The organism is Massilia glaciei (assembly GCF_003011895.2).
In the GTDB taxonomy this organism is placed as follows: domain Bacteria; phylum Pseudomonadota; class Gammaproteobacteria; order Burkholderiales; family Burkholderiaceae_D; genus Telluria_A; species Telluria_A glaciei.
The window spans coordinates 1-50,908 of the sequence record NZ_PXWF02000229.1 but is presented as its reverse complement, the minus strand read 5'-3'; the positions used below and the strand labels follow the sequence as shown (position 1 = coordinate 50,908).

Here is a 50,908-nt window from a genome sequence, read left to right as displayed (position 1 = left end):
GGACAAGAACGACCTCGAGGAGCTCGGCCTGCTCAAGGTCGACATCCTGGCGCTGGGCATGCTGTCGGCGCTGCGCCGCACGCTCGAGCTGGTCGGGCAGCAGCGCGGCACGGTGTTCTCGATGCAGGACATCCCGGCCGAGGACAAGGCCACCTACGACATGATTTGCGCCGCCGACACCATCGGCGTGTTCCAGATCGAGTCGCGCGCGCAGATGAGCATGCTGCCGCGGATCCGGCCGCGCACCTTCTACGACCTCGTCATCGAGGTCGCGATCGTGCGCCCGGGGCCGATCCAGGGCGGCATGGTGCACCCCTACCTGCGCCGGCGCCAGGGGCTCGAGCCGGTGCTCTACCCCAAGCCGGAGATGAAGCTCGCGCTCGAGCGCACGCTCGGGGTGCCGATCTTCCAAGAGCAGGTGATGCAGGTGGCCATGCTCGCGGCCGGCTTCACGCCGGGCGAGGCCGACCAGCTGCGGCGCGCGATGGCGGCCTGGAAGCGCAAGGGCGGCATGGAGAAATACTACAGCCGCATCGTCAACGGCATGCTCGCGCGCGGCTACGAGCTCGCCTTCGCCGAGGCCATCTTCAGCCAGATCCAGGGCTTTGGCGAATACGGTTTCCCGGAGTCGCACGCGGCCAGCTTCGCGCTGCTGGCCTACGCGAGCTCGTGGCTCAAGTGCCACGAGCCGGCCGCCTTCCTGTGCGCCTTGCTCAACAGCCAGCCGATGGGGTTTTACAGCCCCTCGCAACTGGTGCAGGACGCGCGGCGCCACGGCATCGCGGTGCGCCCGGCCGACATCGCCATCAGCGGCTGGGATTCGACGCTCGAGCCGGCCTCTAGCGTGCCGGCGGGCGGGCAGGCGGCGATCAGGCTGGGCCTGTCGCTGCAGCGCGGCATGCGGCGCGAGGCCGCCGCGCGCATCGAGGACGCGCGCGCGATCCGCCCCTTCGACAGCGTGGCCGACCTGGCCCGGCGCGCCGGGCTCGACCGCCACGACCTGCAGGTGCTGGCCGGCGCCAACGCCTTGATGTCGCTGGCGGGCAACCGGCGCCAGGCGCTGTGGCAGGCGGTCGGCGCGGTGCCCGACAAGGATTTGCTGCGCCCCACCAGCCCGATTGAAGAGACGCCGGCGCTGCGCGCCCCGAGCGAGGGCGACGAGATCGTCGGCGACTACCGCGCGCAGGGGCTGACGCTGGGGCGCCATCCGCTGGCGCTGCTGCGCCCGAAGTTGCTCGAGCGGCGCTTCATGCCGGCCGCCACCTTGCACGACTACAAGCAGGGCCAGCTCGCGCGCGCCTGCGGCATCGTCACCGTGCGCCAGCGCCCGGGCACGGCCAAGGGCGTGCTGTTCGTCACGCTCGAGGACGAGACGGGCAATGTCAACGTGATCGTCTGGCCCAGCCTGGTCGAGCAGCAGCGCCGCGAAGTGCTCGGCGCCACGCTGCTCGGGGTCTACGGCGTGTGGCAGAAGGAGGGCGAGGTGCGCCACCTGGTGGCCAAGCGACTGGTCGACATGTCGGACATGCTGGGACGGCTGGGCACGCGCAGCCGCGACTTTTGTTGACGCCTTGCGGGACAAGGTTGCCAGCCGGGATTTGATAGGCGCGGATCGGGCCGAATGTTTTGATGCAGGTCATGAAAATCGCCGGTCCCGGGGGCTAGTATTGGCGCATCGGCAGTCCGGAATCGCATCCAACCCTGACAGGAGTTTATCGATGAAAACGACATTCAGATCCGCGACGTGGGTCGCCACCTTGGTGGCGGCAATGGCAACGGGAGGCTGCGCGGCCTGGCAAGAGCGGAGGCACGCCCAGCACCACGCTGGCGCCGAGGACGCGCAACCGGCGGCCATGGCGCCAGGCGCGACAGGCTCGTCAGGCGCTACGGGCGCGTCAGGCTCGTCAGGCGGGGGAATGGGAATGGGGCGGGGGATGATGGAAATGAAGGCCATGTGCGACATGCACAAAAATATGATGAGTGCGAAAACCCCCGAAGAACGGCAGGCAATGATGGACGAACGATTCAAATCAATGTCGCCGGAAATGAGGAAAAAACACATGGAGATGATGCAGGCTTGTAAGTAGCCGCCGTGGCGGGCCCGTGCCGGCAAGCGCTTTCGCGTCTTGGACTTTGCTATCGCTCTCCCTGCGCCGCGGGCCGGTACATTATTTATTGCAACACCAACCCCTTTTTCGCGCGCGCTCCGTTACATTCTCCTGATACTGCCGACACAGGCATTAAAAGGAGAAAAAGATGCCGTCCCACCCCAAGCCATCCCACCCCAAGCCGTCCCACACCAAGCCGTCCCACAGCCTCGCCGCTGGCCTGGTGCTCGCGTTCGCCGCGGCGCTCGCGTGCCCGGCGCAGGCCGCCGACACCGCGCCGGCCAAGACCCTGACCGCGTTCGCCAGCGAAGCCGCGCTGCAGGCGTTTTTCAAGCGTTACGCGGACGAACAGCGCGCCCGCGAAGAGGCCGCGGCCAAAGCCAGGGCCAAGGCCATGGCCAATGCCGCACCAGCGGGCGAACCGATGTATTCGGTCGCGCCAGGGATGGCGCCGCCTTCCCCAATCCCCATGCCCGCCTACGCGCCCCCGCCATCCCCGCCATCCCCTTCGGCCCCGGCGGCCCCGTCGGCGTCGGCCAAGGCGGCGGGCGAATCGGTCACCAACACCCAGACCGCGGGCGTGGACGAGGGCGGCATCGTCAAGGTGCACGGCCAGCATCTGGTGATGCTGCGGCGCGGCAAGCTGTTCACGGTCGACATCGGCAAGGGCCGGCTCAAGCCGGTCTCGTCCATCGACGCCTTCGCCCCCGGCACCGACCCCTCCGGCAGCTGGTTCGACGAAATGCTCATCTCCGGCGACACGGTGGCGGTGATCGGCTACAGCTACCGCCGCGGCGGCACCGAGATCGGCCTGTTCGACATCGACCGGGCCGGCCAGCTGCGCTACCGCGCCACCTACCATATGCGCTCGAACGACTACTATTCGTCGCGCAACTATGCGAGCCGGCAGATCGGCAGCAAGCTGATCTTCTACACGCCCTTGTACCTGCGCCCGGGCCAGTCGGACCCCTTGTCCAAGTTTCCGGCGCTGCGCAAATGGCGCCCGGACGCCACCCCGGCCGACTTCGAGCGCATCGCGCCGGCCACCCGCATCTACCGCACCGACGATCCAATCGAACCGCACGCGCGCCTGGCATTGCACACGGTGACGGTGTGCGACCTGGCCGCGCGCGAGATGAAGTGCGAGGCCAGCGCCGTGCTCGGGCCGCAGGGCAGGGTGTTTTATGTGTCGGGCGAGTCGGTGTACGTGTGGGCCGCGCCGGGACGCCAGGCCGAGGGTGGGCGCAGCGGGGCCGGCCTGTTCCGCATTCCGCTCGACGGCGGCGCGCCCAGCGCGCTCAAGGTGGCCGGGGCGCCGGTCGACCAGTTCTCGTTCCTCGAAAGCGGCGACGGCCACCTCAACGTGCTGGTGCGCGCCCAGGGCGGGGGCGAGGGCATGTGGCGCGCCGAGCGGGGCAGTGGCGAGGTGGCCCTGATGCGGGTGCCGCTGAAGTCGTTCTCGGACGGGCGTGACAGTGCCCCCGCGCACAGCTATCGGGCGCTGCCCAACGCCGACCGCTACGGCGTGCAGAACCGCTACGTCGGCGCGTATTTGCTCTATGGCAGCTCTGCCAGGCACGTCAACTCGCCGCCGGATGCGCCGCGCCACGCGCTCCACGCGGTGCGTTGGGATGGCGCGGGCGAGGCGCAGACGCTGTCGATGCCGCACGCGGTCGAGCGGATCGAGGCGATGGGCGCCGATGCGGTCGTGATTGGTTCGCGCACCGGGGACTTGCATTTCTCGAGCATCAAACTGGGTCGCGTGGCCGAGCTCGCCTACCGCTACGTGCGCGGCAACGCGGCGCAAAGCGAAGCGCGCAGCCACGGCTTTTTCTATAAGAGCGAGCGTGCCGACGACGGCATCGTCGGCCTGCCGATCACCCACGACGGCCGGGCCGGCAATGCCGGCGGATACGGTCCGGCCGCCTCGTTGCTATATCTGCGCAACAAGCGGCTCAGGCTCGACGAGCTCGGTTCGCTGCTGTCGCAGCCGTCCAAGACCGACGATGGCTGCCGCGCCTCCTGCGTCGATTGGTACGGCAACGCGCGCCCGTTGTTCCTGCAGGGGCGGGTATTCGCCCTGATGGGTTATGAATTGGTTGAAGGCAAGGTGCGCGGCGAGCGCCTGTCGGAGACGCGCCGCATCAGTTATGCGCCGGCGACCATGGCCATCGCGCGCTGACCGTATCTTCCATAGGCGTCGGCCATAGGCGTCGGCCACAAGCTTCGGTCCGAAGCATCGGCCACAAGCGTCAGCCAAATGCTTTGGCCATTAAAAAGCGCGTGGCGCCGGCGAATCCCGCCGGGGCCACGCGCCTTGTTTTACGCGCCTTGTTTTACACGCCTGTCAGTGCGCGTTGGTGCCGTAATAGCCGTGGATCTGGCTCGCCCATTGCTGGTTCGCCATGTCGGGCCAGTCGCTGGTGTCGAAGCCGGGCGCGTTCTCGATCTTCTCTTTCTCGAGGTTGAGCGTGAAGCGCTTGTTGACGGTGTCGAGCGTGAGCGCCGACCAGGGCACCGCGAACAGCTTCTCGCCGATCGTGAAGACGCCGCCGAAGGACATGACCGCGTAGGCGATCTTGCCGGTGCGCATGTCCAACATGATTTCCTTGATCTCGCCGAGGTGTTCGTCGACCAGGTTGTGCACATGGTTGCCGATCAGGGTGTTCGCACCCATCAGTTCTGGGCCAGGACCTTTGTCGCCGGTATTCACATACATGCCATAGGCATCGCGTTCTTCGTAAGTCATAGTGGACCTCCTGTATAAAAGTTCGAGCATGGACGTTGATCCGCCTCAAGTCTGTTCGCTGACACACGCAGTCCTTGCGCATTTTTGCAGCTCATTCCCTCATTGGCGCATTCTGTCGCCAACTATCCCGGCCGGCGGTGACTTTCGATAGAATCCGACCCATTGTAAATACCAATGGGCAGGGCATCGTGCGCGGCGGTGCCCCGCTAGCCGCACCGGCAAATGAACACAAAATAAAAAGGAAGAACCCATGACCCAAAAAATAGCAATCGCCACACTGTGGGCACTCGGCCTCGCGTGCGCGCCGGCCATCGCGCAGGATGGACCTCCACCCGGAAAAATGTGGCTCGGTGAATTCACCGTCGCCGGCAAGAGCACCGGCATCATCGTGCACGACCGCTCCGAGTATAAGGATGCGCCGTCCGTGGTCGACGTGCCGTCGATGAACGCGCGCAACATCCCGATGAGCAATTTCACGCTGACCCCGGCGGCGGGAAAATTCGAGCTGCGGGGCGGCCCGGAGTTGCTCAAGTTCGAGGGCGTGCGCCGCGATGGCAAGCTGACCGGCAAGGTCATGCAAGGCCAGACCCCGGGCGAATTCACGCTGGTGCAGGCCGCGCCGAACAACCTGGCCGATAATTTCAAGGCCGCGGGCAGCTACCAGGTCGCCCCGGGCCATGTGGTCGACTTGGGTCCGATGGACGAGATGGGCGGCATGCTCATCTTTATCGACCAGAAGACCCTGCGCGAAGGCCCGTTGTACCCGCTTTCGTCGACGCGCTTCGTGTCGGGCCCGAGCATCGGCGTGCCGTATCCGTTCGCCATAGGCGCCGAGTTCATCAAGGACGCCAAGGGCGCCATCACGGGCATGCGCTGGCGCGACGGCGACAAGCGGATGACGGCCAAGAAGATCGCCCCGCACCGGGTCGAGGAGGTCACGGTCGTCAACGGAGAAGTCACGCTCAAGGGTGTGTTGACGCTGCCATTGGGCAAGGGGCCGCATCCGGCGGTCGTATTCGCGCACGGCTCGGGGCCGGTCACGCGCAACCTCGGGATCTGGACCAGCTTCTTCGTGCGCCAAGGATTGGCCGTGCTCTCGCTCGACAAGCGCGGGGCGGGCGCGTCCACGGGCGATTGGATGAAGTCCGGCATGGACGACATCGCAGGCGACTGGCTCGCCGGGGTCGCCATGCTCAAGCAGCGCGCCGACATCGACGCGCGCCGCATCGGCGTGCACGGCAGCAGCCAGGGCGGCTGGACCGCGCCGCTGATGGCCGCGCGTTCCGACGATGTCAGCTTTGTCATCGTGCGCGCCGGTTCGGCGGTGCGGGTGGCCGAGACCATGGCGCACGAGATCGCATGGACGGTGCGCGAGGGCGGCATGTCCGAGGGCGATGCCAACGAGGCTTACGCGGCGTCGATGCAGTTGTTCGAACTGGCGCCGGCGGACTGGGACGAGTTCAGCGCGGCCGTGGCCGTGCACAAGGTCAAGCCCTGGGCCAAATTCGTCTGGCCGCTGGGCCAGTCCGAGAAGGGCTGGGGCCGTCCTTGGACCGCCAAGAATGCGCCGTTCGATCCGGCCGCCACGCTGGCCAAGGTCAAGGTGCCGGTGTTGTGGTTCCTGGGCGAATTCGACCACAATGTGCCGAGCGCCGAGTCGGCCAAACGGCTCGAGGAGGCGCGCATCGCCTCGGGCAACAAGAATTTCACGGTGGTGAATTTGAAAGACACCGGGCATAGTTTTGTGCAGTCGAAGACGGGCAATGCCGATGATTTCGTATTGGCCACCAAGATGGTGGAGGGGTATTTTTCGCGGATGGAAAGCTGGCTGCGTACCAATGTGATCAACAAAAAGTAAGCCACCCCGTCCTCGCGGAGGCGACGACGCATGCCGCGCCGCATCCGCGAGGACGATGTGGTTTGGGGGCGGCCGGGAATGGCTCGCCTTGGCACCACGTTATGCATTTTTGCCTTGTTTTGGTGAAGTATTGCCGCGTTTAAGGTATAATTTCAATTTCCCGCACGTGCCGTTCGGCACCTCCTGCAATGACCAAATTTGTCTTCGTCACCGGTGGCGTTGTGTCTTCCCTTGGAAAAGGGATAGCCGCCGCCTCTCTCGCCGCGATCCTCGAATCGCGCGGCCTTAAAGTCACCATGCTCAAGCTCGATCCGTACATCAACGTCGATCCGGGCACCATGAGTCCTTTGCAACATGGCGAGGTGTTCGTCACCGACGACGGGGCCGAAACCGACCTCGACCTCGGCCACTACGAGCGTTTCATCAGCACCCGCATGAAAAAGGTGAACAATTTCACCACGGGCCAGATCTACGAGTCGGTGATCCGCAAGGAACGCCGCGGCGAGTACCTTGGCAAGACGGTGCAGGTCATTCCGCACATCACCAACGAAATCCAGGACTACATCTACCGCGGCGCCGAGGGCGCCGACGTGGCGCTGGTCGAGATCGGCGGCACCGTCGGCGACATCGAGTCGCTGCCGTTCCTCGAGGCGGCCCGCCAGCTGAGCCTGCGCGCCGGGCGCAAGTCGGCCGCCTTCGTGCACCTGACGCTGGTGCCGTACATCGCCTCGGCGGGCGAACTCAAGACCAAGCCGACCCAGCACAGCGTGCAAAAGCTGCGCGAGATCGGCATCTCGCCGAACGCGCTGCTGTGCCGCGCCGACCGCCCGATCCCGAACGACGAGCGGGCCAAGATCTCGCTGTTCTCGAACGTCGAGGAAGCGGCCGTGATCTCGGTCTGGGACGTCGACACGATCTACAAGGTGCCGCAGATGCTGCACGACCAGGGTCTCGACGCGATCATCTGCGAGGCGCTCGGGATCGAGGCGGCCCCGGCCGACCTGACCATGTGGAGCAAGCTGATCCACGCGCTCGAGAACCCGAAGGTCACCGTCAAGGTCGGCATGGTCGGCAAATACGTCGACCTGACCGAGTCCTACAAGTCGCTCACCGAGGCGCTGCGCCACGCCGGCATCCACACCGAAAGCCGGGTCAACATCGAGTACATCGACTCCGAGGAGATCGAAACGCGCGGTTGCGCCGAGCTGGCCAAGTTCGATGCCATCCTGGTGCCGGGCGGCTTCGGCAAGCGCGGCGTCGAGGGCAAGATCATGGCCGCGCGCTACGCCCGCGAAAACAAGATCCCCTACCTCGGCATCTGCCTGGGCATGCAGGTCGCGTTGATCGAATACGCGCGCCACATGGCCGGCCTGGCCAACGCCAACTCGACCGAATTCGATCCGGACACCGACCAGCCGGTCGTGGCCCTGATCAACGAGTGGCAGAACCACGACGGCAAGGTCGAAAAGCGCGACGTCAACTCCGACATGGGCGGCACCATGCGCCTGGGCGCGCAAACCTGCGCCGTCAACCCGGGCACGCTGGCGGCCGAGATCTACGGCTCCGTCGTGACCGAGCGCCACCGCCACCGCTACGAGGCCAACAACCACTACCTGGCGCGCGTCGAGGCGGCCGGGCTGATCGTGTCGGCGCGCACCCCGACCGAGGACCTGTGCGAGATCATGGAATTGTCCCGCACCGGTGACAACGCGCACCCCTGGTACATGGGCGTGCAGTACCATCCCGAATTCAAGTCGACCCCGCGCACGGGTCATCCCTTGTTCATCTCGTTCATCAAGGCCGCGATTGCGCAGCACGCCCTGCACGCCGGGACGAACTCGCAGCAAGGAGAGGCAGCATGAAACTTTGTGGATTCGACGTCGGCCTAGACCAGCCGATCTTCCTGATCGCCGGCACCTGCGTGATCGAGTCGCGCCAGATGGCGATGGACACCGCCGGCACGCTCAAGGAGATCACCTCGGCGCTGGGCATCCCGTTCATCTACAAGTCCTCGTTCGACAAGGCCAACCGCTCGTCGGGCACGACCTTCCGCGGCCCCGGCATGGACAAGGGCCTCGAGATCCTGGCCGACGTCAAAAAGACGATCGGCGTGCCGGTGCTCACCGACATCCACACGATCGAGGAAATCCCGGCCGTATCAAGCGTCGTCGACGTGCTGCAGACCCCGGCCTTCCTGTGCCGCCAGACCGATTTCATCATCGCCTGCGCCCAGTCCGGCCTGCCGGTCAATATCAAAAAGGGCCAGTTCCTCGCCCCCGGCGACATGAAGAACGTGATCGACAAGGCGCGCGCGGCCGCCAAGGCCGCCGGCCTGTTAGAGGACAACTTCATGGCCTGCGAGCGCGGTGTCTCGTTCGGCTACAACAACCTGGTCTCGGACATGCGTTCGCTGGCCATCATGCGCGAATCGAATTGCCCGGTCGTGTTCGACGGCACCCACTCGGTGCAGTTGCCCGGCGGGCAGGGCACGTCCTCGGGCGGCCAGCGCGAGCACATCCCCGTGCTGGCGCGCGCTGCGGTGGCGGCCGGCATCGCAGGCCTGTTCATGGAAACCCATCCGAACCCGGCGCAGGCGATGTCCGACGGCCCCAACGCGATGCCGCTCGACCGCATGAAAGAATTGCTCACGACGCTAGTCGAGATCGACCGCGTGGTCAAGCGCGCCGGCTTCCTCGAAACCAGCTTCGCCTGACGTTCGCGCCCCCATCGGCGCGATCGTCGCAGCAGGCGGACCCGCGGGTCCGCAGATCCCTTTCCCACCTTACCGAAAGAGTGAACCATGAGTGCTATAGTTGATATTATCGGCCGTGAAATTATTGATTCGCGCGGCAATCCGACTGTCGAATGCGACGTGTTGCTCGAGTCCGGCGTGATGGGCCGCGCGGCCGTGCCTTCTGGCGCCTCGACCGGTTCGCGCGAGGCGATGGAATTGCGCGACGGCGATAAAAGCCGCTATTTCGGCAAGGGCGTGCTGCAAGCCTGCGAGAACATCAACACCGAGATCGCCGAAGCCATCATGGGCCTCGACGCCAACGAGCAAGCCTTCCTCGACCGCACCCTGATCGACCTCGACGGCACCGAGAACAAGAGCCGCCTGGGCGCCAACGCCATCCTGGCCGTGTCGATGGCCGTGGCCAAGGCCGCCGCCGAAGAGGCCGGCCTGCCCCTGTACCGCTACTTCGGCGGCTCGGGCGCGATGCAGATGCCGGTGCCGATGATGAACGTCATCAACGGCGGCGCGCACGCCGACAACAACCTCGACATCCAGGAGTTCATGATCATCCCGGTCGGCGCGCCTTCGTTCAAGGAAGCCATCCGCTACGGCGCCGAGATTTTCCACACGCTCAAAAAGATCCTGCACGAAAAAGGCCTGACCACCTCGGTCGGCGACGAGGGCGGTTTCGCGCCGTCGGTCGCCAACCACGAGGAGGCGATCAAGCTGATCATGCAGGCGATCGAGCAGGCCGGCTACGAGCCGGGCACCCAGATCTGCCTCGGCCTCGACTGCGCCGCGAGCGAGTTCTACAAGGATGGCAAGTACCACCTTGAAGGCGAGGGCATGCAGCTGAGCGCGACCGAATTCACCCACATGCTCGAGACCTGGTGCGACAAGTACCCGATCATCTCGATCGAGGACGCGATGGCCGAGAACGACTGGGACGGCTGGAAGATCCTCACCGACGCGCTGGGCAAGAAGGTGCAACTGGTCGGCGACGACCTGTATGTGACCAACACCAAGATCCTCAAAGAGGGCATCGACAAGGGCATCGCCAACTCGATCCTGATCAAGATCAACCAGATCGGCACCCTGACCGAGACCTTCGCCGCGATCGAGATGGCCAAGCGCGCCGGTTACACGGCCGTCATTTCGCACCGCTCCGGCGAGACCGAGGACTCGACCATCGCCGACATCGCCGTTGGCACCAACGCCCTGCAGATCAAGACCGGCTCGATGTCGCGTTCGGACCGCATGGCCAAGTACAACCAGCTGCTGCGCATCGAGGAAGACCTGGGCGACATCGCCAGCTACCCCGGCCGTGGCGCGTTCTACAACCTGAAGTAAGAACCAGGACCGGCCAGCCGCGCTGGCCGGTATCGTCCGCATGCGCATCATCACGCTCGCTCTCGCAGCCTTGCTGCTGCTGATACAGTTTCCGCTATGGCTGGGGAAGGGCGGCAAGCTGCGCGTGGTGGACCTTGAAGCCAAGGTCGTCGAGGCGCAGCAAAAGACGGTCGCGCTCAGGGCGCGCAACGCCAAACTCGAGTCGGAGGTGCGCGACCTCAAGGACGGCACCGGCGCCGTCGAGGAACGGGCCCGCTACGAGCTGGGCATGATCAAGCAGAATGAGATTTTTGTGCAGGTTCTCGGGAATAAGCCGGCGGTGACGTCGGTGACGCCGGCACCGGCGCCGGCACCCGCCGCCAAGTAATTGTTGTTCAAAAAATCGTTCACAGAAATCGTGCGGATCGAACTTAATTAGCAAGAAACCACATCGTCCTCGCGCATGCGGGGACCCATAGAACGGTTGCTATGCGCGAAAGTTCTATGGGTCCCCGCGTGCGCGAGGACGATGTTGGTTTATGGATTTTAAGTTTCTCACGACACGATTTCGGAAGCGGCCCAAGCGCCAATTCAGCTCGCTTCAATGTCGAGAATTTTATTCCTACCGCATGTGTTCCAATGGCAGGAACGACGTCGATTTCTGCTACTTCCCTCCCAACTTCACCGACGCGCGCGTTCGGCGGCGCGCGCCTTATCGAGCCCGGCTTCGAAGGCGATCGTGCCCGCCGCCGGGGTTGCCGGGCCGGGCATGCCCAGCGCGACGCGGAAGCCTTCAAAGCTGCTGGCATTGGTCGCGCCAGTATGCCCGCGGCCGGTGGAGGTGGCGGTGACGCGCGACTGGAAACTGCCGCCCCGGTGCATCCGCATATCCTTCGAGCAGTTCGTGGTCCAGGCCGAGCCATCGGCGGGCGCGCCCGTGTAATTGGCGTGCTCGCAGTCTTCCACGATTTCGCCGAGATTGCCGATCATGTCATACAGTCCGAACTGGTTCGGCTCATACATGCCGACGATGGAGGTGAACGCCGAGCCATCGGTGCACAACGCTTCGGCACCGGGTTTGTTGGTGAGCTTGCCGATCGCATCGCGCCCGAGGGTGTCGCGGATGTTCCCGTAGCGGCAAAGCTGCGTCTCGTCGGCGCCGAAATGGTAATTGTGCGGGCTTCCGGCGCGGGCCGCATATTCCCATTCCGACTCGCTGGGCAGGCGGTATGGCTTGCCGGTTTTTTCCGCCAGCCACGCGGTGTACGCCTTGGCATCGGCCCACGAGACGCACATCACCGGGTGGTATGGGCTTTGCGGGTATGCATTGGACTTCCAGGTGCCCGCTCCGGCTTCCATGCCCCAGTCGTTCGCCGCATGCTTCCAGCAGGTTGCGGGGGGCTGGCCTTCGGCGAGCGTGGGCGTATGCCCGGTGGCCTCGACGAACTGGCTGAACTGCCCGACCGTGACTTCGTAGCGCGACATCTGGAAGGCTGGGATGTTGACTTGGTGGACAGGTTGTTCGACCGGGTAGTCGCCTTTGGCGAGGGTGGTCGGGCTGCCCATCGCAAAGCTGCCGGCCGGGATGCTGGCCATGGATGGTTCGAGGATTGGATCGGCTGCCATTGCCGAACCGGCGTGGGCGATCAGGATCAGGGCGAGCAAGGAATGTTTTTTCATGGTTTTTGTAGTCGTGAAGTGAATGGATTTGTTTGAACAGTTCAAGAATGCCGAAGCCGCGCGCTGCGGTGAAACGGCTTGCGACGAATCGACAGCGGCGCCGACCAACGGCAAGCAGCAGGCCGGCATTCGCCCCGCTTGCGCCTTGCGCTGCCGGCATGACATCAACTCGCCGGAATCTCCGCGCGCTTGCTGCGCTTTTCACGCTCCTTTTGCTGTTCGGCGTCATAGTCGCGCTTGAACGCGGCCTCGGCAGAGCGGTCCGCAATATTGCCGTAGCGGCAGGCCAGCGCTTCGTTGTTCCCGAACGAATACTTGCGGGTGCTGCCCGCCCGGTGCGCGTATTCCCATTCGGCCTCGGTCGGCAGGCGGTACTTCTTGCCCGTTTCCTTGGCCATCCATTTGATGTACGCGTCGGCATCCTTGGGGCCGATGCAGGTCACCGGCTCAAAGCGGCTGTGCGAAAGCGTGTTGGCGTTCCAGTTGCCGGCCATGCTCGCGAACCAGGGGTTGCCGGCCATTTGAATGCACTGCCTTGGCGCTTTGTGGCCCGTCGCACTGATGAATTGCGCAAACTCTTTGACCGTCACCTCGTACTTGGCCATCTTGAACGCCTTGACCGACACCGTGTGCTCGGGCGAGGTGCTCAGCCAGTTGTTCGAGCCCATCGTGAACTGCCCGGCCTTGATGGCGACCATGTCGGGCTCGAACGGCTTCTCGTTGGCGGCCAAGGTATGGGCCGCAAAGCCCATCAGAATCAGGAAAGTGAGACATTTGGATGGCATCGTGTTGCTCCTCTTTGAATGTTGTGTGAACAGACAAGAGGATGCCGAACGGCCAGTCGGAACTTAATTTGAAAGCGATGAGTCGAGGCCAGCGCCGACAAATGGCAAGTCGAGCACGGCGCGCGTGCCGGGCGCGTGCGCGGCCAGCGTGAGCGCCGCGTTGCCGCCGTAGCGCGCTTGCAGGCGCGCCCGGATATTGTCGAGCGCAAGGCCGGCCCGCTGCTGCGCGGCGGGCAGTCCGACCCCGTCGTCGAGCACGCAAACCTCAAGCCGGCCGGACCGGACCTCGGCGCGGATGCGCACGGTGCCACCTTCGGCCCTGGGCTCGAGGCCATGCCTGATCGCATTCTCGACGAGCGGCTGCAGCAGCAGCGGCGGCACCACGGCGGCGCGCGCCTCGACGCTGGCCTCGATCGAAAAGCGCAGGCGCCCGCCCATCCGGAGGCGCAGCAGTTGCAGATAGCACTGCGCCATGTCGAGCTCGGCGGCGAGCGTGCTGTCGGCCCGCCGCAACTGGCCGAGGCTGGCGCGCAGGTAGTCGGTGAACTCCTCGAGCATCTGACGCGCGCGCTCGGGATCGTGGTCGAGCAAGCCTTGCACATCGGCGAGCGTGTTGAACAGGAATTGCGGCTCGATCTGCGCCTGCAGCAGATGCAATTGCGCCTCGGTGGCGCGGCGCCGCTTGTCGCGTTGGCGTGCGCGCAGGTAGCCAAAGATGACGTTCGCGCCGACCAGTACCAGCACAAACAGCCCGAGGTGGGTCCGTTGGCGCGCGCTCGCAAGGTCAATCTTCAGTGTGACGTTATGCGCCGTGCCGATACAGCATTGGTAGCCCGAGAGCGCGGCAGAATCGTAAAGGGCATTGACCAAGACCATGCCGATCGCGCAGCCGAGCACGATGCCGGCGGCGGCGAGCGCGTTCAGGATGATGCCCGAGCGCCAGCCCGCATGCGTTCGCAGCCGTTCGAGCGCGGCCTCGGGCAGTGCCAGCTCGAGCCCGCGGAACACGCCGAGCAGCGTATTGCCCACGGCGACGCCGACGACGACGAGCGGAATGCCCACGGATAGCCACCAGTCCGGCTTGAACCACGCGAGCCGCAACAGGCCCGCCAGCGCGACCAGCGCGAAGCCGAGCGCGAGGGCGGCCGCACTGGCGATGAGCACGCGCGCCCAGGCCGGTTCGGCGCGCCGCTTGCGCAAGATCCAGAAATCGGGCCATGCCCGGCGCAGTTGCGCGGCGAACCCCATGCCGCTACATCGCCTTGAACAGGTGCACGAACGCGCGGCTGACCGGCAACTCGGCGTCGTGGCCGGTCAGGCGCACGAACAGGCGGCTGGTTTCGTCGCGCCGGGTGCCGGCCAGAAAGTCCAGATTGATCAGCGTGGAGCGGTGCACCTGCCAGAATTGGTCCGGATCGAGCTGGCCGGCCAGTTCGGCGATCGGGGTGCGGATCAGGTGCTCGCCGGCGGCCGTCTTGACGACCGTGTATTTATCGTCGGCGTGGAAGAACATGATGTCGCCCACCGCGACCTGGTGCGTCAGCAGGCCTTGCGCGGCGCGCACATAGCGCAGGCGCTGGGGAGCCGGGGCGGGCGCGACCAGCAATCGTTGCAATGCCTGCGCGAGGGTCGCGTCCGGGGCCGGCGGCGTCGCCAGCGCCAGCTTGACGCGCTCGAGCGTGCGGGCCAGGCGCGCGTTTTTGAGCGGCTTGAGCAGGTAGTCGAGCGCGGCGTGGTCGAAGGCCTGCACGGCGTACTCGTCATAGGCGGTGACGAACACCACCCGGGTCGGGCCTTCGATGTCCTGCGCCACTTCGAGCCCGTTCAAGCCCGGCATCTGGATGTCGAGGAACGCGAGGTCCGGCTGCAATTGGGCGATTTTCGCGGCCGCCTCGATGCCGTTTTTTGCGACGAAGACGATCTCGAGTTCGGGCCACAGTTGCATCAGCTGTTCCTTGAGATGCTGGGCAAGGTGGGGTTCGTCGTCGGCGATCAGGGCGCTGGTCATGGTTGTGCGGTGTAGGGGAGGTGGATGGAGGCGTGGGTGCCAACCGCGCGCGGCGTCACGCTCAGTTCGGCCTTGCCGGCATAGCGGGTGCGCAGCCGCGCGCGGATATTGTCGAGCGCCATGCCGTTGCCGGCGCGCCGCTGGCGCCGGGGGGCGTCCAGGCCGAGGCCGTCGTCGGTGACCACGATCTCGAGCCGCCCGTCACGCACGCTGGCGTGGATGTGCACGGCGCCGCCTTCGACTTTTGGTTCAAGGCCATGGGTGATGGCGTTCTCGATCAACGGCTGCAACAGCAACGGCGGCAGGATCGCGGCGCGCGCCCCGGCATCGGCGTCGATGGTGTAACTGAGGCGCTCGCCCATGCGGATTTGAAACAGCTGCAGGTAGCTGCGCGCCATGTCGAGTTCCTGCGCGAGCGTGCTGTCGGCATGGCGCAACTGGTCCAGGCCCACGCGCAGGTAGTCGGTGAAGTCGACCAGCATCTGCCGGGCGCCGGGTGTGTCGTGCCCGATCAGGCTTTGCACGTTGGCCAGCGTGTTGAACAGGAAGTGCGGTTCGATCTGGGCCTGCAGCAGGCGCAGCTGCGACTCGGTCGCCTGTTGCCGCTGGGCGCGTTGGTTGGCGCGCACGCGCCACCAAAACCAGTTTGCGAAGCCGATCACGAGCACGAACAGCAGCATCCTGACATGGATGCCTTGGTGTTCGACGTTCCTGTAGATGTAGTCGAGGCCGCGGCCCGAGCGCGCGGCGAGCAGCAGCATGGCGATCGCGAAACCGAGCACGATGCCGGCCAGGCCGAGCGCGTTCAAGAGCAAGGTCGCGTGCCATTTGCCGCCGCCGGCGATGGAAGCGAGGGTTTGCGCGGGCAAGCTCAGTTCAAGGATGCGGAACAGCGCGAGCACCGTGTTGGCGATGGCAAGGCAAATCAACAGGTTGATGGGCGCCATGACAAGCCACCAGTTGCCGTCGCTGGCCAGGCCGGTGAGCAAGCCGGTCAGCAGCATCATGACCGTGCCGAGCAGTATGGCCATGGCGCTGCAGGCGAGCACGCGCGCCCAGGCGGGCTCGCTGTGCTGTTTTTGCAGCACCCACAGGGAATGCCACGCTGCGACGATGGGCGGATTTTTCATGCCGCCATTCTAAACGTGGCGGGCCCGGCGGCAAACCCGCGTGTGACGGATCGACAGCCGGGCCGACGGACGGCAAGCGCGGGCCGCCCTCAGCGCGATCCTGACGCTCGCAGAAGCCGCCTCATCAACAGTGTCTGCAGGTCTCGCCTTTGATCGCAGACGACATGCACAAATATAAGATTTGCATCTTTGTCCGCCTCGTAAATGATGCGGTTCTTGCTGGTAAGGATTTGGCGGTACGCCGTTATACCGATGGCTGCGAGGTCGGGGCAAATAGCCCCGGCCTCGGGATGAGACTCGATCGTCGCTACCGCGTGCCTAATTTCTGCGAATGCCGCTTTCCATGCCTGTTGCGACCACTGTTGAAGTACAAATTCTTTCAATTCAAGTAGGTCCGCTCTTGCATTTTGCGTGAACTGGGCGCGAAGCTTCATTCCGCACGTCTCATGTCGGCATCGGCTGTGCCATCCATTTCTTTATCCAGTTCGGCAAATACCGACTCGGCAGAACAAAATTCACCCTGTTCAATTTGTTGGCGGCCTAAAGCGAGGATCTTGAGGAGTGCCAGTGTTTCTTGGTCTTGCTCCCAGCTCTTGATGTCCCGAACGACAAAGGTGGCCTCCCCATTTTGCGTGATGATCATTGGTTCGCGGGTTCGGGTAATTTCACTCACTACCTTTGCGGTGTTGTCCTTAAGATAGCTTATGGGCTTGATCTGTTCCGAATAACGCATGTTGGCTCTCCAAGCTTATAACCAAAAAGACATAATGCGGACTGTATTCGGTCATGTCAACACTGATCTCCTTCATTCTGATCCGGTTGAAGGGCATTCGCTAATTCTGCCGCCAGACAATTGCTCAACCGGGGTCTGACCCCAGGTCTGACCCGGGGTCAGACCCCAGGTCAGCCAATTGTTGTCGGTGCGGGGCGTCAGGCTGCCCGGCGCAATGGCACGGCAGGGAAGTCCACCGGCACGGCGAAGGCGACGTTGACGTAGTTTGTGAACAGATTCAACGCGACATGGGCGACGATTTCGACCACTTCTTCGTTGCCAAAGCCCGCTGAACGCAACTGTTCGATGTCGGCGGCGCCGATCTGGCCGCGCTCCTCGACCAGCTTGAGCGCAAAGCGCAGCGCGGCGGCGCTCTTCGGATCGGCTGCGACGCCGGCTTGCGCGGCGCGCATTTCTTCCGCGCTCGCGCCGGCCTTGCGGCCCAGCGCCGTGTGCGCCGCCAGGCAGTATTCGCAGGCGTTGCGGTCGGCGATTGCGACGGCGATCTGCTCGCCCAGTTTGGCGTCGAGCACGCCGCCGCCGAGCGCGCCGAACGACGACCACATGCTGGCAAGCGCAGCGGGCGAGTGCGCGACAGCGCGGAACATATTCGGCGTGCTGCCGAAGGCGCCGTTGATGGCGTCAAGCAGCGGGCCGCTCTTGTCGTTGGCGTTGGCACGGTCGATCAGGGGGATGTGGGACATGGCTGTTTCCTTGGGTTGAAGTGGTGGTCGGCTGGGAATTCCTCAGCGCCCAAGTATTTTCCGGCAAAAAGCGATACCATAAGCAACGTTACGTACATCAAACGATGCAAATCGTCCAACTTAGGCCATGCCAGAACCAATAGACCGACTCTCCGCCTTGCTCGAGCGCTTTCGCGTGCGCATGCACATGTTCCATTCCGGAACGCTGTGCGGCGTGACCAACTTCGACGCCAAGCACGGACGCGGTTTCCTGCATGTGTTGCGGCGCGGCGAGATGGCCGTCACGCACAACGCGCGCGACGGCGTTGCACGCAAGATCGTCATCACCGAACCGAGCCTGCTGTTTTATCCCCGTCCGCTGGCGCACGCCTTCCACAATGCTCCCGAGGAGGGCTCGGACTTTGTCTGTGCGACGGTCGACTTTGATGGTGGCATGAACCACCCCTTGGTGCGCGCGCTGCCGCCATTGGTGGTGCTGCCCTTGAGCGCGGTCGAGGGCCTCGACCACACGCTCGCGCTCCTGTTCGCCGAAGCGGAAACCGTGCGCTGCGGCAGCCGCATCCTTGCCGACCGGATGTTCGAGGTGCTGATGCTGCAACTATTGCGCTGGCTGCTAGACCATCCGGACCAGGCCGACCTGCCGCGCGGCCTGCTCACGGGCCTGGCGCACCCCAAGATCGCGGCGGCGCTCACGGCGATGCACGAACGGCCCGGGCACGACTGGTCGCTCGCGGCCATGGCCGAGGTGGCCGGCATGTCGCGCAGCGCGTTCGCTGCCGCGTTCAAATCACATGCCGGGGAAACGCCGGCCGAGTACCTGAGCAAATGGCGCGTGTCGATCGCGCAGACCCTGCTGCGCAGGGGGAAGCCGGTCAAGGCGGCGGCCGATCTACTGGGCTACCAGAGCGCGGCCTCTTTCTCGCGGGCGTTTTCGCAAGTGACGGGCATGTCGCCGCGTGCGTGGATGCAGGCAAATCCATGAGCTATTCGATTTTGTATAGCAGGAGCCTTAGCTATTTATTTTTGTAGAACCGCTCACTTGGCGGCGCGCTGCGACTTCCAATAGTCGAGCGGCGAACTTCCAACGAGCTTCGTGAAATTGCGCGTGAAGTGGGCTTGGTCGAAAAAGCCGAGTGCGCCGGCCAAGGCGGCAAGGTCGACCGCGCCACCGTGGGACAGGCGCCAGACGGCCTCCTGCAATCGGAAGCGCTGGATCACCCATTTCGGCGAAACACCGACGTAATTGCTGAACAGCCGTTGCAGGAAGCGCTCGTCGAGTTCCATCGCGTCGCACAGCGCGCCAACGCTGACCGGTCCGTTGTCCGCCGCGGCGGCAGCGACCGCTTGGGCGGCGAGCAGCGCGCGCGGATCGGGCACAGGCGCCGCGGAAACTAGCATTTCCCCAGCCACGGCGATCATGCCGGCGTCGCTGTTCTGGCTCAGCACGCGACTTTCGGCTTCGGCCGCGTCGCATTTGAGCAGCGCGTCGAGCGGCATGGTGGTGTCGACGATGCGTGACAGCGGATGGTCGATAAACGGGCGCAGTCCCCCCGGCTTGAAGCGCACCCCGAGCACCTTTCCCGCACCTTCGACCTGGCGCTCGAACGCGCCCCGCACCACGCCGTGAATGGCGCTGCGTCCGGCGTCAAACACGAGGTGCGCGTTCGGATATGGCAGCACCCGTTGCACCTCGGGCGGTCGATCGCGCATATCCCATTCGACCACCCAGAAATAATCGACGAACGCGGCCAATGATGGAGAGGGCGGATATGTCGCGAGCCTTATCCTGCGCGACGCGCCTGCGGGATCGACGAGGCCTTTCGGCGCATTGATGTTCATGTCGGGTTTATACAATATTTTCTGGGGCGACGGCAATAAAGTAGCCGCCTTGCCAGCCCTTTTGTATAACCCAATCACGCACCAAGGAAAAAGCGCCATGCCATTTATCCGTATGACTGCCGCCGTCATTTGCGCGGGTGTTTGCTTTCAATTCGTGATCCCCACGCAGGCCAGCGCGCTGGCGCCAGCACCCACCAAGCAACCAGGAGAAAAAGCCATGCGAGTAAGCGGAACCTTTACCATCACGATGAAACCTATTGCCCCGGCCGAGCATGCGGGACGCACGGCGATAGGGCGCATATCGCTCGACAAGCAATACCAAGGCGCCTTGAGCGCGAGCGGAAAAGGCGAGATGATGACAGCCGTCACCGACACCAAGGGATCGGCGGCGTATGTCGCGCTCGAGCGAATCACCGGCACACTGGCTGGCCGAAAGGGTAGCTTCGTCGTCCAGCATGCCGGAACCATGAGCGCAGCCAAGGAGAAGCTGTCGGTCGTGATTGTTCCCGACTCGGGCACCGAGCAGTTATCTGGCATCAGCGGCACGCTCGCAATCAAAATCGACGACGGCCAGCATGTCTACGTATTCGACTACCTGCTTCCTGCCCCACACTAGTTCTTTAGTGGTTCAACGGTCGGCACCATGGAAACTGCGACGGGTGTGTCATTTCCCCTGCCGGCCATGCAATCGGCATTTAAGATGAAACATTGTTTTATGATAAACGCGCCCGCGATTTGTCTTGGTAAATTTCCGATGTTGTCAATTTCCATTCGGAAAAACCCATATGAGCGCCACCCTGACCGAACAGATCACCAGCGCGCTGGCGCAGTTTTCCAGTACTACAAGGCTGTATGAATTGACGGTGGGCGCTGGCGGCGCCGACTTGGGCGCCGGAGGCTTTTTGGTCGAGGCGTTTGTCGCCGACGATGAGGTGCAGGGCGTTGGTGGGCGCGACGTGATCGTGCTGTCGACCAACGCCCGCATCAAGCTTCAACCGTTGCTGGGGAAGCCGGCCAGCGTCGAAGTGAGCCTGGCCGACGGCACGCGCACCAGTTTTGCAGGCACCATCAACGAAGCCGCGAAGCTTGGCAGCGAGGGCGGGCTGGCCCGCTATCGCCTGCGCCTGGTGCCCTGGATGTGGCGTTTGAGCCAGGCGCGCAACAGCCGCGTGTGGCAAGACAAGTCCGTGCTCGGAATCGTCGACGCGGTGTTCGAACAGTACCTGCCGCTGGCGATCTGGCGCTGGAGCAATGAGGTACGCCGCTACATGGAAAGGGCCGTGCCGCGCAGCTACTGCTGCCAGTACCGCGAATCGGACCTCGATTTCGTGCAGCGCCTGCTCACCGAAGAGGGACTCTGCTGGCGCTTTGAACAGACGGAACGCGGCCCCGGGGCCGTGCTGTTTTCCGACAGCACCCAAACCTGCGCGGTGCCGGAAGATCCCAGCAGCAAGGCCGACGGCGGCATCCGTTTCCACAGTGCACGCGCTGGCGAGCGCCAGGACACCGTGCAGGCATTGCGCGCCAACCGTACCATCAGCGTGTCGCTCACCACGCTGCTCAGCTACGACTACAAGTCCAAGCAGGCGGTGTCGGCAAGTTCGCCATCGCACCTGAAAAACGGCAAGAGGATGCCGCCGTTGGAGTCGTTCGACACGCCTGGGCAATATGCCTACGCAAACGCGGAGCAGGCGCGGCGTTACGCCGATCTGCAGATGGAGGGCCATGAGGCACGCGCCCAAATGTGGAGCGGGCGCTCGACCTTGCGCACGCTGCGCGCCGGCACTGGCTTGACCATTCTTGGTGCGCCGCTAAAGCAACTCGTCGACGCACCCGCGCTCACCGTGTTGCGCGCGACCAGCGTCGGCGTCAACAATTTGCCGTCGCCGGCGCAGCAAGCGCTGGACGAACTGTTCGGACCGATCCCGGAACTGCTGCAGGAGATCGTGCGCCACAACGAGCCGTTTGAGTTTGCGTTGGCAATCGACCAGGCCCGCAAGACGGGTTACGCCAACTGCTTTGAAGCGGTGCCCGCCGCCGTGCCGTGGCGTGCGCAAATGCCGGGCAGCGATGGCCGCAACCGCGCGCGCGCGACCGCCCCGGGCTCACAAACGGCCATCGTGGTGGGCGCCGATGGCAACGACCGCCCTAACGGCGCCGATGAACTGTTTTGTGACCGGCATGGCCGCGTGCGGATCCGCTTCCACTGGCAAGACGGCAAGGCGGGCTGCTGGGTGCGCGTGGCGCAACGCTCGGCGGGGCGTGGCATGGGCAGTCAGTTTCTTCCCAGAATCGGAACCGAGGTGCTGGTCAAATTTTTGGAGGGGAATATCGACCGGCCGATCATCGTCGGCGCCCTGTACAACGGGCTGGGGGAGGGCGGCGTGGCGCCGACACCCGGCGGAAAGGTGCGCAAGAAGCCGAGCGAGGCATCGCGCTTCCATCCCGCGCATGACCATATGGCGTCGGGACAAGCCAACATGGCCGGCGGCAACAGCCCGGTATGGCACGGCGCTTCCGCCGACACGGCAGGCCATCGCAACGGGGCGGCGCAGTGGGGCGTGCGCAGCAAAGAGTTTGGCGGGCACGGGTATAACCAGCTGCTGTTCGACGACACAGACGCCCAGGGGCGCGTGCAACTCAAGTGCAGCCATGCCGCGACCGAACTCAACCTCGGCCATTTGATCCACAGCGCCGACAATTACCGGGGCAGTTTCAGGGGTAGCGGAATCGAGTTGCGCACCGATGGGTACGGCGCGATCCGGGCCGGCGCGGGACTGCTCATCACCAGCTACACGATCAGCCATAACACGCGCAGCCGCGACCCAGCGGGCGACAATGCGCAGTCGATCGCAATGCTGAAGCAGGCCGTGAAAATTGCCGAGACCTTCAGCGCCGCCGCGATCGCGCACCTGACCGTCGCCCTGGCGGCGCATGTTGGCGCGTCGAGGGCGAACCAAAGCGCCCTCGACGCCAAGGCCGCGCCGCTCAAGGCGCTGCTTACCGCCGTCTCTGGCATGGTGGACGATGCCAGCGTGGACGCGGCCGAAGCCGACGCCGGCGCCAAAAACACCAAACCCGGCGACGACAAATTGCCGCATACGACAGACGCCATCATCTCCATCGCGGCCAAGGCGGGCTTGGGCGTGCAGGCCGGGCGGAGCATCCAAATGGCGAATGGAGAAACCGTGACGCTGATGAGCGGGCAGGACACCCAGTTCGTCGCCGGCGGCCAAATGCGGGTGCATTCCGGCCAGGCGATCGGCGTGTTGGGTGGCGCCGTGCAGGTGGGCGAGGGCAATGTTGGCTTGCAAATGATCGCCGCGAAAGACGCCATCGAGATTCAAGCCCAAAGTGACGTGATCAATATCCAGGCCAGGGACGCGGTCACCCTGAGTAGCGCCAACGCGCATATCGACTGGGCGGCGGCCAAGCGCATCAGCCTGTCAACGGCGGGCGGCGCGAACATCACCATCGAAGGTAGAAATATCACGGTCTCGTGCCCGGGAAAGCTCACGATTCATGCGGGTAAGAAAAGCTTCGTCGGACCGGAGAATTTGAACTATGCGCTTCCAAAGTTGCCACGTTCAGAACTTGAGAAGCGCCCGCTGAACTTCAAGATGCGCCTGGCCGACACGCCCGGCCCGAATGGACATGCGCTGGCGAACATGCCGTGGGTCGTCGCATTCGGACGAAAGCCGGACGGGCTCGCTGGCATTGAAGATGAACAAATTGTCGCGAAAGGCAAGACGGACGACGACGGTTACATCGTTCTGACCGAGGCGGAGCAAGAAGAGTTGAGCAAGGTGTACGCCATGCATCCGGACAGTACCTGGGTGGTCTATCCAGGCAGCACGGTTCAACTTAACGTCGAGACCGAGTCGCCTGACTGGGACCAAAAAGCCAAACTCTTGCAGGGGTTGAACGCTGCCGACTTCAGTCCCGAACTACATGCGAGCAGCTTGAGCGACGGCGCACCCGCCCAGGTGCGCTATGCCAAGGAAGCGTTCGGAATCAGCACGAGCGCTGGAATCTACCCCAAGGTACGCAAGTGAGTACGCATACCTATCTCTCCAACCTACATTGACGAGATGACCTAATGGCACAAATAACCCAAATCGTGACACCCGCCGGAGCGCCAGCTGCGGTGGCAACCAAGGCGACAGGATGGTTTATTCACGACGGCCAAAAAGTGGAGAGCTTTCCCGATTATCAATGGGGCGACTCGTTTTCGGAACCGACATCGGGCAATGATGTCAAGTTTTTCGTCACCGGTACGGAGTACTTCACTGATCTCAAGCGTGCCATCTATGACGCGAAGCACACAATCTATATAACGGGCTGGCAGATCAATTTCGACGTGAGGCTCACGTCAGATGGCCTGACCTTGTACGAGCATCTGATGACGGCCATGGATAAGAACAAGGATTTGAAGATCTACATAATGCCGTGGATGTCGCCAAAAATTGGCCTGGACTCTGGCGACTTCGACACGCTGCTTGCGATGGCCCAATTGAACGCGGGCAAATCTAAGATAAAGGGTGAAAAAAACCCTCCACAGCGCGCTTTTACCTTGCTGGCGATGGAGCAAAGCGATATGCCGGGCGCCCTTGGCATCGGATATTCTCATCACCAGAAGCTGGTTGTTATTGACGATGAGATTGCCTTTGTAGGCGGGATCGATCTTGCATATGGCAGGCGGGATACCGGCGCTTTTCATCTTGCGGCAGACGGACGAAAAGGCAGTGAACTGTACAACCCGTGCATCCCGCCAATGCATGCCATAACCGAAGTTGAAAGCAGGGACTATATATTTCGATGGGAATTGCTTTCGGGATGTTTTAGTGGCTCTGCATCATGGATAGGCGAAGTCGTTTTTTCAGCGCCGGCTTTGCCTATGGCGTACATCAATGACAGATCGACGGCTTGGGGGCGCGACATTAAAGAAGCAAAGGCGGAAATAGCCAACAGCGTCAGATCCTTTTCTGATTGGGTTGACGAACAGAAAGCAAAAATATTGGATGCGGTGCTCAGGCAAGGCGAGCGGGCCTACAACGAAGTCGACAAACAGACGGGCGGCGCACTGGAGTATGGACGGAGAGCGGCAAGTGCGGGCGCAACCGACGCTGTTAACGCCACTGCGAAGTTCGTGAGCGGCTACCCGTTGAATGATTTGCCTGTTGCGATGGTACTGGGGGTGAGCAAACAGATACGCTTGGTTACGCTTGCCTTGCAGACGCGGGTGCAAAGCTCAGCCGACAAACTTGACGAGCGTTACAAGAACTTGGAATTGCGTCGCGAACTCTTTCCTTCAGGTGGCAAGATAATTTCGGAGGGGCAACCGCGGATGCCCTGGCACGACGTCCACTGCGGAATACGGGGACCAGCTGCCAACGACCTCAGCAGGAATTTCGTCGACCGATGGAATGGGCTTGCTCATCTCTATGAAACGACGGAATTTAGGCAAGCATCCGAGGCTGCAGCCAAGAGCATTCTAAATAAAATGCAACAAAAGGGCCCCCCGCCACTGATCGAGCGAATCCCAGTGCCGCCTCCCAAAGCTATACCGAGGAAAGGCGATAAGAAGAAATTGTGGGTGCAAGTATTGCGGAGCGCTCCCAAGAAAATGATCAAGGACGAGGCTGCCGCCAAGGGTACAAAGCAATCTGGGATTGCCCAGAACAACTGCTTGAAAGCTATGCTGACTGCGATTCAAGGCGCCAAGTACTTTATTTATATTGAAGGACAGTTTTTTCAGTCGGCCTATGGTTCTGACACGACTTCTTCAGCGAGATCCAGTTACTCACCGATGGGGGCAATGACCAATATATCTGCTTCTCCCCGTTGGAAGAAGTATGAGAAGGAATTCGGTCTAAACAATGTACGTCAAGAAGATATATTGAAATTGAGTCCTTTGAATATGGCCAAGGTTAGTCGTGACAAGTCGTTCATGAAGGACCTTAAATTCGCGTTGAGGAACGTGGCGGCAGCCAAGGCATCACAGATATTAGGAAAGGAGCAAAAGCATATTCTAAATCCAATTGGCCAGGCGCTAGTGAAAAGGATTGAGCGCGCGATAGCCGATGATGTGCCGTTTCATGTGTATATGGTGCTGCCTGTTCATCCTGAAGGAACTCTTGACACGCTAAATATAATGACTCAGGTGCACTATACAATGCAGTCATTAGTGTTCGGCGAGCATAGTTTGGTAAACGGAATCAGAAGGGCGGTTCTGGCTGGCGAAATGATGAGGGAGAAGAAGGGGGTGCGGATGGTAGAGGCACTGGCCCTTGTTGCCGAATACTCTTTAGATTTTTTAATCGAGTCAGCAAAAGACAGTTGGATGGAACACTTGACCCTGCTCAACTTGCGGAATTGGACTATGTTGAAAGATCCAGAAACGAAAAAGGATCGACTTGTCACCGAGCAAATTTACGTGCACTCAAAACTCTTGATCGCGGATGATCTCGTTGCAATTATTGGAAGTGCAAACATAAACGACCGAAGTCAGATCGGTGATCGTGATTCCGAGCTTGCCGTAATTATTAGAGACGATACGTCGGTGCCTGTGCAAATTGATGGCAGGTCCGTCACTCCCGTTAGTGCGAAGGTTTATGACTTGCGAAGAAAACTTTGGTGTAAATTATTTGGCCTTACCGATGGTGCGCTTCTGCCTGCAGATTCACTTTTCGGTGTCATCGACAAACCCGCTTCTAATAAGACATGGAAAGCTATACAGAAAATAGCATTTGATAATGCGTTGGCCTATCAAAATGCGTTCCCTTATTTGCCAAAAATATATGGCGATTTCAGTTCAATCTGGCCGACATGGTCAAAAAAACTTGGCAAGCTCGATTACTACATGCCGTTTGACGAACTGTTTTGGCGAGAAAAAACTCAGGTTGATATAGCGATGGATCCATTTACATGGGCGGCGAGTAGTTTGGCAGAGGCGAAGCCGCCTATCGGCGTGCAGGGTTTCATTGTCGCTCTGCCGGTGAATTGGACTGTTGCAGAAAATAATGACTCGCGTATGAACAAGACTTTGCTTGCCGATGGTGGCATTCATTTAAATGCAACGTCGCATATTGGATGATATTGGGGAAATAGATACTGCTAACTTGTAAGAGTTTTCGATTTTTAAAGTAATTTTTCGGAACTTCGGTAAACGAATGCCAACGGAGAGAGCATATGTTAATTAAATTGAGCCGTAATCGGAAACTGGCGCCAGTAATAATGGTGCTGCTATTTGGTTGTGGTCGATCTCAAGGCCAGCCAAGCGGTGAAGATAATTCAAGAAATTCTGCGGAAAAGCCGACTACGGCCGATTTTATGGCGATAACAGCGCCAACTTATCGAAACACTAGTGGAAGGCAAGAGTGTCTCGGACGGCTTGTTTTTGGAGTCGATGGAAAAATTCAATGGCCAACATTTTATGCTGGTAATGGGAATAAGTTTGCCCGATCATTCAGTGCTAAAGTGTTTAACAGCGGAGATGTGATGCAGCTGGGAACCAACGAGATAGCAGTTTTTTTTGCGCCAAATGCTGAGAGTAAAGAAGTGGTAAAGTTTGATTTGCCGTCGTTGGCTCTAAAGCGATACGAACAGCTCCTATTTGAAGCAAAGGATTTTCTAAAAAAAGAGCAAAATAGAAAATTTCCATCTGAAAACTATATATCTAATTTGAATAATCGAATTGAAAATTGGACGAAAACAATAATCGAAGCAAAGAATGAATATTTTTCATTTGATCCCGGCGTGCCTGGTGGTGAAGGTTTTGGGTATACCATAGCGGACGGAGCAAGTAGGGTAGATAACTACTCTGTCTATCGCGCATACATCACGAGAGGAAATTATATATATACCTTTGAATCGTCCAAGGAAATTGTTGGTGAATACAGTAAGGAAATCCATGCCCAAGAATTTTCCGAATTTTTAAAGAATTTCCGCCCACGTGAAGAAAATGAAATTCCGTCGGAGTTGGGTGTGTGCATCCCCCACGGCTTCATTCGTGATGATGGAAAGACGCTATCGGATATCAAACAATCGTTCCGAATGCCTGACGCCCCGGGCGTTCTTTATACCATCCACACTGGCAGTTACGAAAACAGTCGGGGAAGTCCTGTGTTGAATTCAATTAGCTTCGCTTCGGTAGGAGGGATGGGCACTGCGGAGGATGAGCAAGTGAAACCGTTTATTACTGAACGAATAGGGCCCAAGTCCTATAAAATTGGAGGTGTCTCAGGACTCCAGGGGGGAGTCGCCGCCAAAATTACTGAAGCGGGGAAAGCTCCTTACGAAACCTACCAAGTCTTCACCGGTTATTCTGGCTGGCCAAGCGCCGAAGCGTTACCGTTCATATTCGTGGAGCTGAACACCACCACCATGAATATGGCTCCGGAACTGAAACAAAATCCCCCGCCTTTCAAACAAAGCATGGGGCGATACGAAGCGCTACTGAAGAGCATACGCTTGCGCCCCACAAGCCCACCAATGCCAGATATGGCGGGCATAGTTGGTAAGTAAGGATGTCTCGATTGGCGTATCGGACCCCGCCGCCGTGCGGCTCAACCTGACAGCAATTTTTTCGGTGTGTTCTCAGGCAGGAAAATCCTCAATGGGGCTCGTTCAAGCGGCTCGGTTCGCTTGTTATCGAATGCTCAATCCGTATGCGCTGCAACGCGAATAGTCTCCAGCACATTGCGCACCGATGCCGGAACCGGCACCGAGCGGTTGCCGGCTCGCTCCACATACACATGCACGAAATGGCCGGCCGCGGAGGGCAGCTGCTCCTCGTTGCGGTAAATGCCGATCTCATAGCGCACGCTCGAATTGCCGAGCTTCGCCACGCGGATGCCCACATGCACGGTGTCCGGAAACGACACAGGGCTGAAATACGAGCAGCCGCTGTCGACCACGAAACCGACCACATCACCGGCATGGATGTCGAGCACGCCGCGCCCGATCAAAAATTCGTTCACGGCCGTGTCGAAGTACGAGTAGTACTGCACGTTATTGACATGCCCATAGACGTCGTTGTCCATCCAGCGCGTGGGAATGGCCAAAAAGTGCTTGAACGCGGAGCGGGGCAGGCCGCGCATCTCAGTGCTTGACATCGCTGGCGGCAATCAATGTCTCGGCCGGCGTATCGCTGGCAAACAATTGCGCGCAGTCTACCTTGTCGAAGTCGTAGTGCTGGCCGCAAAAATCGCAGTCGATCCCGAGCTGCCCCAACTCTGCCAGCGCGTCGTCGATCTCGGCGCTCCCGAGCATCTTGAGCATATTGCCCACCTTCTCGCGCGTGCAGCTGCAGTGGAAGGTCGGATGGGCCGGCTCGAACACGCGGATCGTCTCTTCCCAGAACAGGCGGTTGAGCAAGGTTTCGATGCCGGTCGAGAGCAGCTCGGGCTGCTTGAGGGTCGACGCCAGCATCACCGCGCGGTTCCAGGTTTCAAGATCCTCGGCCTCGCTCGCCTGCACGAGCTGGTCTTCCTTGCCGCTGTGGCGCGGCAATTTTTGCAGCAGCAGGCCGCGCGAGACGGTCGCGTCGGCGGCCAGCCACAGGCGCGTGTCGAGCTGTTCCGAGCGCAGCATGTAGTTCTCGATCACGGTCGCCATGTCGTCGCCGTCGAGTGGGACGATGCCCTGGTACGGCTGCTGGCCCGGCATTTTTTCGAGCGGGTCGAGCGTGATCACGAAGCGGCCCTTGCCGCTCACGTTGAGCAAGTCGCTCAGGCTGGCGTCGTCGGCCACGACCGCGCCCTCGACCAGCTTGGCCGTCGCGCGCAGGCGCAGGTCCGAATCGCACTCGACCACGAGCAGGCGCACCGGGCCGTCGCCGTGGATCTGCATCACGATCGCGCCGTTGAACTTGAGGTTGGCCGACAGCAGCGCCGCCGCCGCGACCATCTCGCCGAGCACGGTCTTGACCGCGCTCGGGTAGTCGTGGCGCGCCTGGATCTCGCGCCAGGTGTCGGAAATTTCGACCAGCTCGCCTTTGACGGCCGCGTTGTCGAAGATAAATTTTTGCAAGGTGTCCTTGCTTGCGTCACTGGCGATAATCTGGGTCATTGCTGTTTATCCGATGCGTTTGAGTTCGGCCTTGAAGAACTGGCCGCGCGCCACGTAGTTGGCGGCGTTGCTTTGCAGGCGGGCCAGGTCCGCCTCGGTCAGGGTGCGCACGGCCTTGGCCGGGCTGCCGATGATGAGCGAATTGTCCGGAAATTGTTTTCCCTCCGTCACCAGCGCGCCGGCGCCGACCAGGCAACCCTTGCCGATCACGGCGCCGTTCAGGATCACCGCCTGGATGCCGATCAGGGCGCCGTCGCCGACGGTGCAGCCGTGCAGCATCGCCTGGTGGCCGACGGTGACGCCTTCGCCGATCGTGAGCGGATAGCCCATGTCGGTGTGCATCACGGTACCTTCCTGGATGTTGCTGTTGGCGCCAACCGTGATCCGCTCGTTGTCGCCGCGGATGGTCACGCCCGACCAGACCGAGGCGTTCTCGCCCAGCGTCACCTTGCCGATCACGCTGGCGCTGTCGGCCACGTAGGCGGTTTCGTCGATCTCGGGGGCGTCGTCGCCCAATTGGTAGATGGCCATGGCTGTCCGTTGGGTAAAATGGAATTGCCGCTATTTTACGCCGTCCGCCGCTTTCCGCCGGCCGCGGGCGGCGCCGCCGTTCTCGCGTACAATAGTGCGGCCGTACTTTTATTGGCGAGGAAACCATGAAACCATCCCGATCCGAATTCATCACCGTGCGCGGCCTGCGCAGCCATGTGCGCCAGTGGGGCAGGGAAGGCGCGCCAAAGATTTTCATGGTGCATGGCTGGATGGACGTGGCCGCCTCGTTCCAGTTCGTGGTCGACTGCCTCGAGGGCGACTGGCACGTGATCGCGCCCGACTGGCGCGGCTTCGGCTTGAGCGAGCGCAGCGCCTCGGACACCTATTGGTTCCCCGACTACGTGGCCGACCTCGAGTTCATCCTCGACCATTACGCGCCCGGGGGGCAAATAAACCTGCTCGGCCACAGCATGGGCGGCAACGTGGTGAGCCTGTACGCGGGCGTGCGCCCCGAGCGCATCCGGCGCCTGGTCAACCTCGAGGGCTTCGGCATGCCCGTGTCCAATCCGTCCCAGGCGCCGCGCCGCTACGCCAAGTGGCTCGACGCCCTGCGCGAGCCGACCGAGTTGCGCAGCTACCCGAGCTTGGAGGCGGTCGCGGCGCGCCTGCAAAAGACCAATCCGCGCCTGTCGGACGCGCGCGCCGAGTTTCTTTCGCGGCACTGGTCGGCCCCCAACGCCGATGGCCGCTGGGAGATTCTGGGCGACCCGGCCCACAAACGGCCCACGCCGCTGCTGTACCAAGTCGAGGAGGTTCTTGCCTGCTGGGACGCGATCACGGCGCCGGTGCTCTGGGTCGAGGCCGACGACACCAATATGTGGCAATGGATGGGGCCGAAGGAGCAGGCGCGCGTCGAGATCGACCGCCGCCTGGCCCACCTGGCCAGCGTCACGCCCAAAATGATGGCCGACGCCGGCCACATGTTGCACCACGACCAGCCCGAGGCCCTCGCGGCCATGCTCGAAGACTTCCTCGCGGAGTAGCAGTTTATTTGTGGCAATTTCCGCCAAGTGGGCGCGGACGCAAGACGGAATGACCCAACAGCGTACAATGTAGCCTTCGCCATAGCCCTGTTAACACAGCGTTTTCCGTATGCTCAAAGTTGACCTCCATTGCCACTCGAACGTGTCCGACGGCGTGCTCACGCCCGAGGGCGTGGCCGGCCACGCGCACCAGGCCGGCGTCGACGTCTGGGCGTTGACCGACCACGACGAGGTCGGCGGCGTGGCCCGCGCGCGCGCCGCGGCGGTGGCACTGGGCATGCAATTCGTCTCCGGGGTCGAAATTTCGATCACCTGGGCCGGGATCACGGTTCATATCGTCGGCCTGCAGGTCGATGAAACCAACGCCACGCTGTTGCAGGGCCTGGCCGACACGCGCAGCGGGCGCGACGCGCGCGGGCGCGAAATGGCCGAGCAGCTCGCCAAGGTCGGCATCCATGGCGCCTACGAGGGCGCGCTCAAGTATGTTGGCAACCCGGACCTGATGTCGCGCACCCATTTCGCGCGCTACCTGGTCGAATGTGGCGCCTGCGCCAACCTGCCCGAGGTGTTCCGTAAATACCTGACCGAGGGCAAGCCGGGCTTCGTGCCGCACCGCTGGGCCAGCCTTGAGCAGGCCGTCGGCTGGATCCGCTCGGCCGGCGGGGTGGCCGTGATCGCCCATCCGGGGCGCTACAAGATGGACCACCTGATGCAGGGCATCATGTTCGACGAATTCAAGCAGTTGGGCGGCAAGGCGATCGAGGTGGTCACGGGCAGCCACACGCCGGACCAGTATCCGATTTATGCGGCCTTGGCCAAGCGTTACGGGTTTTTGGCCTCGCGCGGGACCGATTTCCACGCGCCGGGCGAGGCGCGGGTCGATTTCGCGGCCTTGCCGCCGCTGCCGAAGAGCGTGACGCCGGTCTGGCACGACTGGTTTTGACCTAAACCTGCCAAATTAGGTTAACTTGCCGATCTTCATGCCCAGCATGGGTCCCCGCTGAGGGGGGCGCCAAGCCCGGGGATGACGTATATAGCGGGCGTGGGTTGCCGCACCGTCCGCCCACTCGAGCACTTGAATTTTTCGGGCGCGGCCCGTATCTTATCGACCTGATATCCATTTTTTCCAGCGGCCGGAGGCCCAAATGAAGCGCATAGTGTTGTTCCTTGTCACCAACCTTGCAGTCATGCTCGTGTTGTCGATCGTCCTGTCGGTGCTCGGCATCGGCCGCGGCGTCAGCGGCGCCGGCATCGACGTCGGCTCGCTGCTGGTGTTCTCGGCCGTGGTCGGCTTCACGGGCTCGATCATCTCTTTGCTGCTCAGTAAAACCATGGCCAAGTGGTCTACCGGCGCGCGCGTGATCGCCACGCCGGCCAACTCCACCGAGCTGTGGCTGGTCAACACGGTGCGCGCGCTGGCCGAAAAGGCCGGCATCGGCATGCCCGACGTCGCCGTCTACGACGGCGAGCCGAACGCCTTCGCCACCGGCGCTTTCAAAAATTCCGCGCTCGTGGCGGTCTCGACGGGCCTGCTCGAGAGCATGGACCGCGCCGAGATCGAGGCCGTGCTCGGCCACGAGATCGCCCACGTCGCCAACGGCGACATGGTCACGCTGACGCTGATCCAGGGCGTGGTCAACACCTTCGTCGTGTTCTTGGCGCGCGTGGTCGGCTTTTTCGTCGACAAGGTCTTGCTGCGCAATAACAGCGAACGGCTCGGCATCGGCTACATGGCCTCGGTGTTCGTCTGCGAAATATTGTTCGGCGTGCTCGCCTCGATCATCGTGGCCTGGTTCTCGCGCCAGCGCGAATTCCGCGCCGACGCCGGCTCGGCCAAGTTGCTCGGCAGCTCGCTGCCGATGCAGAAGGCGCTCGCGCGCCTGGGCGGCCTGGCGCCCGGCGCCCTGCCGCAAGCGATGTCGGCGTTCGGCATCGCGGGCCTGGGCTCGGGCTGGGGCGCGCTGTTCTCGACCCATCCGCCGATGGAACAACGCATCGCCGCCCTGCGCGCGCTGCCCTAAGAGCCCGGAGCCCGCGCCGCCGATGAGCCAATTTTTCCAGATCCACCCCGACAACCCGCAACTGCGCCTGATCAAGCAAGCCGCCCAGATCATCCACGCCGGCGGCATCGTCGCCCTGCCGACCGACTCGTGCTACGCGCTCGTGTGCCACCTCGACGACAAGTCGGCGGTCGAAAAATTGCGCCGCATCCGCGGGGTCGACGAGAAGCACCACCTGACCCTGCTGTGCCGCGACCTGTCCGAAATTTCCGAGTACGCGCGGGTCGACAACCGCCAGTTCCGCCTGCTCAAGGCGGCCACGCCGGGGCCGTTCACGGTTATCCTCGAGGCCACCAAGAGCGTGCCGCGGCGCCTGTCGCATCCGTCGCGCAAGACCATCGGCCTGCGCGTGCCCGAGAACGCGATCGCCCACGCGCTGCTCGAGGAGCTCGGCCAGCCGCTGCTCGGCGCCACCCTGATTTTGCCGGGCGGCGAAGACGGCGAGGAGTTGCTCAACGACGCAGAGGCGATCCGCGAGCGGCTCGAAAAGCAGATCGAACTGATCATCGACGGCGGCGCCTGCAGCCTCGAGCCGACCACCGTGATCGACCTGACCTCGGAGGCGCCGGTGCTGGTGCGCCACGGCAGGGGCGATCCGGCCGTGTTCGGCCTGTGAAGGGCTGCCCGGCCACCGCCGCACGCAAGGGGCGCCCGCGCGCCTCTGATAGAATCGCGTCCTATGGATGAAATCATACGCACGATCTCGGTCTACGCGCTGCCCGTTCTGTTCGCGATCACCTTGCACGAGGCCGCGCACGCTTACGCAGCCAAATACTACGGCGACTCCACCGCCTTCCTGGCCGGGCGCATGAGCCTCAATCCGATCAAGCACATCGATCCCTTCGGCACCATCTTGCTGCCGCTGCTGTTGTTCGTGGCCAGCTCCTCGCTGGGTGGGGGCTTTTTGTTCGGCTACGCCAAGCCTGTTCCGGTCGAGTTTGGCAAGCTGCGCAACCCCAAGCGCGACATGGCCTGGGTCGCGCTGGCCGGGCCCGGCGCCAACCTGCTCATGGCCCTGATATGGCTGCTCATGCTGCTGGTGCTGCCGCGCATGGGCGTGGCCCAGGAGTTCCCCTATCTGGTCGCGCAAGCGGGCATCACGTTCAACCTGGTCATTTTCGCCGTCAACATGTTCCCGATCCCGCCGCTCGACGGCGGGCGCGTGATGACCAGCATCCTGCCCGACAAGCTGGCCTACAAGTTCGCCCGCATCGAGCCCTACGGCTTCGTGATCGTGCTCGCGATGATCCCGCTCAAACTGCTCCATTACTGGGTCAACCCGCTGGTGGCGGGCGCCCTGTACCTGCTCAACCTGCTGACCCTCCCCCTTAAATTCCTTCTGAACTGATTAAACCGACCATGTACCCCGATCGTGTAGTTTCCGGTATGCGCCCAACGGGCACCATGCACCTTGGCCATTTCCACGGCGCCCTTAAAAACTGGATCAGGATGCAGTCCGAACAGCCCTGCCTGTTCTTCGTGGCCGACTGGCACGCCCTGACCACGCACTACGACGACCCCACCATCATCGAGCGCAGCACCTGGGACATGCTGGTCGACTGGCTCGCGGCAGGGGTCGACCCGTCGCAGGCGACCCTGTTCATCCAGTCCAAGGTGCCCGAGCATGCCGAGCTGCACCTGCTGCTGTCGATGGCCACGCCGCTCGGCTGGCTCGAGCGGGTGCCGACCTACAAGGACCAGATCGAGAACCTCGCCAACAAGGACCTGGCCACCTACGGCTTCCTCGGCTACCCGCTGCTGCAGGCGGCCGACGTGCTGATCTACCGCGCCAGCCAGGTGCCGGTGGGCGACGACCAGGTGCCGCACATCGAAATGATGCGCGAGATCGCGCGCCGCTTCAACCACCTGTACGGCAAGGAGAAGGGCTTCGAGGAGAAAGCGCTCGAGGCCGTCAAAAAGCTCGGCAGCAAGCGCGCCAAGCTCTACCTCGAGCTGCGCACCGAGTACCAGCAGGACGGCAAGGATGACGCCCTCGGGCAGGCCCGCGCCATGCTCGAGGACGCCCAGAGCCTGTCGATGATCGACCGCGAACGCCTGTTCGGCTACCTCGAGGGCAGCCGCAAGCTGATCCTCGTCGAGCCGCAGGCCAAGCTGACGGTGGCCTCGCGCCTGCCCGGCCTCGACGGGCGCAAGATGTCCAAGAGCTACGGCAATTCGATCGCCCTGCGCGAGGACGGCGCCTCGGTCGTCAAAAAGATCCGCACCATGCCGACCGACCCGGCGCGGGTGCGCCGCACCGACGCCGGCGACCCGCGCAAATGCCCGGTCTGGCAGTTGCACGAGGTCTATTCCGACGCCGAGACCAAGGATTGGGTGGTCAAGGGTTGCACCACGGCCGGCATCGGCTGCCTCGAGTGCAAGCAGCCCGTGATCGACGCCATCGTGCTCGAGCAGGAGCCGATGCACGAGCGCGCCCAGCAATACCTGGACGACCCCTCGCTGGTGCGCGCGATCGTCGCCGACGGCTGCGAAAAGGCCCGCAAGCTGGCCCAGGAGACCATGCGCGACGTGCGCGAGGCGATGGGCCTGTCGTACAGCTGATGGAGCAACCGATGGAGCGGCCGATGGATCCGCAGATGGAGCCGCCGATGAGCGCGGCCTCGCCCTGGGTGGCGCGCTTCGCGCCGCTGGCCGCGCCCGGCCCGGTGCTCGACCTCGCCTGCGGCGGCGGGCGCCACGCGCGCCTGTTCGCCGCGCGCGGCCACGCCGTCACCGCGCTCGACCGCGACCCGGCGGCGCTGGCGTCGGCTGGCGGGCCCGGCATCACGACCCTGCAGTGCGAGCTCGAGGGGGAGGGCGCCGTGTGGCCGTTCGGCCCGGCCGAGTTTTCCGCGGTCGTGGTCACCAACTACCTGCACCGGCCCCTGTTGGCGCGGATCGCGGCGAGCCTGCGCCCGGACGGTTTGCTCATCTACGAAACCTTCGCGCTGGGCAACGAGCGCTTCGGCAAGCCGTCGAACCCCGCCTTCTTGCTCGCGCCCGGCGAGTTGCTGGCCCACGCCGCGCGCGCCGGGCTGCGCGTGATCGCCTTCGAGGACGGCGCGGTGGCGCGCCCGAAACCGGCCATGCTGCAGCGCCTGTGCGCTTGCGGGCCCGATTTTCCTTCCCAGAAAGCGCTGTTGGACCCCGCCTGAGTGCCGTTTCTCGTCAAGAATGGACCACGCGGCCGGGCGATCAGCTACAATCTGACTTTTATTTACGAGCATAAGTGTGTGAATATGATCAAGGGCAGCATCGTTGCAATCGTTACCCCCATGCACGCCGACGGCAGCCTCGACCTTCCAGGCTTGCGCGCGCTGATTGACTGGCATATCGCCGAAGGCACCGACAGCATCGTCATCGTCGGCACCACGGGCGAGTCCGCCACGGTGAGCGTCGAGGAGCACTGCGAGCTGATCAAGCTGGCGGTCGAGCACAGCGCCGGGCGCATCCCGATCATCGCCGGCAGCGGCGGCAATTCGACGGCCGAGGCGATCCGCCTGACCGCCTACGCCAAGGAAGCCGGCGCCGACGCCGCCCTGATCGTGGTGCCGTACTACAACCGTCCGACCCAGGAGGGCATGTACCAGCACTTCAAGGCGATCGCCGAGGCGGTCGCGCTGCCGATCATCCTCTACAACGTGCCGGGCCGCACCGTGGCCGACATGTCCAACGATACCGTCCTGCGCCTGTCCAAGATCCCCAACATCGTCGGCCTGAAGGACGCGACCGGCAACATCGGCCGCGGCATCGAGCTGCTGAGCATGGTGCCGAAATCGTTCGCCGTGTACTCGGGCGACGACCCGACCGCGATGGCGCTGATGCTTTGCGGCGGCGCCGGCAACATCTCGGTCACGGCCAACGTGGCGCCGCGCCTGATGCACGAGATGTGCAAGGCCGCGCTGGCGGGCGACGCCGCCCGCGCCATCGAGATCAACAACAAGATGCTGCAGTTGCACGCCAAGCTTTTCGTAGAGCCGAACCCGGTCCCGGTCAAATGGGCCCTGGCCGAAATGGGCAAGATGCCGGCCGGCCTGCGCCTGCCGCTGGCGCCGCTCTCGGCCGATTGCCACGATACCGTCCGCGCCGCCCTGCGCGATGCCGGCGTCCTCTAACAGCCCTGTGACCCGCAAGGGTTCCGGATTATTCCCGCTTCTCTCTTAGTGACGACATGACTATTCGCAAGACACCCACACCGGCCCTGGCCGCTGCCCGCACCCCCGCCGCGCGCGGCCTCGTCGCCTCGGCGCTCATGCTCAGCTTGACCGGTTGCGGCATGCTCGGTTCGATCATGGAGTCCGACAAGGTCGACTACCGCGGCGCCAAAAAAGCCAGGTCGCTCGAAGTGCCGCCCGACCTGACCCAGCTCGAAAAAGACGGCCGCTACGCCGTGCCCGACAGCCGCGGCGTGGCGACCGCCCTCGGCCAGCGGGGCGCCGGCGCGCTGCCCGTGGCGGGCGGCCCGGCGATCGGCCCGGTCAACACGGCGGCGTTGCGCGTCGAGCGCTCGGGCAACCACCGCTGGATCGTGGCCGGCCAGAGCCCCGAGCAACTGTGGCCCGTGCTCAAGCAATTCTGGGCCGATTCGGGCTTCACGATCATCGAGGAATCGGCCGCCACCGGCGTGATGGAGACCGACTGGGTCGAGAACCGCGCCAAGATCCCGCAGGACATCGTGCGCCGGACCATCGGCAAGGTGTTCGATTCAGTCTACGGCACGGGCGAGCGCGACAAGTTCCGCACCCGCCTCGAGCGCGCCGCCGACGGCGGCACCGAGATCTACATCAGCCACCGCGGCGCCGAAGAGGTGTTCGTCGGCCAGTCGCGCGACACCACCAAATGGACCGGCCGCGCCAACGACCCGACGCTCGAGGCGCAGTTCATGAGCAAGCTGGTCGCGCGCCTTGGCAACAGCGAGGCCAAGCTGGCCGAGAGCGTCGTCGCCAACCCGACCGTCGCGCCCGCGCACGCCAAGCTGGTGGCCACGCCGGCCGGCGACCATGTCGAAGTCGACGAGGGTTTCGACCGCGCCTGGCGCCGCGTCGGCCTCGCGCTCGACCGCGTCGGCTTCACGGTCGAAGACCGCGACCGCGTCAACGGCGTGTACTTCGTGCGCTATGTCGATCCGGAAGTGGCCGCCAAAGACGGCTTCCTCACCAAGCTGTTCCGCTTCGGTGGCGACTCCGAGAAGGCCAAGGAGGCGCAGCGCTACCGCGTCTCCGTCAAGGCCGCCGACGGCGCCGCCGTGTCGCTGGTCAAGGTCCAAACCAACGACGGCAAGCCGGAAACGTCGCCGACCGGCGCCAAGATCCTCAAGCTGCTGGCGGACGACCTCAAGTAATCCGCGGGCGCTTGGCGCTTTTTTAAAAACCGGCCCGGTGGCCGGTTTTTTTACGCCCAAAAAGCGGCGGCATGATATTTTTTGGAGCGTTCAACGCCCTCGGAATAGGCGGCCGCAAAGACGGCGGCGGAATAAGCGGCCATAAAATGAACGGCCGCGAAATGAGTGGACGTGAAATGAGTGGCCGTGAAAAGAGTGGCCGTGAAAAGAGTGGCCGTGAAAAGAGTGGCCGTGAAAAGAGTGGCCGTGAAGCGCACAATGCCGCCCGGTTTCAACCGGACGGCATTTGAGAACAACGAGAATTCTTTTGACGCCCCCGCATCGGGGCCACGAAAATCCGGGCGAAAAAAAACCGGCCCGAAGGCCGGCTTTTCTATCGAGCTGATTACTTTGCTGGAACGGCTTCAGCAGCAGCGGAAGCAGCGGTCGAAGCAGCGCTCGAAGCGACAGCGGCAGCGTCAGCGGCAACCGAAGCGGCTTCCGAAGCGACAGCAGCAGCGTCAGCAGCTTCTGGGGTGCCAGCGACTGGAGCTTCAGGAGCGACAGGAGCGGTTTCAACAACAGGAGTTGGCTCAGGAGCGACAACAACTGGCTCTTCTTTTTTGGTGCAAGCAGCCAAAGCAACAGCCAGCAGGGAGACGATCAGCAATGATTTTTTCATGGACTTTTCCTTAATTGATTCGATGTAAGAACTATGTATTGCGATGAATAACTACCGGTAATTATCGCTCTAAAAATTAGGGAATTCTCGTTTGACGTTTGTACCTGTGACGGTGCTTGACAGACAACGGTAACTTCCTAACCCGGTATTATAACGAAATTCCCACGTTCGCAATAGCTCCGATGAAATATTTTCGGCTCATATCGCGAAACACTAACAATGTCGTGCGAACAGGATTTGTTTGGCGAGAAACGGCAGCCAAACCGATCCAACCGCACCCGCTTTCACACCTATAGACCGGTGGTTGTCGGATGCAGCCCGGGCAGCGATTCAACCCAGATTGCTGCAAAACGCTCCAGACTGATTTCGGTTGACACGGGCGCGTCGAAATCTGCTTCGCCGCGCGTATGGTCGCAATGGAAGCGGCGCACGATGTGGGCGCGGTCGCCGACGCAGAACGAGTCGGTCAGCTGGTGCAGGCTGCGGCTGGTGACGCGGCACTCGACCTTGTGGTTGTAGTCGCGGATCAGGCGCAGGAAGCGCGGGTAGTGTTTTTCGATGTGGGCGCTGCGGTGCATGGCCAGCTGCATGCTGCCGCCTGCGGCCAGGAACGCGCGCAGGGCGGCTTCCGTTTCGCTCGAGCCTAGCGGAAACACGGCGAAATCGGGATCGAACAACTGCAGCACGGAGCGCGAGCGCGCGATACACAGCTGGAATTTTTCCTCGAATTCGAGGTGGGTGCTGAAGCGTTGCGCGGTTGGTTGGTCCATGGCGGTCATCCTATCAAGGCTGGTTGCGGGCTGGGTCTGGGCGAAATGCGGGCGGATTTCGAGCTTGGTTCAGGCCGGTTCAGACCAGCTCGATCCATCCATCCTGGTACCAGGTGTACAGCGACTCCATCACGTCGTTGGAGGCGCCGGCGAGCGCGGCGCCTTCGAGCTTGCGCTCGTTGGCCAGCGTGTCGAGCACGGCCTTGTCGGCGCGGCCCACCGCGAACGACTCGCCGTTGATGAAGACGTGCTTGCCGCGATACAGCATCAGGCTCTTGAGCGAGAGCGCCACGCCGCGCCTGGCCGCGCTCTGGGCGAAGCGGCCCATCGTCAGCGGTTTGGCCGGGCCGCTGAAGAACACATTGTGCTTCGGCTCGGACAGGTGCTCGCCCAGGAAGATCGTCACGTCCTCCTCGGTGAAGCGCACCTTGTTCATCTCCTCGGTGACGTCGGCGAGCAGTTCGCGCGGGATCTCGGCCGGGTGTTTGGCCGGCTGCAGCTCCGGGTCGGCGTAGCGCCCGGGCAGGTCGATCGAGTCGGCCATGAATTGGAGGAAGGCCTCGCCGAGCTCCTGGTAGGCCGGCGAACGGAAGCCGATCGAGTAGGTCATACATTCATCCTCGGCCACGCCGTCGTGGGCGTAGTGGGGCGGCAGGTAGAGCATGTCGCCCGGCTCGAGCACGAATTCCTCCTCTGGCTTGAACTTGCTCAGGATCTTGAGCGGCATGCCCTCGACCAGCGACAGGTCCTTTTGCGCGCCGATGCGCCAGCGCCGCCGGCCCTGGGCCTGCAGCAAAAACACGTCGTAGGAGTCGAAATGCGGGCCGACCCCGCCGCCCTCGGTGGCGTAGCTGATCATCAGGTCGTCGAGGCGGGCGTCGGGGATAAAGTTGAACTGCCGCAGCAGGGCGTCGGCGCCGGCGTGGTACAGGTTGACGCCCTGCACCAGCATGGTCCACGCCTTTTGGGTGCGCGCCGGCAGTTCGGCCAGCGGGCCGTGCTGCATCTCCCAGTGGCCGTCGACGCTGGTGATCAGGCGCGACTCGATGTGGTTCTGGCGCGCCATCTCGGCCAGCGCCTCGAGCGTGAGCAGGGGTTTGAAGCCGGGGATGGCGGCGCGGATCAGGAGCGGCTTTTTATGCCAGTAGTCGCGCAGGAACTGCGCCGGCGTGATGTCGCCGAGGAGCTGTAATTTTTTCATACGCCATTATAACCACGCGCGCTATTACCCATCCACCGGCCAAGGGTATAATCTGCCTGCCAATAAACGAAAGGGAATACCCATGAAGATCGCCAAGAACACGGTAGTAACAGTCAACTATAAACTATCGGATGCGCAGAACAATCTGATCGAAGACGGCAGCCAGCCCATGGTCTATCTGCACGGCGGATACGAAAACACGCTCCCCAAGATCGAGGAAGAACTCGACGGCAAAGAAGTCGGCTACGCCACCATGCTCCAGATCGAGCCGGACGACGCGTTCGGCGACTACGACCCTGAGCTGGTCAAGGTCGAGGCGCGCAGCAACCTGCCCGAGCCGCTCGAAGTGGGCATGCAGTTCGAAGGCATGCCCGAGGGCGTCGCCGGCCAGGAGGAGTCGACCATCTTCACCGTCACCGAGATCGCCGACGACAAGGTCGTGCTCGACGGCAACCACCCGCTGGCCGGGATCGCGCTGCGCTTCGAACTGAACGTGGTCGACGTGCGCGCCGCCACCGACGAGGAAGTCATGCACGAGCACGTCCACGGCGCCCATGGCCACCACCATGGCGACGAGGACGAGGGCGACATGGGCGACGAGTTCCGCAGCCATCCGGTGCACTAAGAGCAAACCCTGGGCAAACCCTGGGCAAACCGTGCGCGCCCAATAGCGCGCGGCGCGCAAGGGCCGGAATGCCCCAGGCCCGGGGCCGCCAGACCGGCCCGTTGGATCCCCGGCTATTCATTTTTGAATAGATGCGGGCCCGGCCATGCAGAAATGCATGGTGCCCCCGCGGCAACCCTCACTTTTCCTTCTTCTTCCTCGTCTCGTCGAGGTCGCCGCCCTCGGCGCGCGCGCCCTTGAGCGCGAACAGCGTGCTGGACCCCGGCGTGACCTGCACCCGCACCGACTGCGCCCCCAGGCTCACATGGCCGAGGTTGTCGCGCCAGATGATCGCGGGCGCGGCGCCCTTGTCCAGCGCGGCCGTGTCGACGAGCAGGACCTTGCCCTTGAATTTTTCGGCCAGCACGCCGATCTGGCGCCGCGGCGCAGCGAAGCCATCCTGCCGCGTCGGAGCGCGCGTGAGCAGGGCGCGCAGCCGGCTGATCTTTTCGAGCGCCTTGACATCGCCCTCGGAGAACAGCACCACGGCCTCGAATTTGCTGCGCCGGGCCAGCGCGAACAGGCGGTTGAGCCAGAAGCGGTTGGCCACCATGCGGTCCTCGAACTCGCTGTTGCGTCCGGCCGCGTTGAGGAAGTTGTTGTTATTGGCAGGCAGGTTGACGGTCGCGTACAGCACCGGCCCCACAATCCAGTGCGCGTTCTCGGAGTAGCTGCGGAATTTGCCGTTGTCGGACTGGCGCGTGAGCGCGAGCGGCTGTTTGCCCAGCGAGATCGGCTCGTTGAAGAAGATCTCGCGATACCGGCTCAGGCGTTCGGTGGCGGCCTTGCGCCCGGACGGGGTCTTGCAGTCGCTCCAGTCGCTCGCCGCCGGCGCCACAATGGTGGGGCGGCGCGCGGCGTCGAACAAGGCGCGCCGTTCCAAGTACAGCTCGTCGCTGCACGCTTCGCCGTTGCCCTTGATGCCGGTGGCGACGACGAACGAGAGCGCGGCCTCGTCCATTGCGGCGCTCGACTTCTTCAGGCGCGCCAGCGCGCGCGCATGGCCGGTGTCGGCGCCGAAGCTGTGGCCGATCACGCCGAACTGGTGCCGCTCCGGCCGGTCGCGCTCGTGCGCGGACGCGGCCGGCGCGGCCAGCAGGGCGGCCAGCAGGGCGGCCGCCAGGGACAGGCGCGGCGCGCTCATGCCGTCAGACGCTTCAGGTGGTACAACTGCTCGAGCGCTTCGCGCGGGCTGAGCGCGTCGGGGTCGATGTCGGCCAGCGCGGCGAGCAGCCTGGCCGCGTGCGCGTCCGGCGCGGCCGCGCCGTCGTTATCTGCGGGGCCGGCGTCGTCTTCGTCCGGGGCGCAGGGCGGCGCGAACAGGTCGAGTTGCGGGGTCGTCGCCAGCGCCTGCGATTCGAGCCGCGCGAGGTGCTTGCGCGCGGCCTTGATCACGCCTTGCGGCACGCCGGCCAGCTGCGCCACCTGCAGGCCGTAGCTTTGCGAGGCGGGGCCGGCTTGCACCGCGTGCAGGAACACGATGCTGTCCTTGTGCTCGACCGCCGACAGGTGCACATTGGCCGCCGTCGGATGGCTCTCGGGCAGTTGCGTGAGCTCGAAATAATGGGTCGCGAACAGGGTGAAGCTGCGGCTCGTGTCGATCAGGTGGCGCGCGATCGCCCACGCCAGCGCCAGCCCGTCGAAGGTCGAGGTGCCGCGTCCGACCTCGTCCATCAGCACCAGCGAATGCTCGGTCGCGCCGTTGAGGATGGCGGCCGACTCGGTCATCTCGACCATGAAGGTCGAACGGCCGCCGGCCAGGTCGTCGGTGGCGCCGATGCGCGTGAAGATGCGGTCGATCGGGCCGATCACGGCGCTGGCGGCGGGCACGTAGCTGCCCACGTAGGCCAGCAGCGTGATCAGCGCGACCTGGCGCATGAAGGTCGATTTACCGCCCATGTTGGGGCCGGTGATGAGCAGCAGGCGGCGTTCGTCCTGCAACTGGCAGTCGTTGGCGATGAAGCGCTCGATCTGGTTCTCGACCACGGGGTGGCGGCCCTCGCGGATGTCGAGGCAGGGCTCGAGCACCAGCTGCGGCGCGCACCAGTTGTGGCGCAGCGCGTGGGTGGCCAGCGCGGTCAGCGTGTCGAGCTGGGCGAGCGCCTGCGAGATCGTCTGCAGGGTGCCGATGTGGGGAGCGAGGTCGGCCAGCAGCTGGTCGTAGAGCAGCTTCTCGCGCACCAGCGCCTTGTCCTGGGCCGACAGCGCCTTGTCTTCGAACACCTTCAGTTCGGGCGTGATGTAGCGTTCGGCGTTTTTGAGGGTCTGGCGGCGGCGGTAGTCGTCGGGCACCTTGTCGGTCTGGCCGTGCGTGACCTCGATGTAGAAGCCGTGCACCTTGTTGTATTCGACGCGCAGGTTGGCGATGCCGGTGCGCGCGCGCTCGCGCGTCTCCAGGTCGACCAGGAACTGGCCCGCGTTCTCGGACAGGCCGCGCAGTTCGTCGAGTTCGGCGTCGAAGCCGCGCGCGAACACGCCGCCGTCGCGCACCATCGCGGCCGGTTCGGGCGCGACCGCGCGCTCGAGCAGGTCGAGGCACTGCGCCGGCGTGGCGATGGCCTCGTGGATGGCCGCCAGCAGGCTGTCCTCGCCGGCGGCGAAGCTTTGGCTGACGCCGCGGCGCAGCGCCGGCAGCTGCCGCAGGCCGTCGCGCAGGCTGGCCAGGTCGCGCGGGCGCGCCGACAGCAGCGCGATGCGGGTGGTGATGCGTTCGATGTCGGGCACCTCGGCCAGCGTGGCCGACAGCGCGCCGGCGGCGTCGCTCTGGCCCAGCGCGCCGATGGCGGCGTGGCGCGCGCGCGCCACGCCCTGGTCGCGCCGCGCGTGGTGCAGCCAGTGGCGCAGCAGGCGCGAACCCATCGCCGTGCGGCAGTGGTCGAGCAGCGAGAACAGGGTGGGCGACTCCTGGCCGCGGATGGTCTCGGTGAGTTCGAGGTTGCGGCGGGTGGCCGCGTCGAGGCCGATGAATTCGTTCTCGGTCTCGGTGCCGAGGCTGCGCACGTGCTGCAGGCCGCGGCCCTGGGTCGAATGGGCGTAGCGCAGCAGCGCGCCGGCCGCGCCGAAGGCGGCGCCCATGCCGTCGGCGCCGAAGCCGGTCAGGGTGGCCACGCCGAGTTGTTCGAGCAGCGCCTTGTGGCCGCCGACGACGTCGAAGTGCCAGTCGGGCACGCGCTGGGTGTGGGCGAAGCCGTCGTCAGTGAGCATGTCGGCGTCGTCGCCGCGCAGGATCTCGGCCGGCACGATGCGCTCGAGCTCCTGCTGCAGGCGCGCCGCGGCGCTGGCGGCGCTGCCCGAGAACTCCATCAGTTTGAGCACGCCCGAGGCGAGCGAGAGCCAGGCCAGGCCGGTCGTGACGACCTTGCGCTGGTTGATCACGCACACGGCCAGCAGCGGGCGCTCGGCCTTTTCGGGCAGCAGGTCGGCGTCGGTGAGGGTGCCGGGGGTGACCACGCGCATGACCTTGCGCTCGACCGGGCCCTTGCTGGTGGCCGGGTCGCCGATCTGTTCGCAGATCGCGCACGACTCGCCCAGCTTGACCAGCTTGGCCAGGTAGGGATCGAGCGAATGGAAGGGGATGCCGCACATCTTGATCGGATTGCCGTTCTGGGCGCCGCGCGCGGTCAGCGTGATGCCGAGGATGCGCGCCGCCTTCTCGGCGTCGGCGTGGAACAGTTCGTAGAAGTCGCCCATGCGGTAAAAGACCAGCATGGTCGGGTATTCGGCCTTGATGCGCAGGTATTGCTGCATCATGGGCGTGACCTTTTCGGTCGCGCCGTTCTTGATCGCGGCGGCGTTGATTTCGTTCGGGGCGGTCGTCATTTATTCTTCGTCGATGAGGCGGCGTCTGCCGGGGCGCCGTCGCGCCGCCGGCAGCAGGTGCCAAGGGCGCCATTTTACCGCTTTCGGGGGCGGATACAGCCATGGAGTGGACGATGCGGTGGTGTGGACGGAAAGAAATGTTGAATTCGGGTGGTGGACGCGCGCCGTTCCCGGTTGCGGTCGCGGTCCGGGTGATCTCGGCAGCGGTCACCTCTCGCTGACGAACTCGTTTTCATCCATGAAAATCCGTTAAGGGCACTTACCAACAATGTTGCCGTCGAATCTCATGCTTTCGGGCAGGCCGCCGCCTTTGCTATTAGGGCTCGGTCGACTTACGTGTCTTCCGGACCCGCTTGCCCATGTTTGGCGAAGTGGCGATGACGACTTGAACGGTTTGTCCCATTCTGGCCATCAGGTCGCAAACGTAATCGATCGAGAACTTCTCGACTTTAAAGTGCGTAATGTCCGACAGCCGTGGGCGGGAGATGTCCAGCACTTTCGCGGCTTCAAGCGCCGAGAGTCCTCTACGGGAAATTTCTTGCTTCAACCCGTCGACCATCACGCGCTTGATCTCGTTCCGCTGTGCGATTTCATGGACAACCTTCTCCTGCATCTGTTTGGCCGCTTGCTTGCCGAACCCCAAATCTTCGAACACATTGCCATCGATCCCGGTCACGTGCATGACGCCATCAAGGTTCGCCGCCTTCACTTGGCTTTTCATGTTCAACTCCTCATTGTTTCGTTTTGTTCGGCGCGGCCTTCTGCGCTCCGGCCGCCGCGAGCTTCGAGTCGGCCTCCGCCAAGGCGTATCGTCTCTTGCCAATGTCTATGTCGCCTTTCGACGTCGCGTTCGTCTTTTTTTGAAAGGCGTGCAGCACATAGACCGCGTCGCCGAATTTCGCGACGTAAAAGATTCGAAACCATCCTCCGGCCTTGCTGATCACTATCTCGTAGGTGCCCGGGCCGACGTCTCCCATTGGAGCGGCGTCATTCGCGTCCAACCCGCATTGGATACGGAACAATTCCTCCCCGCCGACCTGCTTGACTTCATCCGGAAACGCTGACATCACGTCCTTCGTGTAGCCCATCCACTTGACCGCCTTTTTGACAATCGGCTCGGCATTTCGATTCTCCGGCGGTTGAGTAGCCGTTCTTTTTCGCGTTTCGCCCGGGCCGTCCTTGCGCGTTGCTATGGGTGTTTTTTTCATGTTTATTGTATCAAAACTTGTACAATATCGGGGCGCGTTTGTCGATGATTCGAAGATAGACCATGCAGCGCATCCGCTCGTGGATCGGCTTGGAGAGAAGCCCCACGGTTTAGACAAGTTTGAAATAATAAAGGGGACGAACGAGCCTTCTTCCGACCAGTGGCCACCGCGATGCTCAACAGGCAGCGGGTTTGACCGGCCAGGCTACAGACTATCGGGCAGGGTGGTCTCTTTGGTCTGCTTCGGCTCGCCCAATAGTTTCGTCTTGTAGCCCATCAGATCCTCCTCGGGCACGTCGAAGCGCGCAAGCCACTGGTTCGCAGCCAAGCCGGTGAGGCGGGGCTCCCCATCTTTCGACCCGTAGTGCAGGTCGTCGTTGTCCACCAGGCGTATTTCTCGCAGCGCCATCGCAGGCAGGACATAGATCGCCGGCTTGGGATCGAGCTCCACGGGAGCGATCTCGGGCTCGGGTCCGGCTTGGATCACCAAGCCATTTCCGTAGTCATATTTGGCGAACCAGCTCGCGGGCAGCTCCGCGCGCAACGTGTCGAGGCCGCCCACCGTTTCCACCATGGTCTTGTTGATCGCTGTGAGCCAACCAATGCCGAAAATATGGTCATCGATCCCCTTGTCGTGCCAACTGCCGATCATGACGGATTCTCCCGCGTCCAGCCCGGCCATTTTCAATGCCATGAATGCCTCGGTCGGCTCGTTGGGTTCCGTGCGGGGCAGGGATAGGTTCAGGGCGTACCCTGCGTGGCCATGCTCCGCTTTGAGCAGCCTCGCGAAGTCGACGAACAGTTTTTGGAACAGTGTTGGATTTTTCTCGATCACCTCCTTGGGGACGGAGAAGCGCAGCGAGTCGAGCCCGTTCCAACCCAGCTTCGCCTCCCACTCGCGCATGCCCGACGCGAAGAACATCCATGGGCTCGCGTCGTGCGGTTTCTCGCCGCCGACATAGGCGAAGCTGACCTGGTCCTGTTCGCCCATCTTCTTAATCAACGCGCGCATGGGCGGAGCCTTGGCATACGCATATTTGTCCGGGCCATCCGGCGGCTCCTCGCGCCACAGCCAAGTCAGGTGATCCTTCGCGACGGCCTCGTAGGCGTCGAGGCACTTGCACAGCGCCTCGCGGATCGCAGGCGTGTGCGATCCCTTGAAATACAGCGTTCCACGAACGGCGATCGTGGCGCCCACGTAATCCTGCGGACCATATTTCATCAGCATCGCCCCGGGAAGAACGTCGCGCTCGTGGGTCTTGATCCACTCGTCCATGAAGGATTCCATCTTCGATTTCGACATGCTGCGGATTCCTTAAAGGACGGGGACGAGAGGGGGCACGGGCGCCATCGGCGGTCGGGGTGTCTTCCCGCGAGTCAGAATATACGCGATCCAGGCCAAGGCGCCCGCCACGAAGCCAAGGGATTCCACCGGCATCTTTGGATCCTCCGGCTCGGAGGAGTCGCAATCGCAATCGTCGGGCTCGAGCACGGCCAGCTTGTTCTTGTCGCCGGCGATCCGGCGATAGGCCGCCTCTTGGCGCGGGGTGATCGAGTCGGGCGGGAACTTCATCTCGACGATCTGCTTGATGTTGTCTTGGGTGGGCGGCTTCAACGGGTCCTTCACGATGACCACGTCGGGTCGGCGTATCAAGCCGGCGCCGGGTGTGAACGTCGGCGGATGCGCGGGTACGGAGCCCCAATGCTTTCTGATCCAGCCAGGCAAGTAGTCGTGCCCTTTGGTTTTAACGCCGCTGTCCATGATCGGCGACGGCGGTTTTCGCGTCATATCATAATTGACTTCTTGTTTGAATGGGCTCCGATGCTCCAATGCCTTGTCGAGCCCTTTGAGGCTCTCCGCCACGCATCCTTGTTTGAGCTGCTTGCCGTCCTTGCCGACGTTCGGGGCCTTGTCGCACTTGCACATCGCAGCGCACAGCAATTTCTTGTCCACCGGGTCGATCCTAGGCTTGTTGACGCCGACGACCGTTGTCGTGCCGCGCGGCGACATGCTGCCGGTGGCGAGCGGGTGAAGGTCGCTCATGCATTCTTCTCGGCGTAGTCGAATGCCAGGGCCTCGGCCTCATCGCGCTCGACCCATTGGGTGAAACATCCGGCGTCGGTTGCGCCGGTGAGGGATTGGCCGCCAGTGGAGCGCACTCGCACCGCCTGTCCAGAGATGGGTTCGCCGCTTTCCAAGTCGACGAGCTGGAAGCGGCCCTGGAATCGTCCGGCGGCCGCATCAAGCTCCTCTTCTTGGTAGGCTGCGGCCATGCCGGCACCGATCGCGCCAAAGCCGTTCGATCCGAAGCCGTTGGATGCCCCGTCGTCGCTCGCGCCAGGCGCGGCGCCGGAGGAGGGCTCCGTCAGCGTTCGAATTTGGCTTGAAACGAGCCTCGCTCCGCAGGCGGTCTTGCAGCCATCATAGGCGACTGGCGCGCCATCGACGATGTTCGACTGGTCCCCTTCGGCGATGGGGAATACGCCTTTGCGCTCGGGGCAGGAGACCATGTCGCCAACCCTCGCGATCGGCTTGCCGTCGCAGTCGGAGAATGGGGAGCCCACCAAGACCGTCCCTCCGTGGCTGGTTTTGTCGCCTTGAACAATGAACGGCTGCATGGCATTTTAATTTCGTCAATGTTTCAGGAGGGTGATCGGCGCCCGGATGACCAAGTTTGCGAAATATCAAACTTTGCCCATGTTGTGTCCGCACGATTCGGCTTTCCGAGAGTCCAACGACCTGCGGCCAGGGTCGCGCCCGCTGTGCTCGCCATGCTGGCGATGCCCTAGCGAAATCTCGACGCCCGCTGACGCTCCCGCAGCCGTGATCGACTCGGCCGACCACGGCCGGCGATCATCGACAATCGATGAATCTATTCTGGGAGACCCCATAGCATGAAAATCGCAAACGACCGCTTGCCCAATGAGCGCATAAGGCTGCGAGCGCGATTCGCGTGGCAGCGAAAGCGACTCAGATCTTTCATCAAGAACCCCACGTTCGATCTGCGTTTCAAATTAATCGCCATGTCCATCGTCAGCCCACTGATCGCGGTGGTCGGCAGCGCCTTGGCCTCCTATGGACTGGTACGGCGGGATACGCGTTCGCGTTCTACATGTCCGGGGCCGCGTTGGGTTTGGTGGTCCTGGCCACGGTGACGAGCCGTTTCTTGGACCGCCATTTCGCTGAATTTATGTCCGCCAAGATTCTCGCGCTCGCGACGTTCGCGCTGGCCACTTACGTCGCCCATGGCAGAGCGGTCGGCGAGGTGAGCGCCATATTCCAGATCGACGCGTCGGCGCTTCCGCACGCGACGACGGCCGCGTCGGCGATGGTGATAGCGACATGGATCTATCTGGCTGCCGTGCTGCCGATTTTGATCGACAGCGCCGTCCTCATGCTCTACTACTACGGGAAGTCGGAGGGCGGCAATGCCATGATCGCCTTCGCGATTCTCATATCCTCCGTTCTATGGGCGGGGCTTCTCAACTTCCAAGCGATGCCCGCCCACGCGCGCAAGAGCAACCTGTATCAGATCGCCCTCGAAATGGATTTCAACAAGAGGTCCCACTGCTCCGGTCTTCCCGCCGATTCGGAGGGCGTCGTCTTCCTCGGGCCGGATCAGCGGCGGGCGACCGTGGCTCCACGATTAGTCGAGATCAAGCGGAGCTCAAGAACGATTTTCAAGCAAGTCCAAGTGCCGGAAAATTTCGACATCGTGAATTGCCCGTAGAAGGGGCGGGCGAGGAGATAGAACGTTCAAATAAGACAACGTCGTTGAGCTCCAGTTGTTTCATCTGCTTTCGGAAATTGGCACCTGTGAGATCGAAACGAACTGTTGCCGGGTACGCGCTCAAACCCATAGGTTTATACACAACTCACTCG

Annotated in this window: 48 protein-coding genes; 24 read left to right on the top strand and 24 right to left on the bottom strand. The window is 63.0% G+C overall.

Going from position 1 to position 50,908, the window contains the following annotated elements; translation table 11 throughout:
- The 3 genes from C7C56_RS14090 to C7C56_RS14080 form a co-directional block, all read left to right on the top strand.
- Positions 1–1,567: helix-hairpin-helix domain-containing protein (locus tag C7C56_RS14090; protein WP_229458772.1), on the top strand; the 1,567-nt coding region annotated here is incomplete at its 5' end.
- A 151-nt stretch (positions 1,568–1,718) separates the two neighbouring features.
- Entirely contained in the window at positions 1,719–2,087 is a 369-nt protein-coding gene (locus tag C7C56_RS14085) for a hypothetical protein (RefSeq protein WP_106758010.1), read from the top strand.
- 169 nt (positions 2,088–2,256) lie between these two features.
- Positions 2,257–4,290 carry a beta-propeller domain-containing protein gene (locus tag C7C56_RS14080; RefSeq protein WP_106758009.1) on the top strand — a complete coding sequence of 678 codons (2,034 nt, stop codon included), beginning with the start codon at positions 2,257–2,259 and terminating at the stop codon, positions 4,288–4,290.
- A gap of 165 nt (positions 4,291–4,455) precedes the next feature.
- Here C7C56_RS14080 and C7C56_RS14075 read toward each other — a convergent pair whose 3' ends face one another.
- The gene (locus C7C56_RS14075; RefSeq protein ID WP_106758008.1) at positions 4,456–4,857 is read right to left on the bottom strand and encodes a PRC-barrel domain-containing protein; all 402 of its coding nucleotides are present in this window, start codon (positions 4,855–4,857) and stop codon (positions 4,456–4,458) included.
- Between the two features lie 250 nt (positions 4,858–5,107).
- Between C7C56_RS14075 and C7C56_RS14070 the strand changes: the two genes are divergently transcribed.
- From C7C56_RS14070 to ftsB, 5 genes are all read left to right on the top strand, one after another.
- Positions 5,108–6,715, top strand: coding sequence for an alpha/beta hydrolase family protein (locus C7C56_RS14070; protein WP_106758007.1), 1,608 nt, complete (start codon positions 5,108–5,110; stop codon positions 6,713–6,715).
- A gap of 188 nt (positions 6,716–6,903) precedes the next feature.
- A complete protein-coding gene (pyrG, locus tag C7C56_RS14065; RefSeq protein WP_106758006.1) occupies positions 6,904–8,577 on the top strand; it encodes a CTP synthase in 1,674 nt (557 codons plus the stop codon).
- Positions 8,574–9,428 carry a 3-deoxy-8-phosphooctulonate synthase gene (kdsA, locus tag C7C56_RS14060; protein WP_106758005.1) on the top strand — a complete coding sequence of 285 codons (855 nt, stop codon included), beginning with the start codon at positions 8,574–8,576 and terminating at the stop codon, positions 9,426–9,428. The genes pyrG and kdsA overlap by 4 nt, the downstream gene beginning before the upstream one ends.
- An 87-nt stretch (positions 9,429–9,515) precedes the next feature.
- Positions 9,516–10,799, top strand: coding sequence for a phosphopyruvate hydratase (gene eno, locus C7C56_RS14055; protein ID WP_106758004.1), 1,284 nt, complete (start codon positions 9,516–9,518; stop codon positions 10,797–10,799).
- Between the two features lie 40 nt (positions 10,800–10,839).
- Positions 10,840–11,166, top strand: a complete 327-nt coding sequence (ftsB, locus tag C7C56_RS14050; protein ID WP_106758003.1) for a cell division protein FtsB — start codon at positions 10,840–10,842, stop codon at positions 11,164–11,166.
- Between the two features lie 293 nt (positions 11,167–11,459).
- Here ftsB and C7C56_RS14045 read toward each other — a convergent pair whose 3' ends face one another.
- The 8 genes from C7C56_RS14045 to C7C56_RS14010 all read right to left on the bottom strand — a co-directional run bounded on the left by C7C56_RS14045 (position 11,460) and on the right by C7C56_RS14010 (position 17,857).
- Positions 11,460–12,458: a formylglycine-generating enzyme family protein gene (locus C7C56_RS14045; RefSeq protein WP_106758002.1), complete on the bottom strand. Its 999-nt coding sequence runs from the start codon at positions 12,456–12,458 to the stop codon at positions 11,460–11,462.
- 164 nt (positions 12,459–12,622) lie between these two features.
- The gene (locus tag C7C56_RS14040; protein ID WP_106758001.1) at positions 12,623–13,243 is read right to left on the bottom strand and encodes a formylglycine-generating enzyme family protein; all 621 of its coding nucleotides are present in this window, start codon (positions 13,241–13,243) and stop codon (positions 12,623–12,625) included.
- A 63-nt stretch (positions 13,244–13,306) separates the two neighbouring features.
- On the bottom strand, positions 13,307–14,491 hold the full coding sequence (locus C7C56_RS14035; RefSeq protein WP_106758000.1) for a sensor histidine kinase: 1,185 nt from the start codon (positions 14,489–14,491) through the stop codon (positions 13,307–13,309).
- Between the two features lie 4 nt (positions 14,492–14,495).
- Positions 14,496–15,251, bottom strand: coding sequence for a LytR/AlgR family response regulator transcription factor (locus tag C7C56_RS14030; protein WP_106757999.1), 756 nt, complete (start codon positions 15,249–15,251; stop codon positions 14,496–14,498).
- Entirely contained in the window at positions 15,248–16,381 is a 1,134-nt protein-coding gene (locus C7C56_RS14025) for a sensor histidine kinase (RefSeq protein ID WP_106757998.1), read from the bottom strand. The genes C7C56_RS14030 and C7C56_RS14025 overlap by 4 nt, the downstream gene beginning before the upstream one ends.
- 89 nt (positions 16,382–16,470) lie before the next feature.
- Entirely contained in the window at positions 16,471–16,815 is a 345-nt protein-coding gene (locus tag C7C56_RS14020) for a type II toxin-antitoxin system RelE/ParE family toxin (RefSeq protein ID WP_106757997.1), read from the bottom strand.
- Positions 16,812–17,114, bottom strand: coding sequence for a type II toxin-antitoxin system Phd/YefM family antitoxin (locus tag C7C56_RS14015; protein WP_106757996.1), 303 nt, complete (start codon positions 17,112–17,114; stop codon positions 16,812–16,814). Before C7C56_RS14015 ends, C7C56_RS14020 begins: the two co-directional genes overlap by 4 nt.
- 197 nt (positions 17,115–17,311) lie before the next feature.
- Positions 17,312–17,857, bottom strand: a complete 546-nt coding sequence (locus C7C56_RS14010; protein ID WP_106757995.1) for a carboxymuconolactone decarboxylase family protein — start codon at positions 17,855–17,857, stop codon at positions 17,312–17,314.
- A 127-nt stretch (positions 17,858–17,984) separates the two neighbouring features.
- On the opposite strand from C7C56_RS14010, the gene C7C56_RS14005 reads away from it, so the two are divergent.
- Positions 17,985–18,839 carry an AraC family transcriptional regulator gene (locus tag C7C56_RS14005; RefSeq protein WP_106757994.1) on the top strand — a complete coding sequence of 285 codons (855 nt, stop codon included), beginning with the start codon at positions 17,985–17,987 and terminating at the stop codon, positions 18,837–18,839.
- Positions 18,840–18,892: 53 nt separating this feature from the next.
- Here C7C56_RS14005 and C7C56_RS14000 read toward each other — a convergent pair whose 3' ends face one another.
- On the bottom strand, positions 18,893–19,696 hold the full coding sequence (locus tag C7C56_RS14000; protein ID WP_181373179.1) for an AraC family transcriptional regulator: 804 nt from the start codon (positions 19,694–19,696) through the stop codon (positions 18,893–18,895).
- On the opposite strand from C7C56_RS14000, the gene C7C56_RS29915 reads away from it, so the two are divergent.
- From C7C56_RS29915 to C7C56_RS28200, 4 genes are all read left to right on the top strand, one after another.
- A complete protein-coding gene (locus C7C56_RS29915) occupies positions 19,689–20,312 on the top strand; it encodes a DUF3224 domain-containing protein (protein ID WP_229458771.1) in 624 nt (207 codons plus the stop codon). The two genes, C7C56_RS14000 and C7C56_RS29915, sit on opposite strands and share 8 nt — an antisense overlap.
- Positions 20,313–20,481: 169 nt before the next feature.
- A complete protein-coding gene (locus C7C56_RS13990) occupies positions 20,482–23,751 on the top strand; it encodes a type VI secretion system Vgr family protein (protein WP_106757991.1) in 3,270 nt (1,089 codons plus the stop codon).
- Between the two features lie 44 nt (positions 23,752–23,795).
- Entirely contained in the window at positions 23,796–26,792 is a 2,997-nt protein-coding gene (locus C7C56_RS13985; RefSeq protein WP_106757990.1) for a phospholipase, read from the top strand.
- Between the two features lie 95 nt (positions 26,793–26,887).
- Positions 26,888–28,222 carry a T6SS immunity protein Tli4 family protein gene (locus C7C56_RS28200; protein ID WP_146204480.1) on the top strand — a complete coding sequence of 445 codons (1,335 nt, stop codon included), beginning with the start codon at positions 26,888–26,890 and terminating at the stop codon, positions 28,220–28,222.
- Between the two features lie 134 nt (positions 28,223–28,356).
- On the opposite strand, the gene C7C56_RS13980 is transcribed toward C7C56_RS28200, so the two are convergent.
- The 3 genes from C7C56_RS13980 to C7C56_RS13970 are packed head-to-tail and all read right to left on the bottom strand — an operon-like array spanning position 28,357 to position 30,298.
- Positions 28,357–28,812: an acyl-CoA thioesterase gene (locus C7C56_RS13980; protein WP_106757989.1), complete on the bottom strand. Its 456-nt coding sequence runs from the start codon at positions 28,810–28,812 to the stop codon at positions 28,357–28,359.
- A complete protein-coding gene (gene hslO / locus C7C56_RS13975) occupies positions 28,799–29,767 on the bottom strand; it encodes an Hsp33 family molecular chaperone HslO (protein WP_106757988.1) in 969 nt (322 codons plus the stop codon). Before hslO ends, C7C56_RS13980 begins: the two co-directional genes overlap by 14 nt.
- Positions 29,768–29,773: 6 nt before the next feature.
- Positions 29,774–30,298, bottom strand: coding sequence for a gamma carbonic anhydrase family protein (locus C7C56_RS13970; RefSeq protein WP_106757987.1), 525 nt, complete (start codon positions 30,296–30,298; stop codon positions 29,774–29,776).
- Positions 30,299–30,423: 125 nt separating this feature from the next.
- On the opposite strand from C7C56_RS13970, the gene C7C56_RS13965 reads away from it, so the two are divergent.
- From C7C56_RS13965 to bamC, 9 genes are all read left to right on the top strand, one after another.
- A complete protein-coding gene (locus C7C56_RS13965) occupies positions 30,424–31,302 on the top strand; it encodes an alpha/beta fold hydrolase (RefSeq protein ID WP_106757986.1) in 879 nt (292 codons plus the stop codon).
- Between the two features lie 109 nt (positions 31,303–31,411).
- The gene (locus tag C7C56_RS13960) at positions 31,412–32,245 is read left to right on the top strand and encodes a 3',5'-nucleoside bisphosphate phosphatase (protein WP_106757985.1); all 834 of its coding nucleotides are present in this window, start codon (positions 31,412–31,414) and stop codon (positions 32,243–32,245) included.
- Between the two features lie 202 nt (positions 32,246–32,447).
- Positions 32,448–33,323, top strand: coding sequence for a protease HtpX (gene htpX / locus C7C56_RS13955; protein WP_106757984.1), 876 nt, complete (start codon positions 32,448–32,450; stop codon positions 33,321–33,323).
- A gap of 22 nt (positions 33,324–33,345) precedes the next feature.
- Positions 33,346–33,978: an L-threonylcarbamoyladenylate synthase gene (locus C7C56_RS13950; protein WP_106757983.1), complete on the top strand. Its 633-nt coding sequence runs from the start codon at positions 33,346–33,348 to the stop codon at positions 33,976–33,978.
- Positions 33,979–34,041: 63 nt separating this feature from the next.
- Positions 34,042–34,710, top strand: a complete 669-nt coding sequence (locus tag C7C56_RS13945) for a site-2 protease family protein (RefSeq protein WP_106757982.1) — start codon at positions 34,042–34,044, stop codon at positions 34,708–34,710.
- A gap of 11 nt (positions 34,711–34,721) precedes the next feature.
- Positions 34,722–35,924: a tryptophan--tRNA ligase gene (locus C7C56_RS13940; protein WP_106757981.1), complete on the top strand. Its 1,203-nt coding sequence runs from the start codon at positions 34,722–34,724 to the stop codon at positions 35,922–35,924.
- A 23-nt stretch (positions 35,925–35,947) separates the two neighbouring features.
- Positions 35,948–36,517 (top strand): class I SAM-dependent methyltransferase, encoded by a 570-nt coding sequence (locus tag C7C56_RS13935; protein WP_229458770.1) that lies wholly within the window; start codon positions 35,948–35,950, stop codon positions 36,515–36,517.
- Between the two features lie 84 nt (positions 36,518–36,601).
- The gene (dapA, locus tag C7C56_RS13930) at positions 36,602–37,477 is read left to right on the top strand and encodes a 4-hydroxy-tetrahydrodipicolinate synthase (RefSeq protein WP_106757980.1); all 876 of its coding nucleotides are present in this window, start codon (positions 36,602–36,604) and stop codon (positions 37,475–37,477) included.
- A 56-nt stretch (positions 37,478–37,533) separates the two neighbouring features.
- Positions 37,534–38,703, top strand: a complete 1,170-nt coding sequence (gene bamC / locus C7C56_RS13925) for an NlpB/DapX family lipoprotein (RefSeq protein ID WP_229458769.1) — start codon at positions 37,534–37,536, stop codon at positions 38,701–38,703.
- A 50-nt stretch (positions 38,704–38,753) separates the two neighbouring features.
- Here bamC and C7C56_RS13920 read toward each other — a convergent pair whose 3' ends face one another.
- The 4 genes from C7C56_RS13920 to C7C56_RS13905 all read right to left on the bottom strand — a co-directional run bounded on the left by C7C56_RS13920 (position 38,754) and on the right by C7C56_RS13905 (position 41,335).
- Positions 38,754–38,999, bottom strand: a complete 246-nt coding sequence (locus tag C7C56_RS13920; RefSeq protein ID WP_146204479.1) for a hypothetical protein — start codon at positions 38,997–38,999, stop codon at positions 38,754–38,756.
- 89 nt (positions 39,000–39,088) lie between these two features.
- The gene (locus C7C56_RS13915; protein ID WP_106757978.1) at positions 39,089–39,364 is read right to left on the bottom strand and encodes a hypothetical protein; all 276 of its coding nucleotides are present in this window, start codon (positions 39,362–39,364) and stop codon (positions 39,089–39,091) included.
- A 290-nt stretch (positions 39,365–39,654) separates the two neighbouring features.
- Positions 39,655–40,134, bottom strand: coding sequence for a DUF7931 domain-containing protein (locus tag C7C56_RS13910; RefSeq protein ID WP_106758012.1), 480 nt, complete (start codon positions 40,132–40,134; stop codon positions 39,655–39,657).
- Between the two features lie 79 nt (positions 40,135–40,213).
- Positions 40,214–41,335 carry a cupin domain-containing protein gene (locus tag C7C56_RS13905; protein WP_106757977.1) on the bottom strand — a complete coding sequence of 374 codons (1,122 nt, stop codon included), beginning with the start codon at positions 41,333–41,335 and terminating at the stop codon, positions 40,214–40,216.
- An 82-nt stretch (positions 41,336–41,417) separates the two neighbouring features.
- On the opposite strand from C7C56_RS13905, the gene C7C56_RS13900 reads away from it, so the two are divergent.
- Complete coding sequence (locus tag C7C56_RS13900; RefSeq protein ID WP_106757976.1) at positions 41,418–41,960, top strand: FKBP-type peptidyl-prolyl cis-trans isomerase; 543 nt, start codon at positions 41,418–41,420, stop codon at positions 41,958–41,960.
- A 178-nt stretch (positions 41,961–42,138) separates the two neighbouring features.
- Here C7C56_RS13900 and C7C56_RS13895 read toward each other — a convergent pair whose 3' ends face one another.
- The 7 genes from C7C56_RS13895 to C7C56_RS13865 all read right to left on the bottom strand — a co-directional run bounded on the left by C7C56_RS13895 (position 42,139) and on the right by C7C56_RS13865 (position 49,644).
- Positions 42,139–43,143, bottom strand: a complete 1,005-nt coding sequence (locus C7C56_RS13895; RefSeq protein WP_106757975.1) for a hypothetical protein — start codon at positions 43,141–43,143, stop codon at positions 42,139–42,141.
- Positions 43,140–45,818 (bottom strand): DNA mismatch repair protein MutS, encoded by a 2,679-nt coding sequence (mutS, locus tag C7C56_RS13890; protein WP_106757974.1) that lies wholly within the window; start codon positions 45,816–45,818, stop codon positions 43,140–43,142. The genes C7C56_RS13895 and mutS overlap by 4 nt, the downstream gene beginning before the upstream one ends.
- A gap of 316 nt (positions 45,819–46,134) precedes the next feature.
- Positions 46,135–46,539, bottom strand: coding sequence for a helix-turn-helix domain-containing protein (locus C7C56_RS13885; RefSeq protein ID WP_106757973.1), 405 nt, complete (start codon positions 46,537–46,539; stop codon positions 46,135–46,137).
- 10 nt (positions 46,540–46,549) lie between these two features.
- Positions 46,550–47,026 (bottom strand): type II toxin-antitoxin system RelE/ParE family toxin, encoded by a 477-nt coding sequence (locus C7C56_RS13880; protein WP_106757972.1) that lies wholly within the window; start codon positions 47,024–47,026, stop codon positions 46,550–46,552.
- Positions 47,027–47,230: 204 nt separating this feature from the next.
- Positions 47,231–48,328, bottom strand: coding sequence for a type VI immunity family protein (locus tag C7C56_RS13875; protein ID WP_219933161.1), 1,098 nt, complete (start codon positions 48,326–48,328; stop codon positions 47,231–47,233).
- A gap of 12 nt (positions 48,329–48,340) precedes the next feature.
- On the bottom strand, positions 48,341–49,069 hold the full coding sequence (locus C7C56_RS13870; protein ID WP_106757971.1) for a VRR-NUC domain-containing protein: 729 nt from the start codon (positions 49,067–49,069) through the stop codon (positions 48,341–48,343).
- Positions 49,066–49,644 carry a PAAR domain-containing protein gene (locus C7C56_RS13865; protein ID WP_106757970.1) on the bottom strand — a complete coding sequence of 193 codons (579 nt, stop codon included), beginning with the start codon at positions 49,642–49,644 and terminating at the stop codon, positions 49,066–49,068. Before C7C56_RS13865 ends, C7C56_RS13870 begins: the two co-directional genes overlap by 4 nt.
- A 494-nt stretch (positions 49,645–50,138) precedes the next feature.
- On the opposite strand from C7C56_RS13865, the gene C7C56_RS13860 reads away from it, so the two are divergent.
- Positions 50,139–50,756 carry a hypothetical protein gene (locus tag C7C56_RS13860; protein WP_106757969.1) on the top strand — a complete coding sequence of 206 codons (618 nt, stop codon included), beginning with the start codon at positions 50,139–50,141 and terminating at the stop codon, positions 50,754–50,756.
- Positions 50,757–50,908 lie beyond the last annotated feature (152 nt).

Excerpts from the sequence above, each read along its gene's own strand:
- C7C56_RS14085 (WP_106758010.1), top strand. The coding sequence starts at position 1,719 with ATGAAAACGACATTCAGATCCGCGACGTGGGTCGCCACCTTGGTGGCG.
- C7C56_RS14080 (WP_106758009.1), top strand. The coding sequence starts at position 2,257 with ATGCCGTCCCACCCCAAGCCATCCCACCCCAAGCCGTCCCACACCAAG.
- C7C56_RS14075 (WP_106758008.1), bottom strand. The coding sequence starts at position 4,857 with ATGACTTACGAAGAACGCGATGCCTATGGCATGTATGTGAATACCGGC.
- C7C56_RS14070 (WP_106758007.1), top strand. The coding sequence starts at position 5,108 with ATGACCCAAAAAATAGCAATCGCCACACTGTGGGCACTCGGCCTCGCG.
- pyrG (WP_106758006.1), top strand. The coding sequence starts at position 6,904 with ATGACCAAATTTGTCTTCGTCACCGGTGGCGTTGTGTCTTCCCTTGGA.
- kdsA (WP_106758005.1), top strand. The coding sequence starts at position 8,574 with ATGAAACTTTGTGGATTCGACGTCGGCCTAGACCAGCCGATCTTCCTG.
- eno (WP_106758004.1), top strand. The coding sequence starts at position 9,516 with ATGAGTGCTATAGTTGATATTATCGGCCGTGAAATTATTGATTCGCGC.
- ftsB (WP_106758003.1), top strand. The coding sequence starts at position 10,840 with ATGCGCATCATCACGCTCGCTCTCGCAGCCTTGCTGCTGCTGATACAG.
- C7C56_RS14045 (WP_106758002.1), bottom strand. The coding sequence starts at position 12,458 with ATGAAAAAACATTCCTTGCTCGCCCTGATCCTGATCGCCCACGCCGGT.
- C7C56_RS14040 (WP_106758001.1), bottom strand. The coding sequence starts at position 13,243 with ATGCCATCCAAATGTCTCACTTTCCTGATTCTGATGGGCTTTGCGGCC.
- C7C56_RS14035 (WP_106758000.1), bottom strand. The coding sequence starts at position 14,491 with ATGGGGTTCGCCGCGCAACTGCGCCGGGCATGGCCCGATTTCTGGATC.
- C7C56_RS14030 (WP_106757999.1), bottom strand. The coding sequence starts at position 15,251 with ATGACCAGCGCCCTGATCGCCGACGACGAACCCCACCTTGCCCAGCAT.
- C7C56_RS14025 (WP_106757998.1), bottom strand. The coding sequence starts at position 16,381 with ATGAAAAATCCGCCCATCGTCGCAGCGTGGCATTCCCTGTGGGTGCTG.
- C7C56_RS14020 (WP_106757997.1), bottom strand. The coding sequence starts at position 16,815 with ATGAAGCTTCGCGCCCAGTTCACGCAAAATGCAAGAGCGGACCTACTT.
- C7C56_RS14015 (WP_106757996.1), bottom strand. The coding sequence starts at position 17,114 with ATGCGTTATTCGGAACAGATCAAGCCCATAAGCTATCTTAAGGACAAC.
- C7C56_RS14010 (WP_106757995.1), bottom strand. The coding sequence starts at position 17,857 with ATGTCCCACATCCCCCTGATCGACCGTGCCAACGCCAACGACAAGAGC.
- C7C56_RS14005 (WP_106757994.1), top strand. The coding sequence starts at position 17,985 with ATGCCAGAACCAATAGACCGACTCTCCGCCTTGCTCGAGCGCTTTCGC.
- C7C56_RS29915 (WP_229458771.1), top strand. The coding sequence starts at position 19,689 with ATGTTCATGTCGGGTTTATACAATATTTTCTGGGGCGACGGCAATAAA.
- C7C56_RS14000 (WP_181373179.1), bottom strand. The coding sequence starts at position 19,696 with ATGAACATCAATGCGCCGAAAGGCCTCGTCGATCCCGCAGGCGCGTCG.
- C7C56_RS13990 (WP_106757991.1), top strand. The coding sequence starts at position 20,482 with ATGAGCGCCACCCTGACCGAACAGATCACCAGCGCGCTGGCGCAGTTT.
- C7C56_RS13985 (WP_106757990.1), top strand. The coding sequence starts at position 23,796 with ATGGCACAAATAACCCAAATCGTGACACCCGCCGGAGCGCCAGCTGCG.
- C7C56_RS28200 (WP_146204480.1), top strand. The coding sequence starts at position 26,888 with ATGTTAATTAAATTGAGCCGTAATCGGAAACTGGCGCCAGTAATAATG.
- C7C56_RS13980 (WP_106757989.1), bottom strand. The coding sequence starts at position 28,812 with ATGTCAAGCACTGAGATGCGCGGCCTGCCCCGCTCCGCGTTCAAGCAC.
- hslO (WP_106757988.1), bottom strand. The coding sequence starts at position 29,767 with ATGACCCAGATTATCGCCAGTGACGCAAGCAAGGACACCTTGCAAAAA.
- C7C56_RS13970 (WP_106757987.1), bottom strand. The coding sequence starts at position 30,298 with ATGGCCATCTACCAATTGGGCGACGACGCCCCCGAGATCGACGAAACC.
- C7C56_RS13965 (WP_106757986.1), top strand. The coding sequence starts at position 30,424 with ATGAAACCATCCCGATCCGAATTCATCACCGTGCGCGGCCTGCGCAGC.
- C7C56_RS13960 (WP_106757985.1), top strand. The coding sequence starts at position 31,412 with ATGCTCAAAGTTGACCTCCATTGCCACTCGAACGTGTCCGACGGCGTG.
- htpX (WP_106757984.1), top strand. The coding sequence starts at position 32,448 with ATGAAGCGCATAGTGTTGTTCCTTGTCACCAACCTTGCAGTCATGCTC.
- C7C56_RS13950 (WP_106757983.1), top strand. The coding sequence starts at position 33,346 with ATGAGCCAATTTTTCCAGATCCACCCCGACAACCCGCAACTGCGCCTG.
- C7C56_RS13945 (WP_106757982.1), top strand. The coding sequence starts at position 34,042 with ATGGATGAAATCATACGCACGATCTCGGTCTACGCGCTGCCCGTTCTG.
- C7C56_RS13940 (WP_106757981.1), top strand. The coding sequence starts at position 34,722 with ATGTACCCCGATCGTGTAGTTTCCGGTATGCGCCCAACGGGCACCATG.
- C7C56_RS13935 (WP_229458770.1), top strand. The coding sequence starts at position 35,948 with ATGGATCCGCAGATGGAGCCGCCGATGAGCGCGGCCTCGCCCTGGGTG.
- dapA (WP_106757980.1), top strand. The coding sequence starts at position 36,602 with ATGATCAAGGGCAGCATCGTTGCAATCGTTACCCCCATGCACGCCGAC.
- bamC (WP_229458769.1), top strand. The coding sequence starts at position 37,534 with ATGACTATTCGCAAGACACCCACACCGGCCCTGGCCGCTGCCCGCACC.
- C7C56_RS13915 (WP_106757978.1), bottom strand. The coding sequence starts at position 39,364 with ATGAAAAAATCATTGCTGATCGTCTCCCTGCTGGCTGTTGCTTTGGCT.
- C7C56_RS13910 (WP_106758012.1), bottom strand. The coding sequence starts at position 40,134 with ATGGACCAACCAACCGCGCAACGCTTCAGCACCCACCTCGAATTCGAG.
- C7C56_RS13905 (WP_106757977.1), bottom strand. The coding sequence starts at position 41,335 with ATGAAAAAATTACAGCTCCTCGGCGACATCACGCCGGCGCAGTTCCTG.
- C7C56_RS13900 (WP_106757976.1), top strand. The coding sequence starts at position 41,418 with ATGAAGATCGCCAAGAACACGGTAGTAACAGTCAACTATAAACTATCG.
- C7C56_RS13895 (WP_106757975.1), bottom strand. The coding sequence starts at position 43,143 with ATGAGCGCGCCGCGCCTGTCCCTGGCGGCCGCCCTGCTGGCCGCCCTG.
- mutS (WP_106757974.1), bottom strand. The coding sequence starts at position 45,818 with ATGACGACCGCCCCGAACGAAATCAACGCCGCCGCGATCAAGAACGGC.
- C7C56_RS13885 (WP_106757973.1), bottom strand. The coding sequence starts at position 46,539 with ATGAAAAGCCAAGTGAAGGCGGCGAACCTTGATGGCGTCATGCACGTG.
- C7C56_RS13880 (WP_106757972.1), bottom strand. The coding sequence starts at position 47,026 with ATGAAAAAAACACCCATAGCAACGCGCAAGGACGGCCCGGGCGAAACG.
- C7C56_RS13875 (WP_219933161.1), bottom strand. The coding sequence starts at position 48,328 with ATGTCGAAATCGAAGATGGAATCCTTCATGGACGAGTGGATCAAGACC.
- C7C56_RS13870 (WP_106757971.1), bottom strand. The coding sequence starts at position 49,069 with ATGAGCGACCTTCACCCGCTCGCCACCGGCAGCATGTCGCCGCGCGGC.
- C7C56_RS13865 (WP_106757970.1), bottom strand. The coding sequence starts at position 49,644 with ATGCAGCCGTTCATTGTTCAAGGCGACAAAACCAGCCACGGAGGGACG.
- C7C56_RS13860 (WP_106757969.1), top strand. The coding sequence starts at position 50,139 with ATGTCCGGGGCCGCGTTGGGTTTGGTGGTCCTGGCCACGGTGACGAGC.